This is a genomic window from Streptomyces amritsarensis (assembly GCF_001953875.1).
Lineage (GTDB): Bacteria > Actinomycetota > Actinomycetes > Streptomycetales > Streptomycetaceae > Streptomyces > Streptomyces amritsarensis.
The window spans coordinates 169,356-227,026 of the sequence record NZ_MQUR01000001.1; the positions used below are offsets into that span (position 1 = coordinate 169,356).

The 57,671-nt window shown below is 72.5% G+C and carries 47 protein-coding genes, 1 tRNA gene and 2 pseudogenes (2 of these 50 cut by a window edge); 21 read left to right on the forward strand and 29 right to left on the reverse strand.

Annotation, left to right across the window (positions count from 1 at the left end; genetic code table 11):
• From prmC to AVW11_RS00780, 10 genes are all read right to left on the reverse strand, one after another.
• Window positions 1-415: the 5' portion of a peptide chain release factor N(5)-glutamine methyltransferase gene (gene prmC, locus AVW11_RS00735; protein ID WP_030853584.1), read on the reverse strand. Its footprint begins 431 nt before the window's first position; the window shows 415 of its 846 coding nt (coding positions 1-415); it begins with the start codon at window positions 413-415; the stop codon falls past the left edge of the window.
• A 46-nt stretch (window positions 416-461) separates the two neighbouring features.
• Complete coding sequence (gene prfA / locus AVW11_RS00740; RefSeq protein WP_030853581.1) at window positions 462-1,541, reverse strand: peptide chain release factor 1; 1,080 nt, start codon at window positions 1,539-1,541, stop codon at window positions 462-464.
• 126 nt (window positions 1,542-1,667) lie between these two features.
• Window positions 1,668-1,886, reverse strand: a complete 219-nt coding sequence (gene rpmE / locus AVW11_RS00745; protein WP_030008686.1) for a 50S ribosomal protein L31 — start codon at window positions 1,884-1,886, stop codon at window positions 1,668-1,670.
• A gap of 594 nt (window positions 1,887-2,480) precedes the next feature.
• A complete protein-coding gene (gene rho / locus AVW11_RS00750) occupies window positions 2,481-4,595 on the reverse strand; it encodes a transcription termination factor Rho (RefSeq protein ID WP_060176786.1) in 2,115 nt (704 codons plus the stop codon).
• A gap of 431 nt (window positions 4,596-5,026) precedes the next feature.
• Entirely contained in the window at window positions 5,027-5,953 is a 927-nt protein-coding gene (gene thrB / locus AVW11_RS00755) for a homoserine kinase (RefSeq protein ID WP_030660261.1), read from the reverse strand.
• Window positions 5,954-6,291: 338 nt separating this feature from the next.
• On the reverse strand, window positions 6,292-7,362 hold the full coding sequence (gene thrC / locus AVW11_RS00760) for a threonine synthase (protein WP_060176785.1): 1,071 nt from the start codon (window positions 7,360-7,362) through the stop codon (window positions 6,292-6,294).
• Between the two features lie 6 nt (window positions 7,363-7,368).
• A complete protein-coding gene (locus AVW11_RS00765; RefSeq protein ID WP_030853572.1) occupies window positions 7,369-8,670 on the reverse strand; it encodes a homoserine dehydrogenase in 1,302 nt (433 codons plus the stop codon).
• Between the two features lie 127 nt (window positions 8,671-8,797).
• Complete coding sequence (lysA, locus tag AVW11_RS00770) at window positions 8,798-10,189, reverse strand: diaminopimelate decarboxylase (protein ID WP_076042886.1); 1,392 nt, start codon at window positions 10,187-10,189, stop codon at window positions 8,798-8,800.
• A 19-nt stretch (window positions 10,190-10,208) separates the two neighbouring features.
• Complete coding sequence (nrtL, locus tag AVW11_RS00775) at window positions 10,209-11,240, reverse strand: ArgS-related anticodon-binding protein NrtL (protein ID WP_076042887.1); 1,032 nt, start codon at window positions 11,238-11,240, stop codon at window positions 10,209-10,211.
• 77 nt (window positions 11,241-11,317) lie between these two features.
• Window positions 11,318-11,815, reverse strand: a complete 498-nt coding sequence (locus AVW11_RS00780; protein WP_037834276.1) for a response regulator — start codon at window positions 11,813-11,815, stop codon at window positions 11,318-11,320.
• A gap of 82 nt (window positions 11,816-11,897) precedes the next feature.
• On the opposite strand from AVW11_RS00780, the gene AVW11_RS00785 reads away from it, so the two are divergent.
• From AVW11_RS00785 to AVW11_RS00795, 3 genes are all read left to right on the forward strand, one after another.
• A tRNA-Arg gene (locus AVW11_RS00785) sits at window positions 11,898-11,969 on the forward strand.
• Between the two features lie 235 nt (window positions 11,970-12,204).
• Window positions 12,205-12,642, forward strand: a complete 438-nt coding sequence (locus AVW11_RS38170) for a hypothetical protein (RefSeq protein WP_240528089.1) — start codon at window positions 12,205-12,207, stop codon at window positions 12,640-12,642.
• A 14-nt stretch (window positions 12,643-12,656) separates the two neighbouring features.
• Entirely contained in the window at window positions 12,657-12,974 is a 318-nt protein-coding gene (locus tag AVW11_RS00795; protein ID WP_240528091.1) for a type II toxin-antitoxin system PemK/MazF family toxin, read from the forward strand.
• A gap of 66 nt (window positions 12,975-13,040) precedes the next feature.
• Here AVW11_RS00795 and AVW11_RS00800 read toward each other — a convergent pair.
• A pseudogene (locus tag AVW11_RS00800) lies at window positions 13,041-13,625 on the reverse strand (tyrosine-type recombinase/integrase); the annotation flags it as partial.
• Between the two features lie 234 nt (window positions 13,626-13,859).
• On the reverse strand, window positions 13,860-15,902 hold the full coding sequence (locus AVW11_RS00805) for a restriction endonuclease (protein WP_143568780.1): 2,043 nt from the start codon (window positions 15,900-15,902) through the stop codon (window positions 13,860-13,862).
• Window positions 15,903-16,180: 278 nt separating this feature from the next.
• Between AVW11_RS00805 and AVW11_RS00810 the strand changes: the two genes are divergently transcribed.
• The 3 genes from AVW11_RS00810 to AVW11_RS00820 all read left to right on the forward strand — a co-directional run bounded on the left by AVW11_RS00810 (window position 16,181) and on the right by AVW11_RS00820 (window position 19,991).
• Window positions 16,181-17,248, forward strand: coding sequence for a hypothetical protein (locus AVW11_RS00810; RefSeq protein ID WP_076042891.1), 1,068 nt, complete (start codon window positions 16,181-16,183; stop codon window positions 17,246-17,248).
• Window positions 17,249-18,524: 1,276 nt separating this feature from the next.
• Complete coding sequence (locus tag AVW11_RS00815; RefSeq protein WP_076042892.1) at window positions 18,525-19,508, forward strand: XdhC family protein; 984 nt, start codon at window positions 18,525-18,527, stop codon at window positions 19,506-19,508.
• Window positions 19,509-19,595: 87 nt separating this feature from the next.
• Window positions 19,596-19,991 (forward strand): DUF6479 family protein, encoded by a 396-nt coding sequence (locus AVW11_RS00820; protein WP_030853540.1) that lies wholly within the window; start codon window positions 19,596-19,598, stop codon window positions 19,989-19,991.
• An 84-nt stretch (window positions 19,992-20,075) separates the two neighbouring features.
• Here AVW11_RS00820 and AVW11_RS00825 read toward each other — a convergent pair whose 3' ends face one another.
• Both AVW11_RS00825 and ligD read right to left on the reverse strand, forming a co-directional pair.
• A complete protein-coding gene (locus AVW11_RS00825) occupies window positions 20,076-20,957 on the reverse strand; it encodes an ATP-dependent DNA ligase (protein ID WP_030853537.1) in 882 nt (293 codons plus the stop codon).
• Window positions 20,957-21,853: a non-homologous end-joining DNA ligase gene (ligD, locus tag AVW11_RS00830; RefSeq protein ID WP_060176779.1), complete on the reverse strand. Its 897-nt coding sequence runs from the start codon at window positions 21,851-21,853 to the stop codon at window positions 20,957-20,959. Before ligD ends, AVW11_RS00825 begins: the two co-directional genes overlap by 1 nt.
• A gap of 31 nt (window positions 21,854-21,884) precedes the next feature.
• Between ligD and ku the strand changes: the two genes are divergently transcribed.
• Window positions 21,885-23,132: a non-homologous end joining protein Ku gene (ku, locus tag AVW11_RS00835; RefSeq protein ID WP_076042893.1), complete on the forward strand. Its 1,248-nt coding sequence runs from the start codon at window positions 21,885-21,887 to the stop codon at window positions 23,130-23,132.
• 109 nt (window positions 23,133-23,241) lie between these two features.
• Here ku and AVW11_RS00840 read toward each other — a convergent pair whose 3' ends face one another.
• Window positions 23,242-24,123 carry a nuclease-related domain-containing protein gene (locus AVW11_RS00840; RefSeq protein ID WP_076042894.1) on the reverse strand — a complete coding sequence of 294 codons (882 nt, stop codon included), beginning with the start codon at window positions 24,121-24,123 and terminating at the stop codon, window positions 23,242-23,244.
• A 201-nt stretch (window positions 24,124-24,324) separates the two neighbouring features.
• Here AVW11_RS00840 and AVW11_RS00845 point away from each other — a divergent pair, with 201 nt between their 5' ends.
• The 4 genes and pseudogenes from AVW11_RS00845 to AVW11_RS00860 all read left to right on the forward strand — a co-directional run.
• Window positions 24,325-24,957: a hypothetical protein gene (locus AVW11_RS00845; RefSeq protein ID WP_060176777.1), complete on the forward strand. Its 633-nt coding sequence runs from the start codon at window positions 24,325-24,327 to the stop codon at window positions 24,955-24,957.
• Window positions 24,958-25,129: 172 nt separating this feature from the next.
• A complete protein-coding gene (locus AVW11_RS00850; RefSeq protein ID WP_063898407.1) occupies window positions 25,130-26,014 on the forward strand; it encodes a hypothetical protein in 885 nt (294 codons plus the stop codon).
• 56 nt (window positions 26,015-26,070) lie between these two features.
• On the forward strand, window positions 26,071-27,303 hold the full coding sequence (locus AVW11_RS00855) for a sensor histidine kinase (RefSeq protein WP_060176951.1): 1,233 nt from the start codon (window positions 26,071-26,073) through the stop codon (window positions 27,301-27,303).
• Window positions 27,304-27,721: 418 nt separating this feature from the next.
• A pseudogene (locus AVW11_RS00860) lies at window positions 27,722-28,216 on the forward strand (transposase); the annotation flags it as partial.
• Window positions 28,217-29,230: 1,014 nt separating this feature from the next.
• Here the strand turns inward: AVW11_RS00860 and AVW11_RS00865 are convergent.
• The 3 genes from AVW11_RS00865 to AVW11_RS00875 all read right to left on the reverse strand — a co-directional run bounded on the left by AVW11_RS00865 (window position 29,231) and on the right by AVW11_RS00875 (window position 31,357).
• Window positions 29,231-29,503, reverse strand: coding sequence for a hypothetical protein (locus AVW11_RS00865; RefSeq protein ID WP_030854019.1), 273 nt, complete (start codon window positions 29,501-29,503; stop codon window positions 29,231-29,233).
• A gap of 10 nt (window positions 29,504-29,513) precedes the next feature.
• The gene (locus tag AVW11_RS00870; RefSeq protein ID WP_030854022.1) at window positions 29,514-30,227 is read right to left on the reverse strand and encodes a TetR/AcrR family transcriptional regulator; all 714 of its coding nucleotides are present in this window, start codon (window positions 30,225-30,227) and stop codon (window positions 29,514-29,516) included.
• 200 nt (window positions 30,228-30,427) lie between these two features.
• The gene (locus tag AVW11_RS00875; RefSeq protein WP_030854025.1) at window positions 30,428-31,357 is read right to left on the reverse strand and encodes an AurF N-oxygenase family protein; all 930 of its coding nucleotides are present in this window, start codon (window positions 31,355-31,357) and stop codon (window positions 30,428-30,430) included.
• Between the two features lie 168 nt (window positions 31,358-31,525).
• Here AVW11_RS00875 and AVW11_RS00880 point away from each other — a divergent pair, with 168 nt between their 5' ends.
• Both AVW11_RS00880 and AVW11_RS36280 read left to right on the forward strand, forming a co-directional pair.
• Complete coding sequence (locus tag AVW11_RS00880; protein WP_076042895.1) at window positions 31,526-32,641, forward strand: ferritin-like domain-containing protein; 1,116 nt, start codon at window positions 31,526-31,528, stop codon at window positions 32,639-32,641.
• 272 nt (window positions 32,642-32,913) lie between these two features.
• Window positions 32,914-34,137: a M23 family metallopeptidase gene (locus AVW11_RS36280; RefSeq protein WP_234331141.1), complete on the forward strand. Its 1,224-nt coding sequence runs from the start codon at window positions 32,914-32,916 to the stop codon at window positions 34,135-34,137.
• A gap of 39 nt (window positions 34,138-34,176) precedes the next feature.
• Here AVW11_RS36280 and AVW11_RS00890 read toward each other — a convergent pair whose 3' ends face one another.
• Window positions 34,177-35,658: a penicillin-binding transpeptidase domain-containing protein gene (locus AVW11_RS00890; RefSeq protein ID WP_076042896.1), complete on the reverse strand. Its 1,482-nt coding sequence runs from the start codon at window positions 35,656-35,658 to the stop codon at window positions 34,177-34,179.
• Window positions 35,655-37,022 (reverse strand): FtsW/RodA/SpoVE family cell cycle protein, encoded by a 1,368-nt coding sequence (locus tag AVW11_RS00895; RefSeq protein ID WP_030854036.1) that lies wholly within the window; start codon window positions 37,020-37,022, stop codon window positions 35,655-35,657. Before AVW11_RS00895 ends, AVW11_RS00890 begins: the two co-directional genes overlap by 4 nt.
• Before the next feature lie 106 nt (window positions 37,023-37,128).
• On the opposite strand from AVW11_RS00895, the gene AVW11_RS00900 reads away from it, so the two are divergent.
• From AVW11_RS00900 to AVW11_RS00910, 3 genes are all read left to right on the forward strand, one after another.
• Window positions 37,129-37,536 carry a DUF6325 family protein gene (locus tag AVW11_RS00900; protein ID WP_037834336.1) on the forward strand — a complete coding sequence of 136 codons (408 nt, stop codon included), beginning with the start codon at window positions 37,129-37,131 and terminating at the stop codon, window positions 37,534-37,536.
• Window positions 37,536-37,973 carry an SHOCT domain-containing protein gene (locus AVW11_RS00905; protein WP_076042897.1) on the forward strand — a complete coding sequence of 146 codons (438 nt, stop codon included), beginning with the start codon at window positions 37,536-37,538 and terminating at the stop codon, window positions 37,971-37,973. Before AVW11_RS00900 ends, AVW11_RS00905 begins: the two co-directional genes overlap by 1 nt.
• A 190-nt stretch (window positions 37,974-38,163) precedes the next feature.
• Window positions 38,164-39,369, forward strand: coding sequence for a C40 family peptidase (locus AVW11_RS00910; protein ID WP_076042898.1), 1,206 nt, complete (start codon window positions 38,164-38,166; stop codon window positions 39,367-39,369).
• Here the strand turns inward: AVW11_RS00910 and AVW11_RS00915 are convergent.
• From AVW11_RS00915 to AVW11_RS00935, 5 genes are read right to left on the reverse strand one after another with little or no spacing between them, the layout of a single operon-like run.
• The gene (locus AVW11_RS00915; RefSeq protein ID WP_030854046.1) at window positions 39,273-40,580 is read right to left on the reverse strand and encodes a styrene monooxygenase/indole monooxygenase family protein; all 1,308 of its coding nucleotides are present in this window, start codon (window positions 40,578-40,580) and stop codon (window positions 39,273-39,275) included. The genes AVW11_RS00910 and AVW11_RS00915 overlap by 97 nt on opposite strands.
• 3 nt (window positions 40,581-40,583) lie before the next feature.
• On the reverse strand, window positions 40,584-41,213 hold the full coding sequence (locus tag AVW11_RS00920; protein WP_060176771.1) for a GTP-binding protein: 630 nt from the start codon (window positions 41,211-41,213) through the stop codon (window positions 40,584-40,586).
• Window positions 41,194-41,583 (reverse strand): DUF742 domain-containing protein, encoded by a 390-nt coding sequence (locus AVW11_RS00925; RefSeq protein ID WP_030854051.1) that lies wholly within the window; start codon window positions 41,581-41,583, stop codon window positions 41,194-41,196. Before AVW11_RS00925 ends, AVW11_RS00920 begins: the two co-directional genes overlap by 20 nt.
• Window positions 41,580-42,071, reverse strand: a complete 492-nt coding sequence (locus AVW11_RS00930) for a roadblock/LC7 domain-containing protein (RefSeq protein WP_030854054.1) — start codon at window positions 42,069-42,071, stop codon at window positions 41,580-41,582. The genes AVW11_RS00925 and AVW11_RS00930 overlap by 4 nt, the downstream gene beginning before the upstream one ends.
• On the reverse strand, window positions 42,068-45,025 hold the full coding sequence (locus AVW11_RS00935) for a sensor histidine kinase (RefSeq protein ID WP_276209036.1): 2,958 nt from the start codon (window positions 45,023-45,025) through the stop codon (window positions 42,068-42,070). Before AVW11_RS00935 ends, AVW11_RS00930 begins: the two co-directional genes overlap by 4 nt.
• Before the next feature lie 496 nt (window positions 45,026-45,521).
• Between AVW11_RS00935 and AVW11_RS00940 the strand changes: the two genes are divergently transcribed.
• A complete protein-coding gene (locus AVW11_RS00940) occupies window positions 45,522-46,295 on the forward strand; it encodes a protein phosphatase 2C domain-containing protein (protein ID WP_030854060.1) in 774 nt (257 codons plus the stop codon).
• A gap of 31 nt (window positions 46,296-46,326) precedes the next feature.
• Here AVW11_RS00940 and AVW11_RS00945 read toward each other — a convergent pair whose 3' ends face one another.
• From AVW11_RS00945 to AVW11_RS00960, 4 genes are all read right to left on the reverse strand, one after another.
• Window positions 46,327-46,767: a MarR family winged helix-turn-helix transcriptional regulator gene (locus AVW11_RS00945; RefSeq protein WP_030658953.1), complete on the reverse strand. Its 441-nt coding sequence runs from the start codon at window positions 46,765-46,767 to the stop codon at window positions 46,327-46,329.
• A 139-nt stretch (window positions 46,768-46,906) separates the two neighbouring features.
• The gene (lon, locus tag AVW11_RS00950) at window positions 46,907-49,309 is read right to left on the reverse strand and encodes an endopeptidase La (RefSeq protein ID WP_076042900.1); all 2,403 of its coding nucleotides are present in this window, start codon (window positions 49,307-49,309) and stop codon (window positions 46,907-46,909) included.
• A gap of 394 nt (window positions 49,310-49,703) precedes the next feature.
• Window positions 49,704-50,642 carry a sulfurtransferase gene (locus AVW11_RS00955; protein ID WP_076042901.1) on the reverse strand — a complete coding sequence of 313 codons (939 nt, stop codon included), beginning with the start codon at window positions 50,640-50,642 and terminating at the stop codon, window positions 49,704-49,706.
• Window positions 50,643-51,430: 788 nt separating this feature from the next.
• Window positions 51,431-52,822 carry a glycosyltransferase family 39 protein gene (locus AVW11_RS00960; RefSeq protein WP_076042902.1) on the reverse strand — a complete coding sequence of 464 codons (1,392 nt, stop codon included), beginning with the start codon at window positions 52,820-52,822 and terminating at the stop codon, window positions 51,431-51,433.
• 248 nt (window positions 52,823-53,070) lie between these two features.
• Between AVW11_RS00960 and AVW11_RS00965 the strand changes: the two genes are divergently transcribed.
• From AVW11_RS00965 to AVW11_RS00980, 4 genes are all read left to right on the forward strand, one after another.
• Complete coding sequence (locus AVW11_RS00965) at window positions 53,071-53,421, forward strand: hypothetical protein (RefSeq protein WP_076042903.1); 351 nt, start codon at window positions 53,071-53,073, stop codon at window positions 53,419-53,421.
• A gap of 543 nt (window positions 53,422-53,964) precedes the next feature.
• Window positions 53,965-54,705: a response regulator transcription factor gene (locus tag AVW11_RS00970; RefSeq protein ID WP_030028984.1), complete on the forward strand. Its 741-nt coding sequence runs from the start codon at window positions 53,965-53,967 to the stop codon at window positions 54,703-54,705.
• A complete protein-coding gene (locus tag AVW11_RS00975; protein ID WP_381788191.1) occupies window positions 54,702-55,793 on the forward strand; it encodes a HAMP domain-containing sensor histidine kinase in 1,092 nt (363 codons plus the stop codon). The genes AVW11_RS00970 and AVW11_RS00975 overlap by 4 nt, the downstream gene beginning before the upstream one ends.
• Window positions 55,794-56,064: 271 nt before the next feature.
• Window positions 56,065-57,671: the start of a multifunctional oxoglutarate decarboxylase/oxoglutarate dehydrogenase thiamine pyrophosphate-binding subunit/dihydrolipoyllysine-residue succinyltransferase subunit gene (locus tag AVW11_RS00980; protein WP_076042920.1), read on the forward strand. Its footprint extends 2,260 nt past the window's final position; the window shows 1,607 of its 3,867 coding nt (coding positions 1-1,607); it begins with the start codon at window positions 56,065-56,067; its stop codon lies beyond the right edge, outside the window.

Below are 57,671 nucleotides of genomic sequence, written 5' to 3' on the forward strand. Positions count from 1 at the left end.
GCACGCGCGAGCGCGGCACCTCCTGGGCCATGGCCAGCGCGATCGCGCCGGATCCGGTGCACAGGTCGACGATCAGCGGCTCGACGACGTCCATCGCCCGGACGGCCTGTATGGCCCAGTCCACGACCGACTCGGTCTCGGGCCGGGGCACGAAGACCCCGGGGCCGACCTGGAGCTCCAGGTAGCGGAAGAAGGCGCGCCCGGTGATGTGCTGGAGCGGCTCGCGCGCCTCGCGGCGGGCGACGGCCTCCCAGTAGCGGGCGTCGAAGTCCGCGTCCTTGACGTGGTGCAGTTCCCCCCGTTTGACGCCGTGCACGAAGGCGGCGAGCTCCTCCGCGTCGAAGCGCGGTGAGGGCACGCCGGCGGCGGCCAGCCGCTGGGTGGCCTGGGCCACCTCGGCAAGCAGCAAGTTCACGCTGGTCCTCCGGGCTGCTGTCGTACGGGGGGTGATGCGGGTTCGGTCAGTGCGCGGCGGCGAGCTTGGCCGCCGAGTCCGTGTCCACGCAGGCCTGGATGACCGCGTCGAGGTCGCCGTCGAGCACCTGGTCCAAGTTGTACGCCTTGAAGCCGGTGCGGTGGTCCGAGATCCGGTTCTCCGGATAGTTGTACGTACGGATCTTCTCGGACCGGTCCACGGAGCGGACCTGGCTGCGGCGCACGTCGGAGGCCTCCTGCTCGGCGGCCTCCTGGGCGGCGGCCAGCAGGCGGGAGCGCAGGATGCGCATGGCCTGCTCCTTGTTCTGGAGCTGGCTCTTCTCGTTCTGGCAGGAGGCGACCACACCGGTGGGGATGTGCGTGATGCGCACGGCCGAGTCGGTGGTGTTGACGGACTGGCCGCCGGGGCCGGAGGAGCGGTACACGTCGATGCGCAGGTCGTTCGCGTTGATCTCGACCTCGACCTCCTCGGCCTCCGGGGTGACGAGCACGCCGGCGGCGGAGGTGTGGATGCGGCCCTGGGACTCGGTGGCCGGGACGCGCTGGACGCGGTGCACGCCGCCCTCGTACTTCAGGCGGGCCCACACGCCCTGGCCGGGCTCGGTGGCGCCGTTGCCGCCCTTGGTGCGGACGGAGACCTGGACGTCCTTGTAGCCGCCGAGCTCGGACTCGGTGGCGTCGATGATCTCGGTCTTCCAGCCCACGCGCTCGGCGTAGCGCAGGTACATGCGCAGCAGGTCGCCGGCGAACAGGGCCGACTCGTCGCCGCCCGCGCCCGCCTTGACCTCCAGCAGCACGTCCTTGTCGTCGCTGGGGTCGCGCGGGACGAGCAGCAGGCGGAGCTTCTCGGTGAGCTCCTCGCGCGCTTGCGTCAGCTCCTTGACCTCGGCGGCGAAGTCCGGGTCGTCGGCCGCGAGCTCCTTCGCCGTCTCGATGTCGTCGCCCGTCTGCTTCCAGGCACGGAAGGTAGCGATGATCGGGGTCAGCTCCGCGTAGCGCTTGTTCAGCTTGCGCGCGTTGGCCTGATCGGAGTGGACCGAAGGGTCGGCGAGCTGCTTCTCGAGGTCAGCGTGTTCGCCGACCAGTTCCTCGACCGCCTCGAACATCGGGGGGCTCCTGTGGTGAAAGTGCGGGGGACCGCACGGGGTGACGGGCTTGAACGACGACAAAGGCGCCGGTCCGGCCGCCCCCGAGTGGACAGGGGGCGGCCGAAGACCGGCGCCTGGGTCGCGCTACTTCTTGGCCGCGCCCTTGCCGAAGCGCGCCTCGAAGCGGGCCACGCGGCCACCGGTGTCGAGGATCTTCTGCTTGCCCGTGTAGAACGGGTGGCACTCGGAGCAGACCTCGGCACGGATGGTGCCCTCGGTCAGGGTGCTACGGGTCGTGAACGACGCGCCGCAGGTGCAGCTGACCGCGGTCTCGACGTACTCGGGGTGAACATCGCGCTTCAAGGTGTCTCCTAGATTCGGGAGGGCGCCGGGTCGCAGGAGCCGAATTGCTACTTGCGTGAACCGGGGCCGACAGACCAGTCTGCCAGGACCGGGCTGCCTGTCAAAATTCTGAGGACATCACCCTCAACGGGAGGGGGTCCCGGTCTATTCCGGGGTCCGTGCCGGGCTCCGTTCCGGGCATGCCCCGAGGCATCCCGCGGCCCCGACCGCCGGACGGCGGTCCGGGCGTCGAGCGGGTCCGTGGGCACGGGCAGGGTGATCATCTGCAGGTCGGCGGCGTGGCCGCCCTGGAGGCTCCGGGCGAAGCCGGGGGCAGGTACTGCACGTCGCCGTGCGCCGGCGGACGGGGCCTTCACCTGCGGTTTCGGGGTGCGCGCCCGGCGCCGCGCAGCGGGTGTGACGGCGCGCGGCCCGCACGGGCCCCGGACGGCTCCCCGAAGGCCCTCCAGGGGCACTTCGGGAGCACCCCCCGGGGCGCCCCGGGGGGTGGGTTCCCGGCGGCCGCCGGACGCACGGCAGCCCCCGCCGCGGGCGTGCGGCGGGGGCTGCTGTGGCGATGCCTCACGGCCGGCGTGGGACGCCGGCCGACGGACCTCAGTCGTCGTTCTTACCCGACGGGGTCGTCTTCGCGATCTGCATCAGGAACTCGGCGTTCGACTTCGTCTGCTTCATCTTGTCGAGGAGCAGTTCGATCGCCTGCTGCGAGTCCAGCGCGTGCAGCACCCGGCGCAGCTTCCAGACGATGGCGAGCTCTTCCGCGTTGAGGAGGATCTCCTCCTTGCGGGTGCCCGACGGGTCGACGTCGACAGCCGGGAAGATGCGCTTGTCGGCGAGCTTCCGGTCGAGCTTGAGCTCCATGTTGCCGGTGCCCTTGAACTCCTCGAAGATCACCTCGTCCATGCGCGAGCCGGTGTCGACCAGCGCGGTGGCCAGGATGGTCAGCGAGCCGCCGTCCTCGATGTTGCGCGCGGCACCGAAGAAGCGCTTCGGCGGGTACAGCGCGGTCGAGTCGACACCACCGGACAGGATGCGGCCGGAGGCGGGCGCCGCGAGGTTGTACGCGCGGCCCAGACGGGTGATGGAGTCCAGCAGGACGACCACGTCGTGGCCCAGCTCCACGAGGCGCTTGGCGCGCTCGATGGCCAGCTCGGCGACGGTGGTGTGGTCCTCGGCCGGGCGGTCGAACGTCGAGGAGATGACCTCGCCCTTGACCGACCGCTGCATGTCGGTGACCTCTTCCGGACGCTCGTCGACCAGGACGACCATCAGGTGGCACTCGGGGTTGTTCGTGGTGATCGCGTTGGCGATCGCCTGCATGATCATGGTCTTGCCGGTCTTCGGCGGGGCCACGATCAGGCCGCGCTGGCCCTTACCGATCGGCGACACGAGATCGATGATGCGGGTGGTCAGCACGCCCGGGTCGGTCTCCAGGCGCAGCCGGTCCTGCGGGTACAGGGGCGTCAGCTTCTGGAACTCCGGTCGGCCGCGGCCGGATTCGGGCGCCATGCCGTTCACCGAGTCGAGGCGCACCAGGGCGTTGAACTTCTCGCGGCGCTCGCCGTCCTTGGGCTGGCGCACGGCACCCGTGGTGTGGTCGCCCTTGCGCAGGCCCGCCTTGCGGACCTGGGCGAGGGAGACGTATACGTCGTTGGGGCCGGGCAGGTAGCCCGAGGTCCGGATGAACGCGTAGTTGTCCAGGATGTCGAGGATGCCCGCGACGGGGATCAGCACGTCGTCGTCGGCGACCTGCGGCTCGTTCGGCGCGAACTCGTCGCGGCCGCGGCGGCCCCGGCGGTCGCGGTAGCGGCCGCGGCGGCCGCGCCGGCCGCCCTCGTCGTCGAAGTCGTCCTGCGGGCCGGCGTCCTGGCGGCCCTGCTGGCCCTGGCCCTGACCGCGGCCGCCCTGCTGCTGGCGGTCCTGACGGTCGGCGCGGTCCTGACGGCCGCCGCCCTGGCCGCCCTGTGCGGGCTGGCCCTGGGCCTGGCCGCCCTGGCCCTGCTCGTCGGCCTTGGCGCCGCGGTCGCGGCGGTCGCGCTGGCGGTCGCCGCGCTCGCGGCGGTCGCGGCGGCCGCGGCCCTCGCCGTCCTGGCCCTGGGCCTGGCCGGCGGAGACCGCGGTGGCGGCTTCGGCCTTGGGCTCGGCGGGCGCGGTGGCGGTGGCGGTGTCGGCCTTCTGCTCGACCTGTACGGCGACGGGGGCCGAGCCCTCCGGGCTGCCGGAGGGGGCCGTGGCGCGACGACGGCGGCGCTCGCCGGCCGGGGCCTCGTCTGCCCCGCTCTCGGCTGCGCTCGAACGGGAGGGGCCACCTGCGGGCTGGCCCGGGATCTCGATCTGCGCCTGCGCGGCGGCGGGCTTCTCGACGGGGGCCGCGGGGGCCTGCGCCGGTGCGGTGTCGGCGGCGGCCGTACGGGCCTTACTGGTGGCGCGGCGCTTCGGCTTGGCCTCGGCGGTGTCCGCGGCGGCGGAGGCGGCGGCCTTGGGGGCACCGCTGCCCGCCTGCGCCTCCTTGATGACCTCGATCAGCTGGCTCTTGCGCATCCGCGCGGTGCCCCTGATGCCGAGGCCCGACGCGACCTGCTGCAGCTCGGCGAGGACCATGCCGTCAAGGCCGGTGCCGGTGCGGCGGCGCTTGGGTGCGGCGCCCGCGGCGGGGGCACTGGTGTCGACAGAGGTGTCGGCAGCGCCCATCAGATCGGTGGTGTCGCTCACGAAGGGTCCTTCCCTGGAGCGGACGTCGGCCTGTCTGGCTCGGCGACCGGTTGTGCTGTCCGACGACGGCCCTAGGTGTGGACCGTGCCGGGGCGGTGGTCCGCCGATACAGAGATACGGCGGAAAGAAACGTGCGTGGGTTCGGCGAGAAGCCCCCGAGCTGAAAGCGTGGGAAAATCACGCCGATTCCGGAGCGTGCTCGAAACTGCTGGAAGCGATCAAAGCAGTCGGGGAGGCTCCCGGAAGAAATGTGGTCCCGGATGGGGACACTGAGCACCGAGCCATGGCGGCTTCCGATGCGCACTTGAGACTAACACTACCGGATCCAATAGATATTCCCCCTCTCAATCACCGGCAATCGCGCCCTTCCGCGCGGGCGGCCTGCCCTGGCCGCCCGCCCCTGGCCGACTGGGCCTGCTCGAAGAGCAGGCCTAGCCGCCCTGGGTGCCCAGCGGGAGGACGCTCGCGCCCGCGGCGTCGAGGGCGAGCCGGTTCGCGGCCCACCCTTCGCCCGCGAGCTGCGCGACCTTGTCGGCCGCGTCGTTGTCGACCAGCGCCAGGACCGTGGGGCCCGCGCCGGAGATGACCGCGGGGATGCCGTCGGCCCGCAGTCGGTTGACGAGTGCCACGCTCTCGGGCATCGCCGGGGACCGGTACTCCTGGTGGAGCCGGTCTTCGGTGGCCGGCAGGAGCAGCTCGGGACGCCTGGTCAGGGCTTCCACGAGCAGGCCCGCGCGGCCCGCGTTGACGGCCGCGTCCACGTGCGGGACGGTACGCGGCAGCAGGCCGCGGGCCGTCTCCGTGAGGACCGGCCGGGAGGGTACGAAGACCACCGGAACGATGGATTCGGCGGGCTCCATCCGGATCGCCCGGGCGCTGCCCCCGTCCATCCATGCCAGGGTGAACCCGCCGAGGAGGCAGGCGGCGACGTTGTCGGGGTGGCCCTCGATCTCGGTGGCGAGCTCCAGGAGCGCCGCATCGTCGAGCTTCGCCTCGCCGCCTATGGTGACGGCGCGGGCGGCGACGATGCCGGCGCAGATGGCGGCGGAGGAGGAGCCGAGGCCGCGGCCGTGCGGGATGCGGTTGGCGCAGACGACCTCAAGGCCGCGCGGCTGTCCGCCCAGCAGGTCGAAGGCGGTGCGCATGGAGCGTACGAGCAGGTGGCTCTCGTCCCGCGGGAGGGTGTCGGCGCCCTCGCCCGCGATGTCGATGTTCAGGCCGGAGTCGGCCACCCGGACGACGACGTCGTCGTAGAGCCCCAGGGCCAGGCCCAGAGCGTCGAACCCGGGGCCGAGGTTGGCACTGCTGGCGGGGACGCGCACCCGTACGGCGGCGGCGCGGAACGCTGGACCGGCCATCGTCCGATGACACTCCTTGTGACTGTGCGAGAACTTCGCTCTTCGCTGGCTCGCTGTGAATGTACTGGAGAACCCACGACACCCGAAGGCCCTCGGGGCAGCACCGCAGTCATATGCGCGGTGGCGGATGTAAGTACAGCGTATCGAAGGAAGGTTCTCCCGCGACATAGGGCGCACAGGAGGCGCACGATGCGTGTCGCGGGGTTCGACCGGGTTGGACCCGCTTCGGCCGCACTTTTGTCGTCGTACGAGGCGAGTTGCCGGGTTCCGGAGGGCCCCGGGAGTGCCGTCAGGGCACTCGGGGAACCTCCGGAAACCCGGCTCGCACGATCGCTCGGTCAGACCAGGCCGAGGCGCACCGCGGCGGCTTCGGCGTCCACCGGAACGGTGACCGGCTGCGGAGCGCCGGCGACCGCCCAGTCGGGGTCCTTGAGGCCGTTGCCCGTGACGGTGCACACGATCTTCTGCCCCGGATCCACCAGGCCCAGCTCGGCGGCCTTGAGCAGACCGGCCACGGACGCGGCCGAGGCGGGCTCGACGAAGACGCCCTCCTGAGCGGCCAACAGCCGGTAGGCGGCGAGGATCTGGCGGTCCGTCACCTCGTCGATGAAGCCGCCCGACTCGTCCCGCGCGGCCAGCGCCTGTTCCCAGGAGGCCGGGTTGCCGATGCGGATCGCGGTGGCGACGGTGTGCGGCTCCTTGACGACCTCGCCGCGCACGATGGGCGCGGAACCGGAGGCCTGGAAACCCCACACGCGGGGCGTACGGGAGGCCAGGCCGTCGGCCTTGTACTCCTTGAACCCCTTCCAGTACGCGGTGATGTTGCCCGCGTTGCCCACCGGCAGCACGTGCACGTCCGGGGCGTCGCCGAGCGCGTCGACGATCTCGAACGCGGCCGTCTTCTGGCCCTCGATCCGCACCGGGTTGACGGAATTGACCAGCGCCACCGGGTAGTTGTCGGACAGTGCGCGGGCGAGGTCCAGGCAGTCGTCGAAGTTGCCGTCCACCTGGAGGATCTTGGCGCCGTGCACGAGGGCCTGGCCCATCTTGCCCAGCGCGATCTTGCCGCGGGGCACCAGCACCGCGGAGACCATTCCGGCGCGCACCGCGTAGGCGGCGGCGGACGCCGAAGTGTTGCCGGTGGAGGCGCAGATGACGGCCTTCGCGCCCTCCTCCTTGGCCTTGGTGATCGCCATGGTCATGCCGCGGTCCTTGAAGGACCCGGTGGGGTTCGCCCCTTCGACCTTCAGGTGCACCTCGCAGCCGGTGCGCTCGGACAGCACCTGTGCGGGGACGAGGGGAGTGCCACCCTCGCGGAGCGTGACCACCGGAGTCGTGTCCGTCACCGGCAGGCGGTCCCGGTACTCCTCGATGATCCCGCGCCACTGGTGGGTGCGATTGCTGCTCATGGGTCCTTACTCCCCTTCAACACGCATGATGCTGGCGACACCGCGGACGGTGTCCAGCTTCCGCAGCGCCTCGACGGTCCCGGAGAGGGCGGCGTCGGCGGCGCGGTGGGTGACGACGACGAGGGAGGCCTCCTTGCCGACCCCGTCTGGACGACCCTGCTGCCGGACGGTGTCGATGGACACACCGTGCTCCGCGAACGTCGTCGCCACCTGGGCGAGGACGCCCGGCTTGTCGGCCACATCGAGGCTGATGTGGTAGCGGGTGACGACATCGCCCATGGGGCTGACCGGCAGCTGGGTGTACGCCGACTCGCCGGGCCCCGTTGCCTCGGCGAGCTTGTTGCGGGCGACGGCGACGAGGTCGCCGAGGACCGCGGACGCGGTCGGGGCGCCGCCCGCACCGGGCCCGTAGAACATCAGCCGCCCGGCGGCGTCCGCCTCGACGAAGACGGCGTTGTACGCCTCGCGCACGGAGGCGAGCGGGTGGCTGAGCGGGATCATCGCCGGGTGGACGCGGGCGGTGACGGACTCGCCGTCCGCGGCGCGCTCGAGGATGGCGAGGAGCTTGATGGTGCAGCCCATCCGCTTGGCGGAGGCGAAGTCGGCGGCGCTGACCTCGGTCATGCCCTCGCGGTAGACGTCGTCCAGGCGGACGCGGGTGTGGAAGGCGATGCCGGCCAGGATCGCGGCCTTGGCGGCGGCGTCGTAGCCCTCGACGTCGGCGGTCGGGTCGGCTTCGGCGTACCCGAGGGCGGTGGCCTCGTCGAGCGCCTCCTGGTAGCCGGCGCCGGTCGAGTCCATCTTGTCGAGGATGAAGTTCGTCGTGCCGTTGACGATGCCCATCACGCGGTTGATCTTGTCGCCGGCGAGGGACTCGCGCAGCGGGCGGATCAGCGGGATGGCGCCGGCGACGGCGGCCTCGTAGTAGAGGTCGAGCCCGGCCTGCTCGGCGGCGGCGTGCAGCGCGGCGCCGTCCTGGGCGAGGAGCGCCTTGTTCGCGGAGACCACCGAGATGCCGTGCTCGAAGGCGGTGGTGATCAGGGTGCGGGCCGGCTCGATGCCGCCGATGACCTCGATGGCGATGTCGATGTCACCGCGTTTGAGGAGGGCGGTCGCGTCGGTGGTGATCAGCGCAGGATCGATGCCCTCACGCACCTTGGAGGGGCGGCGCACGGCCACGCCGGCGAGCTCGACGGGCGCGCCGATCCTCTGCGTGAGGTCGTCGGCGTGCGTCGTCATGATGCGAGCCACCTCTGAGCCGACCACTCCACAGCCCAGCAGCGCCACCTTCAGCGGACGCGTACGCATCATTCGACCTACGCCTTTCGATCTTCCCTCATTACCCCGCGCGCGGTTTGCGCGCGGGGTCTGAACCAGTCTCACCCAATGGACAGCACTTTCCATCCTCGGTCCATTGGCTGAGACACCTATTTCATTATCCGACGTCGAGCCGCAGGAGATCTTCCTCCGTCTCGCGGCGAACGATCACTCGCGCCTGTCCGTCACGCACGGCGACGACGGGCGGGCGGAGCGCGTGGTTGTAGTTGCTGGCCATGGAGCGGCAGTACGCGCCGGTCGCGGGCACGGCGAGGAGGTCGCCGGGCGCCAGGTCGGCGGGCAGGAACGCGTCCTTCACGACGATGTCCCCGCTCTCGCAGTGCTTGCCGACGACGCGCACGAGCATCGGCTCGGCGTCGGAGGTACGGGAGACGAGCGCGATGGAGTATTCGGCGTCGTAGAGGGCCGTACGGATGTTGTCGGACATCCCGCCGTCGACGCTGACGTACGTACGGAGCCCTTCGAGCGGCTTGATCGTCCCCACCTCGTACAGCGTGAAGGCGGTCGGGCCGACGATGGCGCGGCCGGGCTCGACGGAGATCCGGGGGGCGCGCAGACCGGCGCTCTCGCATTCGCGGGCCACGATCTCGGTGAGCGCCTTGGCGATCTCGTGCGGCTCGCGGGGGTCGTCGTTCGAGGTGTAGGCGATGCCGAGGCCGCCGCCGAGGTCGATCTCGGGCAGTTCGACGCCGTGCTCGTCGCGGACGGCGGCGAGCAGCCGCACGACGCGCTTGGCGGAGACCTCGAAGCCGGCCATGTCGAAGATCTGCGAGCCGATGTGGGAGTGGACGCCCAGCAGCTCCAGCGAGTCGTGCCCGAGGGCGCGGCGCACGGCCTCGGCGGCGGACCCGTCGGCCACGGCGATGCCGAACTTCTGGTCCTCGTGGGCGGTGGCGATGAACTCGTGCGTGTGCGCCTCGACGCCGACGGTCACGCGGATCTGCACGGGCTGGCGGACGCCGAGCTCGCGGGCGACGTGCGCGACGCGGGCGATCTCCTGGAAGGAGTCGAGGACGATCCGTCCGACACCGGCACCGACGGCCCGGCGGATCTCGTCCTCGGACTTGTTGTTGCCGTGGAAGGCGATCCGGTCGGCGGGCATCCCGGCGGCGAGGGCGGTCGACAGCTCTCCGCCGGAGCACACGTCGACGTTGAGGCCCTCCTCCTTCAGCCACTTCACGACGGCCTTGGACAGGAACGCCTTCCCGGCGTAGAAGACATCGGCGTCCTTGCCGAACGCGGTCGCCCAGGCCCGGCAGCGGGCCCGGAAGTCGTCCTCGTCGAGGAAGTACGCGGGCGTCCCGAACTCCTCGGCGAGCCTGGTGACTTCGATGCCGCCGACGGAGACGACGCCGTCGCCCTCGCGCCGTACGGTGCGGGCCCAGACCTTCTCGTCGAGCGCGTTCAGGTCGGCGGGCGGCGGGGAGTAGTGCCCTTCGGGCAGGACGTCGGCGTGGCGGGGCCCGGCGGGGTGCGCGGAACGGCTCATCGGTTTCTCTCTTCGCGGGTCATAGGCGTTCGGGTGCGTCCATGCCGAGCAGGGCCAGGCCGCCGGCCAGCACCGTCCCGGCGGCTTCGGCGAGTGCCAGCCGGGCGCGGTGGGCGGCCGAGGGTTTCTCGTCCCCCTGGGGCAGTACGCGGTACTGGAAGTCGAGCAGCGCGTCGGCCAGCTCGACGAGGTGCCGGGTGAGCCGCTCGGGCGCGCGGTGGTGGGCGGCGGCCTCGAGGACGAGGGGGTGGTCGGCGAGGAGGCGCAGCAGGGCGGCGGCGTCGTCGACCTCGCCCGCCTCCGGGCGGAAGCCCAGCTGCTCGGCGTTGCGTACGAGGGCCCGGCTGCGCGCGTGGGCGTAGCGCACCCGGAAGAACTCGCCGGCCTCGCTCTGCACGAGCAGTTGCTCGTCGGAGAAGGAAGGGGTCTCCCGGGCGGGCGTGGCGAGCATCGCCCAGGAGGCGGCGTCGGCCCCGTAGCGGGCGACGACGTCGCCGTCGCGCCGGGCGACGGGGGCGACGGGGGCGACGGGGAGGTCGGGCAGGTGCTCGGGCGCGGTGGTGGCGCCCTGGACGTACAGGAGCCGCTGAACGCTCCGGCGGACGACGCGCTCGCGCAGCCCGAGCCCGCTCGCGTCGGCGGGGGCGGCGGGGCCGGCGTGGGCGTCGGCGGGGACGGCGTGGGCGGCGGCGGGGACGGCGTGGGCGGCTCGGCCGCGGACATCCCGGCTGATCGCGTCGGCCACGAGGGCGCGCGCGGAGGGGGCGGGCAGCACGAAGTTGAGGAACCCTGCTCCGGTGACCTCGACCTGCTCGATGCCCGGCTCGGCGCCGAGCCGGCGGGCCAGTACGTCGGCCACGTCACGGGGCGGGCGTCCGGCGGCCTTGGCGACCTGGAAGGCGACGGGGGTGGCGTAGTCCCCCACCCCGCCGGGCCGGGTCCGCTCGACGACGACCCGCTCGGGCACGGCCGCACCGGCGGCCAGCTCCCCGTCCGCGACGGCGCAGCGCACGGCGCGTACGACGCAACGGGAGAGGTCTGCGGGGGTCACGGGACCAGCCTAGGGGAGACGCCCGGTCATCCCGCGAAGGGTTTCGCCATGTGAACAGCGGACCCGTCCCGGCCCGCTCAGCCCCGGCCCCGCCCGGCGGGAGCGCCCTTCCTCCCGTCGCGCCGGTCCTTGCGCTCGACGAGCCGGCGCACGACGCGTACGAGCTCGGTGGGCTCGAAGGGCTTGGCGAGGAAGGCGTCGACCCCGGCCGCGATCCCGGCCTCGACCTCCTGCTGCGAACAGGCGCTGACGATGGCGACGGGCACGTCGCGGGTCCGCGGATCGGCCCGCAGCTGCGCGGCGGTCCCGACCCCGTCCAGCCGCGGCATGACCACATCAAGGGTGATCACGTCGGGGCGCACCCGGTGCACCATGTCCAGAGCCTCGGCACCATCGTTCGCGGTCACGACCTCGAAGCCCTCCAGCTCGAGATTGACCTTGATCAGCTGCCGGATGACCTTGTTGTCGTCGACAACGAGGACGCGGCCCGAGACGCCTGACACAACTCGAGAGTAGGTCCGCCCGGGCCCCCGCGTCCGGGTTTTTGCCACTTCCACCCCGTGCGGGCGACCCACTCCCCCGTCCCCCGCAAAACGGTTCCTGATCACCCCGCGGAAGCTGGTAGTGTTCAACCCGTCGCCGCACCACAAGCGACACGCCCCCGTAGCTCAGGGGATAGAGCAACGGCCTCCGGAGCCGTGTGCGCAGGTTCGAATCCTGCCGGGGGCACAGAAGCCAGGCCAGCGTGATCAAACCGCTGACCAGCACATGTGCCAGCAGAAGAGGGCGGGAGTCAGTCTCACTGACTCCCGCCCTTTCTCGTTGTCTCTCACTGTTCACGACACACCTCCGACACACGAAGCCCAGGGGACCGACAACCCGACTAAGCCGCCTTGACCTGCCAGCCGGAGCCAGCGAGACTGGCGTATGACACCTGTACTACAGGCTGGAGAGAGGAGGAACGATGACGCCTGAAACCCGAGCGAAGAAGGCCAAGCCACTCCCTACGCCGAAGCAACGCGGCATCGCTGGGGTAACGCACAGCAGGGCTGCGAAATCCGCTGTAGAGGGCAAGAGCACTAAGCTCAAGCCTGCAGAGGTTGACCAGCGCAGCTCGCCGCGTTCCCGTGCGGGCGGCTACTCCAGCTCTACCGAAGTAGCCCAGGTTCGACTGCGCCCAGACGAGATGGCAGACCTGCGCCTCGTGATGCAGACCCTCAACCTCACGTCGCTGTCTGACGCTCTCCGAGAGGGATTGCGCCTACTTTCACGCGAAGCTGCGGAGGTGGCAGCCTCTGAGGAGATTCGCTCCTTCTATAAGGGGGCGCAGGCTCCGACTCCGGCAGGCGTTGCGCCAGCCACGGCGGATGAGCTGGAAGCAGCAGACGAGATCGAATGGTGAGTCCCGGTTCCGCGATGCGCGGAGAGGTATGGGGATGCGTCCTGCCCAGCCCAATCGGCTCACACCCCGTGGTCGTCCTCACCGTCAATCGCATTGCCGAACCACTGTCAGCGGTGACCGTTGCCGTGGTTACCGGAACGTCTGGCCCAACATCCACTCATGTCCCCATTGGCCCCGAGTGCGGCGTAACCAAGTACGACGAGTCATACGTCAACTGCACGGACCTGCACACCGTGGACAAGTCCAGGCTTCGTAGGCGTCTCGGTCTCCTGGATCTGAGCGAATTGCAGCGAGTCGAGGACTGCGTTCGCGTCATCTTGGGCCTTTCATGATGCCCACCGCCACCAAGATGTGAAGAGCGGTGGCCCGGATTGCTCCGGGCCACCGCTCCTAATCAACTACATCCCCGGTGTGTCGCCTTCGTCATCGAGAGCCTTTGCAATCTTCGCGTTGGCCGCCTCCTCGTGACCGTCGATGCAGCCGTGGTATCGGCGATGAATCACCTCAGGCGAGTTGCCGACGCGCCGCGCCACCTCAGCAATGGGCGCCCCAGCATTCAGCCACCGCGTGATGCACGCGTGCCGCAGGTCGTACGGGCGGCCGGCCAACGGCGAGTCCATACGTTCCGGGGGCAGCGCGTACGCCCGCGCTTCCTCCCATACCCGCCAATAAGTGGAGGATCCGACCACTCCACCGCGTTCGTTCCCGAAGACACGCCCCTCCTTGGCGGTCCCGAACTCCTCTCGGTGCGACTGAAGGATGGCGACCAGAACGGCCGGTATAGGGACCGGCCGGTCCGTGGACGCCTCGCGCGCCTTCAGGCCACGCCGGTCGTGGCGCTCGCCAGAGTCGGTCCACTGCTTCCCGGAGACGGGGCGCGTCTCCCGCAGCGTCAGCGTGCCCCACCCGTTCTCGGGCAGGTGGCAGTCCGTCCACCGGAGCCCGACCGCCTCGGCGGGTCGAAGCCCCGCGTAGTACAGGACCCGGCAAGCCAGTGCGGCGAGTCCGAGACGGCCTGTGTAGCCCCAAACGGCCGGTCTGTCGCCCCAGCGCCGATCGTCCGGCGACAGGGACTGCACACGATGTCGGTGTTACTTCGACTTAGCTTCGTGCCGCATTTTACACAAAGCGACGATAAAAGCTGCGCAATAACCATGGGTATTGTTCGTTCCCCTCGACAGGAGTGCATTGACCGCAACGACGCGAGTGCGGCCAGTTCATCGGATTCTCGCGGACGCTTGGCCCGCAACGCTCGCCGCAAGAAGATTCAGACGCCGAGCTGTCGTACCCGGATCTTCGAGAATCGAGTACTGGGAGCCCACTTTTCGGATCGCGTGGATAATTTCCGAAGAAAGGAACTTCAACACAGATTCAATTTCGTGCGGAGTCGGCGGATTTTCTACTTCGGACCGGAAAATCAGGTATAGATCGTGAGCCGAGAGCGCGCCAGTCGTTACCGCGTCCGCAGAGGCTGCTTCGGTGGCCAACTGTCGCAAAACCCGATCACACAACCTATACATCCTTTTCTCCGCGCTCCACCGCTTTTCGAGCACCCCACTCTCCACCACGCCGACACGACTACATACGTCCCTAAGCTCTTGAAGCGTGAGCGGGGCTTGCGCATGATGCTCGACAATGGAGATCAGAGTTTCTACATCCAGTAGCCCCACGCCATGCGCTTCGGCTCGTGCGGCCAGACGGCTACCGGGGAATCCTGGACCAACGACGAGTATATACTCTGCCGAATTCGCGGCGCGATGTTCCTTAAGCGTGTCGAAGTTGACCTGCGTCTCCCCAATCTTCCCGGATGCCGACGACTTGGCATCGACAATTACGCTGTACTTAGAGTCGCCAGAGAGGTGCGCCGTGACCAGGACGTCGGTTTGCCCGGGGCCGCCGAAAAGTTGACTGTCGTACCCGAGATGTGCAAATGCCTCCGCGACTTCTCGCTCGAACCGCTCAGGGCTACCCGAGTCCCGCGAGGCTGCCCGCAAAGTCTCGGCCGTCGGGCTGAGCGAGGCCTCAACCCCAGGAGTCGGGCCCTCCCCCTGCGTCGCTTCAAGGGCTGCGGGCGCGTCCGTCGGCAAGTCAGCCAGCATGGCCCGACCTAGCGGGAGCACTCGATAGTGCCCCCAAGTAACCTCCTCTACGAGCCCACACTCTCGCAGCATTTGAAGTCGCGTCCGCACTTCCGGAATGTCCTCGCGAGGAACCCTGTAGCGAGTCAGCGCCAAGGCAGCCAAGTCGCGAGGGGTGTCAACTTCCTCAAGGGCTTCTAGGATTTCACCGACGAACTTAAACTTCGAATGAACGACACGCAGGTAATCGAGGTCATGCGGTGCGGCGAGGCAGGCTTTCGCAATATCTGTAGACCGGTAGGTACCGAACCCCACTTGTTCAACCATCCCCGCAGCCTTGAGCGTTCCAAGAGCGGAGGCGACCGACGATGGCCTGAGGCCAAATTCAGCCGAGGCGAACTCGTCAATCTCCTCACGCGACATATCATCAGTCAGCGCTTTAGAAAATTTCCGCATCGTCAAAAAAGAGTCGCCATCATTGCGCGGAATATACCCAATGTTGGCCTTACGATCCCGCCCAGGGCCATCAAGCTGAGCCCGGACGAGTGGATGTGCTGCGGGCAGCTCCGTGACTGGGTCGACTTTTCCCGCACGTCGCTTACCAATTTTCGGTTCGGCCAGCTCCAAGCGCCGCACAAGCTCTAGGCCCGACTCTGTGGGGGTAATGTCATGCCGAAAGTCAAGCTCGACAAATCCGCCTGCTCGAAGCCAAGCTGTCCGCCTTCGGATCTGGTCAAGGCTCTCCCACGCACAGCCATATTTCTCAGCCGCGCGGGTCAAGAGATCCGACTGCGTACAGCCTTCGCGGGCCTCGTGAACCAGCTCACCCACAAAACGGATGTTGGCATGGAGAATCGCGATTAGATAAGCGTCGTCGCCGCTGTTCAGCCACTCCTCAGAATGCATGGTGAGCGCCCAGGAACTGCGACCCATCCTTGTAACAAGTCCCGCTGGCTGAAGTCGCTGACCAACCAGGGCAAGCGTTGTGTGGCCACCTGCGTCGCCCGGCAGGGCGATTGGCTCCTCCACCGGGAGACCGTCACGAAGGGCTGCCAGCAGGACACGCAGAACCTCAATCTGCGCGTCCGTCCCACCCGGCAACGCCGGCATGGAAAACGCTCGGTTACTCCACGGCCGCACCGGTAGCAGTACCTCCGCGCCATGGACTCGTTCGACGCTCACAGTGCCCTCCCCGTTTCGTACCAGATGACCGTCATGATCTGCCTTCACAGGCTGGGACGGCAGCGTTTCGTCAGATCTGATGCGCGACAGGTTGATGGCTGCCGGCGGGCTGGCTCATTCAACCCGTGGGATGACGAGGCGGTCTGCAGAGCACGGGGCCAGGGTGTCGGTGCCTCAAAGGAGGTCTTTTCCAGATTGGTTGGGCACGAAGCTCGTAGGATGAACGCCCTGTGAGACGCCACGGTCGACCGTCTCTCGCTCCAGACCAAGAGGTCTCTATGGACATGCTCTCCGACGTAACACTCACGCAGGACCAGCACTCCCTCCTCGGCGCTATCGCCCACCCGTGGCTTGACACTGGTGAGTGGCCGCTGTGGGCCAATGTTCAGCACCGGTACGACCTGCGAGGCCAGGACGCCGACATCATCCTCAATTCGATGCCCCGTGTCGGCATTGAGGGACCCTTCGGCGCCAGCTACGGTTTCGTCTCCCACCCCCGGCCCCGTGTAGGCCCGGGTGACCGGGTGCGGCTGACGGTAGCTGCCTCCCTGGTCCTCCCCCAGGTGAAGATGATGGCTGGGGATCCCTTCGTGCAGGCCCTGCGCCACATGATCGACCTCTACACCGATAGGCCGATCACCAACGAACTCCCCACCGTCCACCTCCGCTCCACCGAACTCGCTTCCACACATCCCTCCTTCAAGCCCTGGTTCGTCCAGGTCCTACCCGACCTGCTCTCGCACGAGCCGGCCATCAGCACCAGTGGCGTCAATTTCCCCGATGGGCGCTGGGAGCGCGATGTCACCCGCAGCGTGATGAAGTACATCGGCGTAGACACCGTCGAGAGGTACATCGAAAAGACGATCGAGATTGTGACCGCGAACGCCGCTGAGATCACTCCGGCCCCCGTGGAGATGATCGAGCCACAAGTCTCCCTGCCCGGGCGCGGGCCGTACGTGGGCCTCGCCCTTCTCTCTGATCTGGAGAAAGCCGCACAGACGAGCACTTGGGGGCTGCACAAGCTGATCGCCCTGTGCCGGGAGCTGAACGAGAACTACGCGACCGGCAACCCGTATGCGAGCGCGGCTTTGATCCGGGCCATCCTGGACCACATCCCACCGGTCTTTGGGCACCGAGACTTCAAGCAGGTCGCGGCCCAACACCCGTTCCCCATACAGCGGACCGACAAAGCACACGCCCAGAGGCTCGCTGCCTTCAAGGACATCGCCCATGACGGTCTGCACCGGCCCATCAGCGATGCCGCGGGCCCCACCATCGGCATGGACGACCTGGAACCGCCCGCCCGCCTCAACGCCATCCTTCACGAGCTGGCGCGGCTCCTCTAGGGCCATCGCAGGCCATGCCCGGGCGGCCGAGATCGGGCCTGTGCACGATACGCGATAGACAACGGTGGCGCTTTGACGCTGCTACGGCGAAGTCCCAGGTCAAGACCTCAACATACGCCGTCTTAGGCGCCCCCTCCGGAGCCGTGTGCGCAGGTTCGAATCCTGCCGGGGGCACTTCGCAGGAAGTGCCCAAAGACCCCGCCATCAGCGGCAGCGCTGAGGACGGGGTCTTCGCGTATGCGCCGGCGCCTGCTCGGCCGCGAGTTCAGCGGGCGAACCGTCGAAGACGACGCGCCCCGCGCAGTGAGACGACCCGGTCGGCCGGCAACTCGATGTCCGACGCAGCGGGTACGGCCCAGGTGAGCCAGGTACCGGCGGAGCTCGATGCGGTGTTCCCCATCGATGCCGGTCGTGGGCTGGTGGACGACGGTCCGGGCGCATGCAGGCACGCTGGCGGTTGCCTCCGGAGAGACGTGCCAGGCGGGCGTCGGCCACATCGGTGAGGTTCAGGTCGTCGACCACGCGCCGGACGGTCCCGGCGCGTCGGCCGCGAGGAAGCTGCGCAGCCACGCGGAACAGGTGATCGCCTCGTGGACGGTGAAATGGCCCGGAAAGCCTGGGGCTTGGGGAGGCATCCGATCGCCGCGCGGTAGCGCCGTGGCTCGATCGTCCCCGACGCAGACCGATCCCGCCGCGGGACGGAGGAGGAGCCCGAACCGTTGGAACTGGTGAGAGCTGTGATGCCGGGTCGGAAGGAGAGGCTGGGATGTCGAGGGCGGTCCTGGGCCTGTAGCGGACCACGAGGTCTCGGACACCCGAGTCCCCAGGCGCCGTCGCCGGCGTCGGGGGTCCGCGGCGAGATCCTTCGACATCGCCTTGTTCTTCGCGTTGTCATAGGTCGCTGTGACGCTTCCCCAGCCCACAACTGACGCCGACCCCGCCGTTCCAGGGGAGGTGCGAGGCATGAACACGCCTTTCGGAGCGGGGACTTCGAGACGCCCGGGCATGGCATGCGGTGTGTGCCCGCATAGGCCGGAGGGGGTGCTCCGGCCTCGATCCGCTCTGATCGGGTGACCGGAGCCTCATCGCGGGTTTCGCGGTGGCACGGCGTGGCTGCGGATGGCTTCCGGTGGTCCGTACGAGCGGTGGCCCGGGGATGCTGTGGGTTCGGGGGCTGGGGGCGGGGCATGGGGGTGTCTAGGGTGGATGGTGAGCCCGCAGGGTGCCGCTGACCTGGTGCTTTGCGGGGAGAGCTCGGAGTGGATGGGGCGGCGCGATGCGTGAGCTGGTGGAGACGGCGAAGCGGTGGGTGGCCGAGGGGCGGGCGGGGTATCTGGCCCGGCCCGTCACCGAGCAGGGCTTCGGGCCGCGGGATCCCGCGGGGGCCGTGCTCGTCGACCCGCGGGGGGAGTGCGTCGGCAGCCTGTACCGCGGAGTGTTCGACGCCGAGCTCGTCGCCGAGGCCGCGGCCTTGGCGCCCGGGGCCACCGCGCGGGTGTGCGAGGTGTCCGTGACCGGGGACGAGGCCGTGGCGGCGAAGCTGACCTGCGGCGGGCGGGCCGAGGTGCTGCTCCAGCCGCTCGCGGCGATTCCCGCCGAGTGGTGGGAGCTGCTCGGCGAGGGTGTCGGGGTGGCGTTGGTTACCCGGCTGAACGAGGCCGCCGACCGGGCATCCAGTGAGGTCGTACGGGCGACCGCGGTGCCGGGCGACGCTGCCGGGCGGCGGGCCGGGGAGTTGCTGGCCACGCGGCGGGCCGGGCGGGACGCCCTGTACGGGGATGGCGGGCTGGTGCTGGTCGAGGCGCACCCGTCGGCCCCGTACGTGGTCATCGGCGGCGGCGGTGAGCTGGCCGCCGTCATCGAGCGGCAGGCGCTGCTGCTGGGCTGGGAGGCGGTACGGGTCGAGGCGGCCGGGCCGGCGGTGGAGGTCGTCGAAGCGCGCCGGGACGCCGCGTGCGTGGTCATGCTGAGCCACGACGAGCAGTTCGACGTGCCGACGCTGCGGGCGGCGCTGGCCGCCGGGGTGCCGTACGTCGGGGCGCTCGGGTCGCGGCGTACGACCGCGCGCCGGCGGGAGGGGCTGCTCGCGGCCGGGGTCACCGAGGCGGAGCTGGCCCGGGTGCACGGGCCGATCGGGCTCGACCTCGGCGCCCGCACGCCGGCGGAGACCGCGCTGGCGATCTGCGCGGAGATCCTCGGGGTGCTGGGGGCGCGCAACGCGGGGGCGCTGCGGGACGCCGCCGGGCCGGTCAACGCCTGAGTCTCTTGCATCCCCGCCCGTCCCGATGCACCCCGCCGTCGCGTCCGAAATGCGCGCAACCAGGCGATGTGAGGGAAAATGCTCCGTATGGACATGATCCTGAGCGTGGACCCGGTCGCCTTGGACATCGTGTGGTTCCTCGTCGTCGGCATCGTCGTCGCCGGCATGCTGCTCGGCGGCTTCAAGCTGGGGCAGCGGGTCCGGGCCAAGGAGCCGCCGCCGCCCGCCCCCGAGGAGCAGCCGCACCTGCCGAACGGCGGGGCCGTCTACGAGGTCCGCGAGGAGCGGGACCAGGTGGAGATCCCCGAGGGCGGCCTGAGGCCGCACGAGATGCAGGGCTACGGGAACTTCGGCTCCACCACCTCCAGCCACCCGGACGAGGTCCGCAAGGAGCGCGAGTCCGGATACAGACTGCCCGAGGGCCCGGGGCCGCACCCGCAGCCCGGGGCTCCCCCGGACGCGGGGCGCGGAGCGCATTCCTGAGAAGACCCCTGCGTCCCGGAGACGAAGAGGAGACGACGACCCGACCCTCTGACCCGCGCCTCCCGCGCGGGTCAGAGGGTCGGGTCAGAGGTCTGTCCGCAGCCGCAGCACCTCCGGCGGCGGGTGTCGGGCCGAGGTGTGGCGGACCTCCGCCGTGAGCGGCGGGTCCAGGGTGCGGTAGGGGACCTCCCCGAGCCCGATGGCGGTGACGGTGGCGCCCGGCTCGGCGGCCCCGCGCGCGGCGGCGGCCTCGGCCACCTCCCGGCGCAGCGCCGCCGTCAGCGGGCTCGACACCAGCGGGGTCTCGTCCCCGACCGGCAGGACGAGCACCAGGGCGAGCGGCCTGCGCGGGGTGCCGGTGTAGCCGACGACGGCCGCGTCCCGTACGTCGGTGTGCCGCAGCTTCTGCCAGCCGCGCCGCCCGGCCGGGTAGGCCTGGTCCAGCCGTTTGACGACGAGGCCCTCGATGCCGCTGGCGGGGAGCGTCTCGTACCAGGTGGCGGCCAGTTCCGGGTCGGTCGTCATCGGGACCGGCTGGAGCGGTGGCCCGAGGGGCAGGAGCAGGTCGACGAGGAGGGCCCGGCGGCGTTCGTACGGGCGGCCGCGCACGTCCAGCCCGGCCAGTTCCAGCACGTCGAAGGCGGCGTACGAGGCCGGGAGGCTCTGGGCGAGCACGGCGGCCCGCGCGGCGGTGGCCGCCGCGCGCCGCTGCACCAGTGCGAAGTCCGTGCGGCCCGCGTGCCAGACCACCACCTCGCCGTCGAGGACCGTCCCGGCGGGCAACTGCAGGGCGGCCGCGGCCAGATCGGGGAACGCGCTGGTGACGATCCGCCCGGAGCGGGCCTGGAGGGCCACGTCGGCCGCCGAGCGTGCGATGACCAGCCGGTGCCCGTCGAACTTCGGCTCGTACGCCAGCCCCGCCCCGCGCGGCAGGGTGCGTACGGCGGCGGCCAGCGCTACGCGGATCACGGCCGGGCCCTGGGGAGCGGGCGGCCCTGCGCGGGGTCGGCCAGCGGGGCGAAGAGGTCGCCGTCGCGGTCGAGCCGCGGTCCGATGTCGTCGGCGAGGAAGACAAGGTCGGCGGGGGTGCGGCAGGCTTCGACCTCTGCCCAGGACACGGGGGCGGAGACGGTGGGCCGGGCCCGGGCGCGCAGGGTGTAGGCGGCGGCGGTGGTCTTGGCGGCGGCGTTCTGGCTGTGGTCGACGAAGACCTTGCCGGGGCGCAGGGCCTTGGCCATGCGGTGGACCACGAGGTCGGGGAGTTCGCGCTCGGCCTCCTGGGCGAGCTGCTTGGCGTACGCGGACACCTGCGCGGACGGGGTCGGCTCCAGGGGCACGGCCAGGTGCAGGCCCTTGGATCCGGAGGTCTTGGGGTAGGCGTCGAGGCCGTCGGCGGCGAGGCGGTCGCGCAGCCACAGGGCGGCGGCGCTGCACTCGACGACGGACGCGGGCGCGCCGGGGTCGAGGTCGAGGACCATGCGGTCGGCGACGGCGGGGCTGCCGGCCGGCCACTGGTGGATGTGGAACTCGACGACGAGGTTGGCGGACCACATGAGGGTGGCCAGGTCGGCGACGACCACCTGTTCGGCGGAGGGGTCCTCGGAGCGGGGCACGGGGGTGGTCCTCACCCAGTCGGGTGCGCCGGGCGGCGGGTTCTTGGTGAAGAACAGCTGGCCGTCCGGTCCGTCCGGGTAGCGCAGGAAGGACACCGCCCGGTCGTGGACATGGGCGAGCAGGGGCTCCGCGACGGTGGCGTAGTAGTGGAGAACCTCGCCCTTCGTGAAGCCGGTCTGGGGGTAGAGGACCTTCTCGAGGTTGCTGAGCGCGATGCGACGGCCCTCCACCAATGTGATCGGCGTCATACGATGAGATTGCCACGAAACAGGAGGAACCGTGCGATCCATCTGGAATGGAGCGATCTCCTTCGGCCTCGTCAGCATTCCGATCAAGCTCGTGAACGCCACCGAGAGCCACTCGATCTCCTTCCGTCAGATCCATCTCGCCGACGGCGGCCGGATCCGCTACCGCAAGGTGTGTGAGCTGGACGGCGAGGAGGTGCCGGGCGCCGAGATCGGCAAGGGGTACGAGGAGGCGGACGGGTCCGTCATCCCGATCACGGAAGAGGACCTGGCGCAGCTGCCGCTGGCCACGGCGAAGACGATCGAGATCATGTCGTTCGTGCCCGCCGAGGAGATCGATCCGCTGCAGATGGACGCGGCGTACTACCTGGCGGCGAACGGGGCGACGGCGGCGAAGCCGTACACGCTGCTGCGGGAGGCGCTGAAGCGGAGCCGGAAGGTGGCGATCGCCAAGTACGCGCTGCGGGGGCGGGAGCGGCTGGGCATGCTGCGGGTCGTCGACGACGTGATCGCGATGCACGGGTTGCTGTGGCCGGACGAGATCCGGGTGCCGGAGGGGGTCGCCCCGGAGGCGGAGGTGACGGTGCGGGACGCCGAACTCGACCTGGCGGACGCGCTGATGGCGACGCTGGGCGAGGTGGAGCTGGCGTCGCTGCACGACGACTACCGGGATGCCGTGGAAGCGATGATCGCGGCGAAGGCGGGCGGGGCGTTCGAGCCCGCGGAGGCGACGTCGGAGCCCGCCGGCGGGCAGGTGATCGACCTGATGGCGGCGCTGGAGAAGAGCGTGCGGGCCGCGAAGGCGTCGCGGGGCGAGGGCGGGGCGCAGGCGGGGGCGGGAGAGGGGGCGGAGGCAGCGGCGGACGCGGACGCCGATTCGGGTGGCGGGGCAGGGGCCGAGGTCACTCCGATGCGGCGGCGCGCGGCGGCGGGCCGCAAGACGTCGGCCGCGCCGAAGGCGGTCGGCGGGAAGAAGTCGACGGCGGCTTCGGCGAAGAAGACCGCGGCGGCCGCGAAGACCACGTCGAAGAAGCGGTCCACCACGGCCAAGTCGGCACCGGCCAAGGCGACCGCCACCAAGTCCACGGCCACCAAGTCGGCTTCGGGCAGGACCGCTTCGGGCAGGTCCGGTTCGGCCTCGGTCAAGTCGACCGCGAGCAGGTCGACTTCGGGCAAGTCGGCGACAGCCAGGTCGACTTCGGCGGCGAGCGCGAAGAAGGCGGGCACGGCCGCCGGGGCGAGGAAGGCGGCAGCGACACCGCGGAAGCGGACCTCTGCCTGAGGTCCTCGCCTGATGGGCGCCCTCGTCGCAGCTGCGCGGCCGAGCCTGATGGGCGCCCTCGGGGCGGGGCCTGGGCCCCTGCGGGGATACCTTCCTCCGACCCGGCCTTTCAGCGTTTCCCCGGCCTCCGCCCCGGACCTCGTGCCTCGAACCCCGGGGGGCCCGGTGTGGGCCGGGAGGGCGGCGGCGGGGCCGGCGGCAGCCAGGTCCGGGCGTCGCGGGCCTGGGCGAACAGGGCTTCGACATCGGGGGGTTTGAGGGCGGTCGGGGCGGCGAGGAGGTCCGGGGTCGCGGTCGGCGGCTGGAGGATGCGGATGTCGCGGACCGTCGGGGCGGTCTCCAGGCGGGAGGCGTCCACCACCGCGAGGGCCGGGGTGACCTTCGCGGCCAGGACCGCGGTCGCGCGGGCCGCGGCGCCGCGGATCCAGCGGGGGTCCGGACGGGGTTCCGCGCGGCCGACCGTGAGCAGCAGGTCGCCGATCACCGCGCGCTGCCGGCGCCCCGGGACCGTACGCACGCAGAAGATCCCGGCCGGGCCGATGACCAGGTGGTCGATGCGGCCGAATCCCGGGAGCGGGACGCAGTGCAGGGTCCGCCAGCCGTCCGGTTCCAGGGCGTCGAAGGCGTCGCCCATCCGCTGCTGCGCGGTCAGGTCCTGGCGCAGCCGGTGCCGGGACCGGGTGCCCGCGGTGCCGTGTTCCAACTCGGCCAGCAGGGTCTCGCCGGGGCGGTTCGGCGCCAGGTCCGCGTCCGGCGGCATGGCGAGGCGGCGCAGGTCGGCCGGGGTGGGGACCGGGGGCGGCCCGATGGACACCGTGCCGCTCAGGTAGGGCCGCAGCACGGCCAGGACGGCTTCGCGGTGGTCGTCCGCGAGGACGCTGATCCGGTTGGCCTGGCGGTCGTACCAGGCGACCGCCTGCCCGTCGGGCAGGTTGACGTACAGTCGGCCGCGTCCGGGCCGGCCGCTGGGCAGTACCTTGAGTCCGCGCATCCACCCTCACCCCCGCCGTCCATGTGAGCAGCCGGGGCGCCGCACGGCAATCCCTCGGTTGTGTAACGACTCCGACGGAACCTTGCGGCTTCGCTGTTACACGAACGGGGTGTCGCCGCAACGGCCGCGGCCTAGGTTGGTCGCACCTGGAGACACCGGACCCGGACCAGGACACCGACGCACCAGCCAGAAGGACTTCCCGTGAGCCCCGTCCGCCGCCGCACTCTCGTTCGCGCCGCCGCCGTGACCGCCTGTGCCGGAAGCCTGCTGGCGCTGCCCACCGCCGCCGCTCTGGCAGAGGGGGTGCCGGCGGTCTCGTCCGCGCACTCCTCGGCCCCGCAGCGGACCCTGGTCAAGAGCCTCTCGCTGGCCGACGGGGTGTCCACGGCGAGGATCTACCGGACGGCCGAGGGCGCCTACCAGGCGGACATCCTGGCCGCCGACGGCGCCAGGGCCACCACCTTGACCAGCCGTGACGGGGTCACCGATGTCGGCAGCTCCGGCGACCTGCACGCAGCCCTGGACCCCGAGGGACGGCTGACCTCCTGGGTGGGCGACGCCCCCGCGAAGGGCGGCGGCCACGCCGTCGCGGGCGACGGGCACAAGACCGGCACCCGCGACGGGCAGATCATCCCGGTGTCGGCCGAGCAGCGGGCCGCCGCCGGCGACACCCGCGCCCTGGAGGCCGCGTCCGCAGAGAGCCGGCGGCTGAGTACGCTGGCCGACGGGCCGGGCGACGGCATCCTGCTGCTCGCCGCGGGCGGCGGTATCGCCGCCGTGGGTGCGGCCGGGCTCGGTTTCGCCATGCTGCGCCGGGGACGCACGGACGGCTGAGGGGCGTCCGTACCCCCGTACGCACGGAGGGGCTCGGAGTGCCTGCCCGCCCGTCCCCACGGCCACCGGAGGCCGGCCCGGGCAAAAGGGGCGCACCTCCGCATAGGGTGGATGCGATCGACCGTCGTCGTAAGGCGCGCAGAAGGGCACGGGGGCTGTGAACAGGGGGGCCGTGAAGAGGTTCGTTCTCGGCGGCTGCGCGCGCCGCCGTTCCACCGCTCCAGCCGCGGCCGCGGCCCCGTTGCTGCTCCTCGCCGTGCTCCCGCTGCTGGCGGGCTGCGGGGACACCGGCGGGCTCGTCGGCGCCGGGGCGACCGCGACCGCGAGCGGCCCCGTGCACCTGTGGCCCGACCGCCTGGGGGCGACGGTACCGCCGGCCGATCCGGCCGGCGCCCCGCCCGAGTACGTGAAGGGGATTCCGCCCGTCCGCGACCAGGACGTGCACGGGGTCGATCCGGTGGCCCTCGTGCAGGCGGAGCTGAAGGCCCATCCGAAGAGCGGGGTCGGGGCCGACGGGATGCCGGCCGAGACGGCGGCGGCGATCAAGGCCTGCACGCCGGGGGCCGCGGAGCCGGCGCCGTGCCCGGTGCTGGCGCCGTACTACCGGGACCTCACGGGCAACGGCACGGACGAGTTGATCGTGGGTATCGAGTTCCCGGACAAGATGATGTCCGTACGGGTGTACACCGCGGACGGCGACGGCCGCCTCAAGCGGATCATGGCGACCACGCAGACCGTCGTCTCGGTGGAGCTGGCCGGCCGGGACGTGGTGCTGCGGGTGCCCAGCGGCAACCGCGGCTACGAGCTGATCACCGCCTGGTCCTGGGAGGAGAAGCAGCGCACCATGCTGCCGACCCGGGAGCAGATCGTACGGGTGCCCGCGAACCCGCCGGGTCCGCAGGACCGCGGTCCCGGGACCGGTCCCGGGACGGGGACGGGTGGCGGTGGCGGTGGCGGGGGCGGAAACGGTGGTGGTCTCGGCCCCGGGACGGGCCCCGGCCCGGGTCGCGGTGGCGGAGGCGGTCTCGGGCCCGGGCCCGCACCGGACCGGCCGTGACCGTGCGCGAGAGCGAGGACCGGGCGCGGGCCGGGGGGCGGATGCGGGCCGGGCGGCTGCGGCTGCGGCTGCCCGCCTGGACGGCCACGCTGACCTGGAAGTCCGCGTGCTTCATCGCGGTGATGTGCTGCTCGCTGGCAGCCGTGCTCGGCGCGCTCGTGCACGTGGAGGTCACCCGCCAGACGGTGGCCGCGGCACGGGAGAAGGCGCTGGGCAAGCTGGGCGAGGTGACGGACCGGTACGAGGCGGGCGAGCCCCTGCCGCCCGGTTCCGGACTGGACCCGGTGGGGCTGCCGCCGGAACTGCGGGCGCTCGCGGCCGGCGGGCACCGGGGCACGGTCGTGGCGGAGCACCGCGGCCGCCCCATGATGTGGGCGGCCGGCCCGGCGGACGGCCGGGCCCTGGCGACGGCGATCGACTACGGGCAGAGCGCCCGCACCATCAGCGGACTGGACAACGCGATCATCGGGTCGTCGGTGCTGGCGATCGGCGGGACGCTGCTCGTGGGCGCGTTCGCGGTGACGCGGGTGACGCGGCGGCTGCACCAGACGGCGACGGTGGCGCGGCGGATCACGCAGGGCGACCTCGACGCGCGGGTGGACGACCCGCGGACGAAGGACCCGTCGCGGCGCCAGGACGAAGTGGCGACGGTGGCCGGGGCGCTGGACACGATGGCGGGCAGCCTGCAGTCGAAGCTGGAGAGCGAGCGGCGGTTCACGGCGGACGTGGCCCATGAGCTGCGCACACCGCTGACCGGCTTGCAGGCGGCGTCGGAGCTGCTGCCGGCGGGCCGGCCGACGGAGCTGGTGCGCGAGCGGGTCCGGACGATGCGGCAGCTGACGGAGGACCTGCTGGAGATCTCCCGGCTGGACTCGGGCAGCGAGGCGGTGGAGACGGACCTCCACCAGCTGGGGCGGCTGGCCGGGCGCGTGGTGCGGGCCTCGGGGACGGACACGGAGGTGGTCGTCCTGCGGGACGCCCACGTGGAGACGGACCGGCGCCGGCTGGAGCGGGTCCTGGGGAACCTGGTGGCCAACGCCCATCAGCACGGGCGGCAGCCGGTGGTGCTGACGGTGGACGGGCAGGTGGTCACCGTACGGGACCACGGGGACGGCTTCCCGGACTACCTGCTGGCCCACGGCCCGCAGCGTTTCCGCAGCGGGGGTAAGGGGCACGGTCTGGGCCTGACCATCGCCGTGGGCCAGGCGGCGGCGATCGGCGCGACACTGCGCTTCCGCGCCGCGGAGGACGGCGGGGGCCTGGCGGTCCTCACCCTCCCGGGTTCCTGACGGACCGTCCCCCACCCGCCGCACCCCGCCGAACGCTCCCCGCCCCTCCCCGCCCGGCCCGGGCCACACCGCGGGTCGCGCCCCACCCCCAGCCCACCGGGCCTACAGGCCAGGGCCGCAGGCCGGGGCCGCAGGCCGGGGCCGGGGCCGGGGACCGACAGACGTGGCCGCACGCGCCGGGCAGCGGACCGGGCCCGGTGTCGGCGCGGGCCGGGCCGCAGGCCAGAGCCGGGGGCGGGCCAGGACCGGAACCCGAACCCAAACCGGAGACCACGAGCCGGGGACGAATCGGAGACCGCGCAACAGACCGGCTCCGGTTACGGCCACAGTCCACTCAGGCCCCCGCCCCGACTGCAGGCCGGGGCCACACCCCGGGGCCGCGTCCCGCCCCCAGCCCACTGGGGCCGCACGTCTAGACGGCTACTGCCCTTCACACTCACGGTTCTTCTGGGGCCTGCGCCTGCACCTGCTCTGCACACCCGGCGGCCTGCCGATCGCCTGGGCCCTGGCCAACCCCAAACTCGACGAGCGCGAAGTCCTGGCCGACATGCTCTCCGGCGACCAGGACCTGCTGGCCACCCATCCCGGGCAGACGATCGTCGGCGACAAGGGCTACGTCTCCAAGCACCTGGACGCCTTTATGGCCGAGCATGGCCTGACCCTGCTACGGCCCAGCTACCGCAACCGCAAGCCACGGCCCGGCGAGCACCTGCTCAAGCCCATCCGGCAGCTGATCGAGTCGGTCAACGACACCCTCAAAGGCCAGCTCGACCTCGAACGCCACGGAGCCAGAACCCCAGCAGGAGTCCTGGCCCGCGTCGGACAACGCATCCTCACCCTGACCGCGGCCATCTGGCACAACCGGCAGACGGGAACACCAACCACCCGCTCACTGATCGCCTACGACCACTGACCCGAGCACTTCGGACTTACTCATCTAGGCCAGGCCAAAAGGCTAGAGCCGGGGCCGGGCCAAGGCCAAAGCCGGGCTGGCGCCGAATCCGAGCCGGAATGAACCTGGGCCGCAGGCCGACACCGGGGCGCCGGACCGAGCCGGAGGCCGGCAGACGCGGCCGCACATGCCGGGCAGCGGTTCGGGCCCGGCGTGGGCTCGGGCCAGGGCCGGAAGGGGGTTCGGGCCGGGCCGGAAGGTGACTCAGGCCTCCGGCCCGCGGTGCCTGTCCCCCCGGGGCGTCGGCTCGGTGCCGGGGTCGCAGGCCGGGGCCGCGTTCCACGCCCAGCCCACCAGGGCCAGCCAGGGCCGGGGGCCGGGCTGGCGCCGAATCCGAGCCGAAATGAACCTGGGCCGCAGGCCGACACCGGGGCGCCGGACCGAGCCGGGGACCGACAGACGCGGCCGCACGCGCCGGGCAGCGGACCGTGCCCGGCGTGGGCGCAGGCCAGGGCCGGGCCGGGCCGGAAGGAGGCTTAGTCCTGCGGCCCGCGGTGCCCGCCCCCGGGGGCGTCGGCGTCGGCTCGGTGCCGGGGCCGCAGGCCAGGGCCACACCCCAGGGCCACCCGGGCCGCGTCCCACCCCCAGCCCACCGGGGCCGCAGGCCCAGGCCAGGGCCGGGGCCCGAGGCCGGGGCCGGGCCAAGGCCGGGGCCGGGGCGCCGGACCCGAGCCGGAGCTGGCAGGCGCGGCCCCACGCGCCGGGCAGCGGACCAGGCGCAGTGTCGGCGCGGGCCAGGGCCGAGCCGGAAGCGGGAACCGGCCGGGGGGAGGGGAGCTCTGGCCAGGCCCGGCGTGGGACCCGGCCGGAAGCGGGACCGGCCGGGCCCGACGCGGGACCCGGCCAGGACGGAAAGGGCTCGGGCCAGGCCCGATGCGGGACCGGGTCGGGCTGGGGCGGGAAGCGGGACCGGCCGGGTCGGGCCGGGAAGGGGGTTGGGCCTACGGCCCGCGGTGCCCGTGGCCCCCGGGGGTGTCAGGCCTGGGGGCGGGGGGTCTTGGTCCAGGGCCAGCGGGGTCGCGGCTTGGTGCCCGAGGGGCGGAACGCGTACTTCCAGCCCTTCTGCAGGCCCAGCCGCTTCGAGTAGCCCGACGGGACCCGTTCGTACAGCAGCACCGTCGGCGGGCCGTCCGGCGTCGGGACGGGGATCTCGTACCACTTCGGCGGGTGTCCGGTCGGGCCGGTCAGGATCGGGAGGACCCGGCCGTCCATCGGGCCGCCCTCGAACGGGGTCGGTTCGCTTCTCACCCCACCAGTGTCACAGCAGGTGGGCGGCCTCGGAGACCACCGGCATCACGCGCCGGGCCAGGTCCCCCACCGGGCCGTCGGCCGACTCCATGGCCAGGGCGGCCCGGGCGGCGGCCGCGGTCTCCGGATCCGTGGCGGCGGTGGCCGTCAGCAGGGCGATGAACTGGTCGAGCAGCCAGTCGCGGAGGGTGTCGACCTCGGGCTGCTTGCCCTCGTCGATCCATATGAGGGAGGCGGCCTCGACCGCCGTGATCCAGGTGCGGACCATCATGCGCAGCCGGGGTCCGGGCGCCGGGACACCCAGGTGGAGGAGGATCTGCTCGGCCGCGGCCCGGCGGATCCCGTCGACGGTTGCTGTGGTGCGGGAGGTCTCCACGACGCTGCCGCCCTGGAGGAGGGCCGCGAAGCCGGTGTCGTGTTCGTCGACGAACGCGAGGTAGCGGTCGAGGGCCCGGGACAGCCGCCGGGTCAGGGGGCCCTGCTGGGGTTCGGCGAAGCAGAGTTCGAGGAGGTCGGCCGCCGAGCGCAGGGCCGCCTCGTAGAGCTGCTGCTTGCCGCCGGGGAAGTAGCGGTAGACGAGCGGGCGCGAGACCCCGGCGGCCTCCGCGACGTCGTCGAGCGAGACCTCCTCCGGGGCCCGGTGCGCGAACAGCGAGAGGGCGGCGTCGAGGAGTTGGGCCCGCCGCTCCTCGACACTCAGCCTGCGGTACGCGCGTACGGTCATGACCGCAGGGTAGCCCGCGAGCGGCCGGCCGCGGCCTGCGTCCGAGAAGTCCCGGCCCATCCCTCCGACCGATCCCTCCGGCCCATCCCTTCAACGAACAGACCGCCCGCCCGTCCGCCGGTTCGTCCGATCGCCCGTCCGGACCCCTCCGCCGGGGCCCGGCCCCGGTTTGCGGCGCGGCTTTCTCCTCCCTCGTTCCTCTACGCCAGGAGCCCCGAGCTCTGCCACAGCCTGCGGCCGACGCCGCGCAGTACGCCGATGTCGTCGAGGAAGTCGGTGAGCCGCTTGGCACCGGTCTGCATGACCTCGCGGCGGTGGCCGCTGGCGCGGACCTGGGCGACCGCTTCGCGGCGGTCCAGCCCGACGTTGTCGTACACGGCCGGGTTCACGAACGCGAGGGAGAAGACGCGTGCGGCCTCGCCGCAGCTGATCCGGGTGAGCTCCTGCTCCCAGCGCGGGGCCGTCAGCATCTGGCGGCGCAGTTCCTCCCGGGCGTACCGGACGTGCCGGGCCTCCTCGATGACGTGGATCCGGGTGACGCCGCGGACCAGCGGCTGGATCCGCTCGTCCGGGAAGGTCAGGCGCTGCATCCAGTCGAGGATCTCCTCGCCGAGGAGGGTGCAGGCGAAGGAACCGGGGGTGGTGGAGACGGTCTTCAGGATCCGGGCGAGATTGTGGTTGAGGCGGGAGACCGGGTAGGCGGGGCTGCCGCTCTTCTGGATCATGCGGGCGAACATCATCGAGTGCCGGCACTCGTCGGCGATCTCGGTGAGCGCGTACCGCACGTGCTTGCTGGTCAGCGACTTGTCGTAGATGTGGCGGACCATCAGCTGCATGAGGATGATCTCGAACCAGATGCCGAGCGAGCCGAGCGCGGCCGCCTCGTGGCGGGAGAGGTCGATGCGCTGCTCCTCGCCCATCTTCTTCCAGAGCGGGGTGTCGTAGAGGGAGAGCAGCTCGGGCGGCCAGTAGTACTTGCCCTCGACCATGGGGGCGTCCCAGTCGAGTTCCTTGTCGGGGTCGAAGGAGTGCTTGGCGGAGGATTCCAGCAGGCGCTCGGCTATCTGCTCCCGGTCCTTGAGGAGGCCGAGGGCGTCCCTGAGCGCGGCTCGTTCGGTCACGGTCGTCATGGCTTCGGACACCTCGTCGTCGAGTTACCGGCGGACACAGCTTATGAGACTGCCTGTCAGCAAGGTCGTCAATCCCCCGCGCACGACTTGTTGACCCCGCGTCTACCAACGTGTGACGCTGCCAACCGTCCGGTCCTGCACGGCAGTACGCGAGACGAGGGGGCGTCAGTGTCGACGCACGAGCTCTACACGGGAGACCCGGGCGAGGCCGTCTGGCAGGTCCCTGCCAGCGGCTCCGCGCGCTTCAGCTGGGAGTACGACGACGGCCGCGAGCGGCTCCTCGCCCTGTACCAGAAGGGCAAGGACAAGCAGTGGGACGGCGCCAAGCGCATCGACTGGGACATCGAGGTGGACCCGTACGATCCGCTGGGGACCCCCGACGAGGCCCTGCCGCTGTACGGGACGCGGCACTGGGCCAAGCTCACCGAGAAGGACAGGGGCGACCTGCGCCGGCACTACACCGCTTGGAACTTCAGCCAGTTCCTCCACGGCGAGCAGGGCGCGATGGTGTGCGCGGCACGCATCGTCGAGTCCGTTCCTGACCTCGACGCGAAGTTCTACTCGGCCACGCAGACCATGGACGAGGCCCGGCACGCCGAGATCTTCGGGCGCTTCCTGCACGAGAAGGTCGGGATGCTGTACCCGGTCAACGACAGCCTCCAGGGGCTGCTCGGCGACACCCTGCGCGACTCCCGCTGGGACATGCCGTACCTGGGCATGCAGGTGCTCATCGAGGGGCTGGCGCTGGCCTCCTTCGGCCTGATCCGGGACACGACCGCCAAGCCGCTGCCCAAGCAGCTCCTGGCGTACGTGATGCAGGACGAGGCCCGGCACGTGGCGTTCGGGCGGATGGCGCTGCGCGACTACTACCGGCAGCTGACGGACGCCGAGCTGCGCGAGCGCGAGGAGTTCGTGATCGAGGGCTGCTACCTGATGCGGGACCGGCTGCTCGGGGTGGAGGTGCTGCAGAACTTCGGCGTCCCGGCGCAGGAGGCGGTGCGGCTCAGCGAGCAGTCCGAGTTCCTGCACCTGTTCCGCAAGCTGCTGTTCAGCCGGATCGTGCCGTGCGTGAAGGACATCGGGCTGTGGGGCGAGCGGCTCCAGAGGGCGTACGTGGACCTGGGCGTCTTCCACATGGGCGACTCCAACCTGGACCTGCTGATGAGCCAGGACGAGGAGATCGCCGAGGCGCTCGACCGCGAGCGGTTCGCGGCCGAGGAGGCGGCGCGGGTGGCGGAGGTGGAGGAGGCCATCGCCGAGGGCGCGGGCCGGCTGCGACCGTGACCGGATCCCAGCCGCGACCGTGACGGCAGGCCCCCCGCCGCGACCGTGACCGCGGGAGCCGGGCCGGGCAAGGCCGGGCCGGGCCGGGCAAGGCCGGATCCGACCGGCAGGTATGCGCCTCCGGAGATGTGGCGCGAAGATCCGTTCCCCCCGGCGGGGGAAGTGGATAGCTTCGGCGCCTGATCATCTTCCCGGACCGCAAGACCTGTTGGAGGACGACTGTGCAGTCCGCTGTGTCCCGACCCGTGCTCGGCGCCCTGCTCGCCGGCATCATGACGCTCGGCCTGGGGTCCGTCACCGCCACCCCCGCGCGGGCCGCCACGGCCGCCACGGCCGCCTGCACGGGGTCGGTCTCGCTGTACGGCGCCCTCGCCGACGGCCGGCTGACGTACTCGCAGATCAACCCGTCGAACGGCGACCGGATCAAGACGCTGATCGGACCGGACCTGGGCTTCACCCCCAAGGCCATGGCCACCCTGAACTTCAACACGGTCCTGGTCACCGACACCGCCGGCGTGCTCTACCGCGTCGACGTCCAGACGAACAACCTCTCGCTCGGCCTGGTCGGCCCGCCGGTGCAGATCGGCACCGGCTGGACCCACGACAAACTGACCTACGACGGCCACGGCCACCTCTACGGCACCGCCGGCGGCGTGCTCATCCAGTACCTGGTCTCCCAGGACAAGCCGGCCGGCTCCCAGCACATCGGCCAGCGCAAGGAGATCGGCAACGGCTTCGTCCTGAAGACCCTGTCCTCCTCCGGCGACGACCGGCTCATCGCCAACACCGCGGACGGCCGCCTCCTGGAGTACCGGATCGACAGCGGCGGCGGCTGGTCGGGGGCCGAACTGGTGGCTTCCGGATGGTCCGCCTTCGAACGGCTCGTCTCGCCCGGCGGCGGCCTCTACTACGGCGTCACCGGGGCCGGCGGCATGTACTGGTACCAGGATGTGAACCCGGCAGACCGCTCCGGCACCGACATCGTCTACCACAACGACGACCCCGTCGACGTCTCCGGCTGGACCCAGACCGTCCTGTCCGCGCAGCCCGGGACCGCGACCTGCTCCGGCGGGAACTACGCCTACGTCCTGCCGCACGCGGCCGTGCCGCGCAGCGAACTCGACGACCCGCACCACGACTACGCGGCCATCGACATCCAGGTACCGACCGGTACGCCCGTCTACGCGGTCACCAGGGGAACCGTCAGCTATGTGGACGGCGGCTTCGGCAACGGCATCCAGATCAACGGCGCCGACGGCGCGACCTACATATACGGGCACCTCAGCCAGCGGGGCGTGGCGGCCGGGGCCACCGTCACTCCCGGCCAGTACCTGGGCGAGTCCGGCAACACCGGCCAGTCCACCGGCCCGCACCTGCACTTCGAGATCCGCATCGGCGGCGTGAAGCACTGCCCGCAGGCCATGCTCCGCGACCTCTACGACGGCCTGAGCCCGCAGGCGCCGAGCACCCTGGCGACCAGCGGCTGCTCGTACTGAGCCCCGGGCGGGGGCCGGATCCGTCCCCCGCCCGTCGGTCTACGGAGCCCGCGGCCTCGCCCCGGGCGCGGTCAGGGCGGCCTCCATCACCGCCCGCGCGATCGGGGCCGCGGCGCCGTTGCCGCTGATGTCGCCCCGGTTCGCCGACGCGTCCTCCACCACCACCGCGACCGCCACCGCCGGCTGGGCCGCGTCCTGCGCGCGGGCCCACGAGATGAACCAGGCGTACGGGGTCCCCGCGTTGCCGACGCCGTGCTGGGCGGTGCCGGTCTTGCCGCCGACCACCGCGCCCGGGATCGCCGCGTTCTTTCCGGTGCCGTTCTCCACCACCTTCACCATCAGCTCCTGCATGCGCAGCGCGGTGGCCGGGTTCATCGCCCGCCCGAGGCTGCGCCGGCCGCTGCGCCGGACCGGGGACCCGTCGTCCTGGGTCGTGTGCTCCACCAGGTACGGGGAGGCGAGTTCACCGCCGTTGGCGACGGCCGCGGCCACCATCGCCATCTGCAGAGGTGTCGCGCGGGTGTTGAACTGCCCGATCGAGGAGAGGGCCAGCTGGTCCAGGCTCATGTCGGTGTCGAAGTTCGACCGGGACACCCACGAGGGCACCCGCAGCCCCTCCGTGTTGAAGCCGAACCGGCGCGCCGCGTCCACCATCCCGCGCAGCCCGACCCGCACGCCGATCTTCGCCATCACCGTGTTGCACGACCACTGCACGGCCTCGGCCATGGAGGCGTCCTCGCAGCCCGTGGCCGCGTTCGGCAGCAGGGTGCTGGTGCCGGGCAGCGGGTAGGGGTCCGGGGTCCGGGTCGGCGCGTCCACGTCGGTGACCACGCCCGCGTCGAGGGCCGCCGCAGCCGTCACGATCTTGAAGGTGGAGCCGGGCGGGTACGTCTCGCGCAGCGCCCGGTTGAGCATCGGTCTGGCGGGGTCCTCGTTCAGCGCCGTCCAGGCCGCCTCCACCCGCGGACCTGTCCCCGAGAGTACGTTCGGGTCGTATGAGGGGCTGCTGACCAGCGCGAGGATCTTCCCGGTGGCCGGTTCGAGGGCGGCGACCGCGCCGCGCTTGCCGCCGAGCCCGGCGTACGCGGCCCGCTGCACGGCGGCGCGGACGGTGGTGGCGGCGTTGCCGCCGGCCGGGCGGCCGCGGGCCAGGTCGTACCAGAGCGGGAACGCCGACAGCCCCGGGTCCGTGCCCGACAGGACGGCGTCCTCGGCGCGCTCCACGAAGCTGGTCCCGTACGTCTGGGAGGAGAAGCCGGTGACGGGCGCGTAGAGCGGGCCGTTCACGTAGGTCCGCTCGTGGCGCAGCAGCTGGCCGCTGTCGCGGGAGCCCGTGACGGGGCGTCCGTCGACGAGGATGTCCCCGCGCGGCTCGGCGTACCGTGCGATGGCGGCACGCTTGTTGGCCGGGTTCGCCCCGTACGCCGCGGATTCCCAGACCTGTACGCGGGCGATGTTGACCAGCAGGGCGAGGAGCAGCAGCGCGCAGAAGTACGCGCACCAGCGGATGTAGCGGATCACTCGGCCGCCTCCTGCGCGGGGCGGGGTCTGCGCGCGCTGTCGCTGAGCCGGACCAGCAGGGCGACGATGATCCAGTTGGTGACGACGGAGGAGCCGCCCTGGGCCAGGAAGGGCATGGCCATGCCGGTGAGGGGGATCAGCCCCGTGACGCCGCCCGCGATGACGAACACCTGGAGCGCGACGATCGAGGCGAGGCCGGTGGCGAGCAGTCGGCCGAAGGGGTCGCGCAGGGCGAGGCCGGCGCGGAACCCGCGCGCGACGAGGAGCCCGTAGAGGAGCAGGATCGCGGTGATGCCGACGAGCCCGAGCTCCTCGCCGGCGGTGGCGAGGATGAAGTCCGATTTGGCGGCGAACCCGATGAGGAAGGACTCGCCGCGGCCGAGGCCGGATCCGAGGAGCCCGCCGGCGCCGAAGGCGAAGAGGGACTGGGCGAGCTGGCCGGGGCCCTCGCCGCGCTCGATGGAGGCGAAAGGATTCAGCCAATCCTCGACGCGGCTGTTCACATGCGGTTCCAAGGTTGCGACGGCGTACGCGCCGAGGGCGGCGAGCAGCAGTCCGATCGCGATCCAGCCGATCCGCCCGGTTGCGGTGAACAGCATGATGACGAAGAGGCCGAAGAACAGCAGCGAGGTGCCGAGGTCCCGCTCCAGCACGAGCAGGCCGACGCTGAGCAGCCAGATCGCGAGGATCGGGCCGAGCACGCGGCCCGGCAGGAGGCGCAGCTTCCAGAAGAGCCGGCGCCCCGTCAGGGCGAGGGCCGTCCGGTTCGCGGCGAGGTAGGCGGCGAAGAACACGGCGAGCAGGATCTTGGCGAACTCCCCCGGCTGGAAGGAGAGTCCGGCGAAGCGGATCCAGATGTGCGCGCCGTTGACCGCGGGGAAGAAGACGGGCACCAGCATCAGCACCAGGGCGGTGGCGACGGACAGGTACGCGTAGCGCTGGAGCACCCGGTGGTCGCGGAGCAGCACGACGACGAGGACGAAGAGGCCCACGCCCAGGGCGGACCACAGGAGCTGGTCCCCGGCGGTCGGATGGCCGGGGGTGCTCGCGTCGAGGCGTTGGATGAGGACCAGGCCGAGCCCGTTGAGCAGGACGGCGATGGGGAGCACGAGAGGGTCGGCGTACGGGGCCCGGATCCGGACGGCGAGGTGCGCGAGCAGCGCGGCCGCGGCCAGGCCGACGGCGTACCGGTCGGCGGGGGCGGGGATGCGGCCGGTGGTGGCCAGGCCGACGTGGAGATGACCGAGTACGGAGATCAGGACGGCGCCCGCGAGGAGCGCCAGCTCCACTCCCCTGCGTGGGGGCGCGCCGGCTTCGGGGGGCGGGGGCGAGGGCTCCGCCACCTTCGCCGTCAGAGCGGTCATACCCCGAAACGTAGCAAGCAGACGGATAGTATGTCCGTTTATGTCATAGTGTGCCGAAGAGTCGTCACAAACGGTCGAAAGTAGCGGAAGTGAGGAGCCGAGGCGCATGGGACCTGTGGAATTCATCGTCCTCGCCTTCCCGGAGGAGCAGCTGCGGGTGCCGGCCGTCGAGGCCGTGATGGGGCTGCGCAAGACGGGGGTGGTCCGGCTGATCGACGGTCTCGTCGCCACGAAGACGGCGTCGGGTGAGGTCCTCGCGGCCGAGTTCGACGAGTTCGTGGAACTGCACGGCCTGCTGACGGGACGGGACGCGGCTCGGCTGATCGGACCGGAGGACGTACAGGAGGCGGCGGACCTGCTGGAACGCGGGAGCTGCGCGCTGCTGCTGGTCGTCGAGCACGTGTGGGCCGAGGACGCGGCGGTCGCCGTACGGGCGGCTGGCGGCCGGATCGTGGGCTCGGTCCGCATCCCACCGGACCGGGTCCCGGTGGACCCCCGGGCAGGGGTGGTCTGATGTTCATCCGCCCGATGGGAGTGACGGTCCGCGCCGCGAACCGGCCGGCGGGATCCCCCCTGCTGCGGGGGCTGCTGGCACGGGCCTCGGGTGTGGCCCCGGAGGCGGCGGGCGCGGTGCGCCCGGAGGAGCCCCCGCGCGGGGGCCTGCTCGCCCGGGCGGTGCGGGCGGCGGAGTCGGATCTCATGGAGGAGCAGGGACCGGACCTGCTGGAGGAGCCGGAACCGGAGGCCGAGCCCGACTACGAGCCCGAGCCCGACCACGAGCCGGAGCCCGAACCGATCGACGCGCTGTACTGGGACACCGGACCGGAGCGGGGCCCGACGGTCCCCGCCGGCCTGGCCGCGGAACTGCGCCAACTGGCCGACCTGGCCCGCGAGGGCATGCTGACCCCTCAGGAGTTCACGACGGCGAAGGCCCGCCTGCTGAACGGCTGACGGCCGCGCGACACCCCGCGGCCCCGGCCGCGCGTCCCCTCCCCCCGGCCGCGCCTCCCTCCCCCGTCCCGCGTCGGCACGCCGGGGGGCGCCGGCGCCGCCAACCGGGTGGCCCCCTTCGACAGGCCGACTCCATTGGGCGATTTGTCATACCGGGCGTGGCAGCATCGGCGGTCTCGGAGGTGATCGCATGTCATATCGGGGGCTTCGCGCTGCCTGTATCGCCGTAGCGCTCCTCGTCGCCGGCCCGGTCCACGACGCCGGCGCCGAGCCCGGTCTGCCCGAAGGGGAGAACGTGGGCGCGCTGCTCACCCGCCTGCAGGGGCTCTACCAGAAGGCGGAGGAGGCCTCCGAGGCGTACAAGGCCACGGAGGACGCCCTGGAGGCGGGCCGGCGGGAGGAGCGCTCGCGCGCCGCCGAGCTCGGCAGGGCCCGTACGGCCCTCGACTCCGAGCGGGCCCTCGCCGGGCGGCTCGCCCGCGAGCAGTACCAGGGCGGCCTGGGCCTGTCCCCCTACGCCCGGATGCTGCTGGCCGGGAACCCGCAGGCGGCCCTGGAGCAGCGTCGGCTCGCCGCCCGCGAGGGCGCCCGCCGGGCCGCGGCGCTGAACCGTCTCGCGCGCGGCGAGAAGGAGGCCGACGCGCTCGCGGTACGGGCCCGCAAGGCCCTGGACACCCGGCAGACCCTCGCCGCGCGGCAGAAGGTGCACAAGGAACAGGTCGCCTCGCAGCTCAAGCAGGTCGAGCGGCTGCTGGCATCGCTGACTCCGGAGCAGCTCACCCGGCTGGGCGCGCGCGAGGCGGAGAAGACGGCGGCGGCGCAGCGGGACCTGGTGACGTCCGGGGCCCTCCCCACGCGCACGGGCACCCCCACGGCCGCGGGCGGCGCGGCCCTCACGTACGCGGCGGCGCAGATCGGGAAGCCGTACGTCTGGGGCGCGGAGGGGCCCGGGTCCTTCGACTGCTCCGGCCTCACCTCTCAGGCCTGGGCGCATGCCGGCCGCAGCATTCCGCGGACCAGTCAGGAGCAGTGGGCGCAGCTCCCGAAGGTGCCGCTGGACCAGCTGCGGCCGGGGGACCTGGTGGTCTACTTCCCCAAGGCCACCCACGTGGGGCTGTACGTCGGCGACGGCAAGGTGATCCAGGCGCCGCGGCCGGGGTCCGTCGTGAAGGTGTCGCCGATCGCCGCGAACCCGCTGCTCGGGGCGGTGCGGCCGGACCCGGACGGGACCCCGCTGGCGGAGTACACCCCGCCGCCGCTGCCCGAGGCGTCGGGGGCGGCGGCGGGGGACGACGCGGGCTACTCCGCCGAGGAGGCGCCCACGGCCGAGGAGTCGGACGCGGAGGAGGAGGCGGAGGACGCGGAGGAAGCGGCGGCGGCCACCTCGGCCAGGTAGTCCGCCGCGTCCTCGGGGTCGTAGAAGTACGCGTCGAAGTCGGCCGGGTTGTCGAAGCCGTTGGCGAATCGATTCGCCACCGGCTGGAGCTGCCCGGCCGCGCCGATCAGGTTGAGCACGTGCTCCGGCGGAACGCCCAGCATCGCGTTCGTCCACCGGGTCACCGGCTTGCCCGTGGTGAACCAGTACTTGTCGAAGGTCGCCTTCATCCACGCCTCGTCGAACGGGTTGTCCCCGTGCATGAGGATCGAGGAGAGGTACGAGGCCGCGCACTTGGAGGCGGAGTTCGAACCCTGGCCCGTGATCGGGTCGTTGGCGACGACGACGTCCGCCACGCCCAGGACGAGCCCGCCGCCCGGCAGGCGCCCGATCGGGTTGCGGACGACCGGCGCGTACCGGCCGGCCAGGGTGCCGCCCGCGTCCGTCAGCTCCACCTTCGTCGCCCGCGCGTACTCCCACGGCGTGTACTTCTCCATCAGCCCCAGCGTGAGCGCCAGGTGCTCCGCCGGGTCCTTGACGCCGCCGAAGACGTCCAGCGGACCTCCGGGGATGCCCTCCCAGAAGAGGATGTCCGCGCGGCCCGACGTCGTCAGGGTCGGCATCACGAACAGCTCGCCGACGCCCGGGACCAGGTTGCAGCGGACGGCGTCCGTCTCGGGGTGCTCGGGGCGCGGGCCGAGCCCGTGCACGTAGGAGACGGCCAGCGCGCGCTGCGGGGCGTCGTACGGGGAGCGCGCCGCGTCCCGCCCGAACATCGACACCAGCTCGCCCTTGCCGGCGGCGATCAGCACCAGGTCGTAGGTGCGGGAGAAGTAGTCGAGGTCGGCGACGGACGCCCCGTGGATGACGAGCTGCCCGCCGCGCTGGGTGAAGGCGTCCAGCCAGCCGGACATCTTCACGCGCTGGTCGACGGACTGCGCGTAGCCCTTGAGCCGGCCGAGCCAGTCGATGGGGCGGCTGCCGTCGGGTGCGGCGACCGAGACGCCGAGGCCCTCGATCTTCGGGGCCTGCTGTTCCCAGAAGTTGATTGCGAGGTCGCGCTCGTGCTGGAGCGCGGTGTCGAACATGCACTGGGTGGACATGACCCGCCCGGTGCGGATCTCGTCCGCGGTCCGGTTGGACATGAGGGTGACCTCGTAGCCCTTGGACTGGAGTCCGAGGGCGAGCTGGAGACCGGACTGGCCGGCTCCGACGACAAGTATCCTGCGCATCTCTCAAGTCCTCTGTTCGGGAGTGCTGTCGAGGGCGTGGCCCACCAGCGCCAGCAGGGATTCGATCACCGTCCGGCGCTCTCGCGCATCCATGATCACCACAGGTATGTGCGGTGGGACGCTGAGGGCCTCGCGCACGTCCTCGGGCTCGTAGGACTGCGAGCCCTCGAAGTGGTTGACGGCGACGGCGTACGGCAGCCCGGAGCTCTCGAAGTAGTCGAGGGCGGGGAAGCAGTCGCGCAGGCGGCGGGTGTCGGCCATGACGAGCCCGCCGATGGCCCCGCGGACCAGGTCGTCCCACATGAACCAGAACCGTTCCTGGCCCGGGGTGCCGTACACGTAGAGGACGAGGTCGTCGTCGAGGGTGACGCGGCCGAAGTCCATGGCGACGGTGGTGGTGTGCTTGTCCGGGGTGCCGGACAGGTCGTCGGTGGGGACGCTGGCCTGGGTCATCACCGCTTCGGTGCGCAGCGGGGTGATCTCGGAGACGGAGGAGACGAAGGTGGTCTTGCCGACCCCGAAGCCACCCGCGACCAGCACCTTGACGGCGACGGGCGCGCGGGAGCGGTCGTACTGCCAGGGCTGGACCGGTTCGTCGTCCAGCTCCGGTCTGTCAGAGACGGCGAAGACCACCGAGCACCCTTTCCAGCAGCGCGCGTTCGGGACGGCCGGAGCCGTGGCCCGTTCCGTACACACGGATCCTGCCCTGGTCGGCGAGGTCGCTGACGAGGACGCGGACCACACCGAGCGGCAGCTTCAGCAGCGCGGCGATCTCGGCGATCGTGCGCATGCGCCGGCAGACCTCGACGATGGCGGGCATCTCGGGCATGCGGTCGGGCTTCTGCGGCTCGGACGCCTTGGTGTCCAGGGCGGCGACGAAGGTCTCGACGTGCAGGACCTGGGTGAAGCGTGTCCGGCCGCCCGTGAGGGAGTACGGGCGGACGCGGGCGGGACGGCGGTCGGCTCCGCGTATCGGGAGTCGGTCGGCGGCCGGTCTCCTCACGGGGTGTTCTCCATCGACTGGCGCAGCTCGCTGCGGACTTCGGGGGTCAGGACGTGTCCGGCGCGGCCGACGAACAGGGCCATGTGGTAGGCGACGACGCTCATGTCGCAGTCGGGTGTGGCGTGCACGCCCAGCAGTGAGCCGTCGCTGATGGCCATGACGAAGACCGAGCCGTTGTCCATCGCCACCATGGTCTGCTTGACGGCGCCGAACTCCATGAGGGCGGCCGCCCCGGTGGTGAGGCTGCCGAGTCCGGAGACGATGGTGGCGAGGTCGGCGGACGCCCCCCGTGGCCCCTTGGGCCTCGGCGTCGCCTGTGGTTCACCCGCGCCGCCGGCCGCTGCGGGGTCGGAGGACAGGAGCAGCAGCCCGTCCGAGGAGACGACGGCGACGGAGTTGACGCCGGGTACCTCCTCGACCAGGTCGGTCAGCAGCCATTGCAGGTTGCGGGCCTGGGTGCTCAGTCCGTACGTACTGGGCGCGGTCATGTGCGTGCCTCCTGTGCGCTGTCCCCCTGGTCGGTACTGCTCTGTCCCTGCCCCTGGTCCTGCCGCCGGTCCTGCCCCCGGTCCTGTTCGAGGCTCTGCTGCAGGTCCTGCGCGAGCTCGGCGGCGGCGACGCGCCGGCCGTCCTGGGCTCCCTGGTAGAAGCCCCCGAGCCGGCGCCGCAGTTCTTCGGCGTCGACCCGGCGGGGCGGTTGGGGCCGTACGTCCTCCCTGCGCGGGGCGGCGACGGTGCGCGGGGTGCGCTTCGGCAGGCCCTTGTCGGTGACGGGGCCGCCGCCGTCGGCGGGGTCGGCGGGGTGGCTGCCCTGGCGGGGGAGCCAGTCGGCCTCGGCGGGTGCGTGTGCGTGGTCCCCTGCGGGGGGCTCGGCGGGGGTGGCCTCGGCGGGATCCGGCAGTGTGAAGTCGGCCGGGTCCGCGCCGGGATCCCCTGCGGGAGGCTCGGCGGTGAAGACCTGGTCCGCCGGAGGCACGTCCTCCGCCGGGGCCGCCGTGAAGACCTGGTCCGCCGGAGGGGCGTCCGTGGCCGGGCCGGCCGTGTAGAGCTGGTCCGCCGGAGACGCGTCCTCCGCCGGTGCGGCTGTGAAGACCTGGTCCGCCGGAGGCGCGTCCGCGGCCCGGGCCGCCGTGAAGACCTGGTCCGCCGGGGGCGCGTCCTCCGCCTGGGCGGCCGTGAAGAGCTGGTCCGCCGGGGGGGTGGTCGTGGGCGTGATGGCCTGGTCGGGCTGGGTCTCGGTGGGTGCCTCGTCGGGAGACGGGAGGCCGGCGTCGGCCGGGGGCGCCAGGGCCTCGGCCAGGGTGACCGGGGTGACCGGCTCGGCCGGGGCGGGGGCCTCGGCGGCGTCGGCGGCGCCCGTGGGTTCCGCGTCCGCCCGGTCGGGCGCGGCGTGCGCACCGCGGCGACGGGCCTGGAGGGTGTTCTCGTTCGCCTCCGCTATCACGCCCGGCAGGTGCAGCGCGGGTGCGCCCGGGGTGGCCAGGGTGTGGACGGGCGAGGCCGGCGGGGTCGCGGGCAGCAGCGCCGCGGGGACGACCACCAGGGCCTCGGTCCCGCCGTGGCGTGCGCCGCGCAGCTCCGCGGTGACGCCGTGCCGTGCCGCGAGGCGCCCGGCCACGTACAGGCCGAGGCCGAGGCCGTGCTCCTCCTCGGGTTCCTCGTCGTAGGCCTCGGGGGTGGACAGCCGGGCGTTCAGCGCCTCCAGGCGGTCCCCGGTGACGCCGATGCCCTCGTCGACGACGGAGAGCACCACGTCGCCGTTGTCGAGGGTCCAGCCCGACACCTTCACCTTGACGTCCGGCGGGGAGAACGTCGTGGCGTTCTCCAGCAGTTCGGCCAGCACGTGCGAGATGTCGTCGGCGGCGTGTCCGGCGACCTGCGTGTAGGAGGGCAGCGCCGCGAGGTCGACGCGCTCGTAGCGCTCGATCTCGCTGACGGCGGCCCGCATCACGTCGACCAGCGCCACCGGCAGGCCCTGCCCGTGGCCGTGTTCCTGCCCGGCGAGGACGAGGAGGTTCTCGTTGTGGCGGCGCATCACGGTCGCCAGGTGGTCCAGCTTGAAGAGGGTCGCGAGGCGGTCCGGGTCCTGTTCCTTGGACTCCAGCTCCTCGATGACGGCGAGCTGGCGTTCCACCAGGCCCAGCGTGCGCAGCGACAGCGAGACGGAGGTCGTCGACATGATGCGGCGGTGCTCCTCCAGCCCGGCGCGCAGCTTCGTCAGCTCCTCCTCGACCGCCTCGCGGCCGGAGGCGAGCGCCTCGTTGCGGCCGATGATGCGGCGCCGGTCGGCGTCGAGCCCGGCGATCCGGGTGTGCAGGGAGACCGTCTGGTCGCGTACGGCGTTCAGGTGCCGGACGACCTCGGCGAACTCGTCGTTTCGGCCGGTGAACCGCACCGGTTCCACCGAGCCCTCGGGCGTCGCCAGCCGCTCGGCGCCGCGGCGCAGGACCGACAGCGGGCGGGTCAGCGAGCGGGCGACGGCGGTGGCGAAGCCGACGGCGACGAGGAACAGCAGGCCGAGCAGGGCGACGAGGATCTCCAGCCGGGTCACGTCGTCGTCGCGCAGGGAGGCGAGGGCGGAGGCCCGTTCGCCGGCGAGGGTGGCCTCGACGGTGCGCATGCGGTCGATGCGCGAGGTGAGCGCGGCGCCGACGGCGGCTCCGTCGGTCTTGCGGTCGGGCGCGGCCAGGGTGGGCCGGTCCAGGAGCCGCTTGAGGTGGTCGTCGGCAGCCTTGACCTCGGGGCCGGTGACGGTGGCGGTGAGGGTCTGGCGTACGTCGGGCCGGGCGACCCGGGTGAAGTCGTCGAGGGCGGCCTGTTCCCGTACGCGCGAGCGCTGGGCGGCGGTGGTGAGTTCGTCGACCGTGGCCGAGCCCGGGGCTTGTTCGCCGCGGGGTACGGCCAGGGCGCCGAGCAGCAGGCCGCGGGTGGCCGAGGCCTGGTCCACGGCCTGGCCCAGGGGTGCGAGGGGGCGGGTGGTGGCGAGGGCGGCCTCGGCGCGGGGCGGGGTCAGCTCGGCGAGCCGGGTGCCGGGGGCGAGGAGTTCGGTGATGACGCCGGTGTAGGCCTGGTGGGCGGCGAGGGCGGTGCCCTTGCCGTCGACGGCTTCGGTGCGGACGGACGCGACGCGGGCGAGGGCCAGGGCGAGGGGTTCGTCGACCACCCCCGCGGCCTCGGCGATCTGCCGGTCGGTGCGCTGGGTGCGTTCCTGGAGGCCGCCCTTGGCGGCGGCGGGGCGGCCCTTGGCGGCGTACTCGACGACGGCGTCGCGCTCGTCGGCGAGGACGTGCGTGAGGGTGAGGATCTGGCCGGTCTGCTCCGCGAGGGTGACCAGCCGCTGGGAGTCGTTCAGCTCCCTCGCGGCGGTGACGACGGCGGGGGTGCCGGCCGCGAGGACGGTGAGTCCCGCGACGGCGACTCCGACGACCAGCCGGCTGCGCACGCGGACGCGGCGTCCTGCGGGGGCCGGGCCTTCGGCGGCGGTGCCTCCCCCAGCTACCGCTGGGAGGTGCCCCTTGTTCCGAGACCGCTTCTTCTGCACCGGTGCTCGCAATCCTGTACGTGTGCTTTTGCTCGTCTACTCGTGTGGCCGAGGTAACGGCCGGTCAACAAGTAAACGCCCCCTGCCCCCTCGTACCGCCTCAGACCTTTGCAGCGTGTTGGGGAGAGAGCCGCACATCGCCCACCCGGCCACTCGAACGAGTGAACATCACGGATGAGTTGGCGACCAACTCGGACACCGGGCCCCAGAGCTGCTCCGTGGACAGGCGGTTGAAAGATCGATGCGGCCTTTGGCAGTATGCCCGCCCACACCGGCCGTCCCGTGCCGGGGTCTTGCCGGGCGGGGCCCGGGCGCGGCGCACGCAGGGGCCATCCATCTCCCCCTCCTGGTACGGACCAAGCCCGCCTTTCCGCCGCTCCCCGGGCAGGATGTCCGCATGCGCATCGACCTCGCCACGACCCCCGGCAGTCCGGAACGCCCCAATGAGGACTGGGTGTCGGCCTCGGCACCCGCTTCGGGAGGCGGGGTCCTGGTGGCCCTCGACGGGGTCACCCCGCCGGCGGGCGACGACGGGTGCGTGCACGGAGTGCCGTGGTTCACGACCCGCCTCGGCGGCCGATTGACCGAACTGTCCGGATCGCGACGGGACATGCCGCTGGACCGGATCCTGGCCGAGGCCGTCCGGGCCACGGCCGCGGCCCACCGTGACACGTGTGACCTTTCTCACGTCCGCACCCCGCAGGCGACGGTGGTCGTCGTCCGCTGGGACGAGGCGTTCGTGGAGCACCTGGTGCTCTCGGACTCCGTACTCCTCCTCCAGGGGTCCGGGGGCGAGGTGACCGCGGTGCTCGACGACCGGCTGGACCGGCTGCCGCGGGAGGTGCTGCGCTCGGTGGCCGCGACGGACGCCCTGCGCAACGCCGAGGGCGGCTTCTTCACGGCGGCGGCGGACCCGGCGGTGGCCGCCCGGGCGGTCACGGGGCGCACCCCGCGGAGCCTGGTGCGGGCGGTGGCCGCGCTCACGGACGGGGCGAGCCGGTGGACGGACACGTTCGGGGAGGGCGACTGGGCCGAGTGCCTGGCGGTGCTGCGGAAGGAGGGCGCGCAGGGCCTGATCGGCCGGGTCCGCGCCATCGAGTCCGACCCGGCCCGCCCGCCGGCCCGGTACAAGCGGCACGACGACGCGTCGGCGGCCTACGCGGAGCTCTGAGTACGCCGTGGGCGCGGCCCTGAGGCGCCGGCTACTCCGCGCCGGCGTTCAACTGGTGCAGCAGTCGGGCCAGTTCCGCCACCTCGCCGCGGTCCCAGCCGGCGAGCTTGCGCATGTACTGCTCGCGCCGGGCGCCGCGTACCCGCAGGAAGCGTTCGCGGCCCTCCTCGGTGAGCCCGACGAGGAAGGCCCTTCCGTCGGCGGGGTCCTGCTCGCGGGCGACCAGGCCCAGGACCTCCAGGGCCCGCAGCTGCCGGCTCATGGTGGCCTTGCCGACGCCGAAGTAGGCGGCGAGGTCGGTGGCCCGCTGCCGGCCGGCCGCCTCCAGGCGTACGAGGAGCCCGTACGCGGCGGGCTCCAGCTCGGGGTGGAGCTCGCGGGCCATCTCGCCGGAGGAGGCGCGGGCCCGCCGGAGGAAGACGGACAGCTCCCGCTCCAGGGCAAGGAACTCCTGGTCTTCACTCCCGTGCACGTCCCGCTCCTTCGTCGATGTCCGGCACCCCGCCGGGTGGGGGGCCAGTATTTCGCAGCGGGTGCGCGGAGGGCCCGGGGCCCCGCCGCAGCGGGGCCCCGGGCCGTCCGGAAGCAGTCCGGGGGGCGGCGGCCCGCCGTCAGGCGACGGCGGTGACCGGCGCCTGCGCGCTGTCCAGGGCGAGCTCCAGCACTTGGCGGACATCGGTCACCGGGTGCACCTCCAGCCCGTCCAGCACCTCCGCCGGGACGTCGTCGAGGTCGGCCTCGTTGCGCTTCGGGATGATCACGGTGGTCAGGCCCGCCCGGTGGGCGGCGAGCAGTTTCTGCTTGACCCCGCCGATCGGCAGGACCCGCCCGGTCAGCGAGACCTCGCCGGTCATGGCGACGTCCGTGCGCACCTGCCGTCCTGAGAGCAGGGAGGCGAGGGCGGTGGTCATGGTGATGCCCGCGCTCGGGCCGTCCTTGGGCACCGCTCCGGCCGGGAAGTGGATGTGGACGCCCCGGTCCTTCAGGTCGGCGACGGGGAGCTCCAGTTCGGCGCCGTGCGAGCGCAGGAAGCTCAGCGCGATCTGCGCCGACTCCTTCATGACGTCTCCGAGCTGGCCGGTGAGGGTCAGTCCGGCGGCGCCCGTCTCCGGGTCGGCCAGCGAGGCCTCCACGAACAGCACGTCGCCTCCCGCGCCGGTGACCGCGAGGCCGGTGGCCACGCCGGGGACCGCGGTGCGGCGTTCGGCCGGGTCCTGGGCGGACTCGGGCACGTGGTGCGGGCGCCCGATCAGGCCCCGCAGCTCGCCCGCCCCGATGCGGAAGGGGAGCTCGCGCTCGCCCAGCTCGTGCTGGGCGGCGACCTTGCGCAGCAGGCGGGCGATCGCCCGCTCCAGGGTGCGCACGCCCGCCTCGCGGGTGTACTCCCCGGCCAGCTTGCGCAGGGCGTCCTCCTCCAGGACCACCTCGTCGGCGGCGAGCCCGGCGCGCTCCAGCTGGCGGGGCAGCAGGTGGTCGCGGGCGATGACGACCTTCTCGTCCTCGGTGTAGCCGTCGAGGCGGACGATCTCCATGCGGTCGGCGAGGGCCTCCGGGATGGCCTCCAGGACGTTGGCGGTGGCCAGGAAGACGACGTCGCTCAGGTCCAGCTCGACCTCCAGGTAGTGGTCCCGGAAGGTGTGGTTCTGGGCCGGGTCGAGGACTTCCAGGAGGGCGGCCGCGGGGTCGCCGCGGAAGTCGGAGCCGACCTTGTCGATCTCGTCGAGCAGGACCACGGGGTTCATGGACCCGGCTTCCTTGATGGCCCGCACGATGCGGCCGGGCAGGGCGCCGACGTAGGTCCTGCGGTGGCCGCGCACCTCCGCCTCGTCCCGTACGCCGCCGAGTGCGACGCGGACGAACGTGCGGCCCATCGCGTGGGCCACGCTCTCGCCGAGCGAGGTCTTGCCGACTCCGGGCGGGCCCACGAGCGCCAGCACGGCGCCGCCCCGCCGGCCCCCGATGACGCCCATGCCGCGCTCGCTGCGGCGCTTGCGCACGGCCAGGTATTCGGTGATGCGGTCCTTCACGTCGCTCAGGCCGGCGTGTTCGGCGTCGAGCACGGCCCGGGCGCCCTGGATGTCGTACCGGTCCTCGGTGCGCTCGTTCCAGGGCAGTTCGAGCACGGTGTCCAGCCAGGTGCGGATCCAGGAGCCCTCGGGGCTCTGGTCGCTGGACCGCTCCAGCTTGTCGACTTCCTTGAGCGCGGCCTCGCGGACCTTCTCGGGGAGGTCGGCCGCCTCGACGCGGGCCCGGTAGTCATCGGACTCCTCGCCGTCCTTCTCGCCGTTCAGCTCGCGCAGTTCCTTGCGCACGGCCTCCAGCTGGCGGCGCAGCAGGAACTCGCGCTGCTGCTTGTCGACGCCGTCCTGGACGTCCTTGGCGATGGACTCGGCCACGTCCTGTTCTGCGAGGTGGTCGCTGAGTGCCTTGACGGCGAGCCTGAGGCGGGCGACGGGGTCGGCCGTCTCCAGCAGTTCGACCTTCTGTCCGACCGTCAGGAACGGCGAGTATCCGGAGTTGTCCGCGAGCGCGGAGACCCCTTCGATCTGCTGGACGCGGTCCACGACCTGCCAGGCGCCGCGCTTCTTGAGCCAGCTGGTGGCGAGGGCCTTGTACTCCTTGACCAGTTCGGCGACGGCGCCGGGCAGCGGATCGGGGACCGACTCGTCCACGGTCTCGCCCTCGACCCAGAGCGCCGCTCCGGGCCCGGTGGTGCCGGCGCCGATCCGGACCCGGCCGAGGCCGCGGATGAGCGCGCCGGGGTCGCCGCCGGAGAGCCGGCCGACCTGCTCGACGGTTCCGAGCACCCCGGTCGCCGCGTACGTGCCGTCGATCCGCGGCACGAGCAGCACCCGGGGCTTCCCGCTGCCCTTTCCGGCGGCGGCCTGCGCGGCCTCCACGGCGGCGCGCACCTCGGCGTCGGACAGGTCCAGCGGGACGACCATTCCGGGCAGCACGACCTCGTCGTCGAGCGGCAGCACGGGCAGGGTGAGCGTTACGGACGTCGAAGCCATGATCTTCCCTCCGGCAGTGAAGTTGAGCTATGCGGACTCAATGCATCTGCGCCTTGCGATGTTCCCCAACCTCCGTTCGCCGGGGGCGAACAGGGCTCTGCGGTGCCGGCCGGGGTGTCGTCCGCGGTGGCTTTCGTCGTGGGGCGGACGGGCGGAGGCGTCGGCGGGGAGGGCGGTGTCGCGGGCGGATGCCGAAGGTGGTGGAGACCGCCGGGCGGTGGGGGCCGGAGCGGATTCGGGCCGGCGGCGCCGGAGGTCCTCCCGGGTGTCGGCCGGGAGGTCCCCGAGCCCGGTCACTCGCCGAGGAACCGCACCGGCGTGTGGGCCACGGGCTTCGACGACACCGACTGCGAGGGGCCCCTCCTGCCGGCTGCGGCCCCCCGCCGGCGGGGCGTCAGAGCGCTCGGAGGTGCGCTCCGCCGTCTTCGGGCGAGACCGGGGCATGCCTTTGCGCGCCCGGGCCGGTGACGACCGGGCGCAGGGGCGAGGGCAGGCCCCATTCGCTCCAGGAGCCGTCGTACACGGCCAGGTCCCGGTAGCCGGCGAGGTCGGCGCCGAGGGCCAGTACACAGGCGGTCACGCCGGAGCCGCAGCTGAAGCGGAGGCGTTCGCGGCCGCCCGCGGCCGCCGCGAGGGCCGCCCGGAGTTCCCCGGCCGGCCGCATCAGGCCGTCGGGGCCCTGGAGTTCGCCGAAGGGGAGGCTGGCGGCGCCCGGCATGTGGCCGCCGCGCAGGCCCGGACGGGGTTCGGGGGCGGTGCCCTCGAAGCGTTCGCGGGTACGGGCGTCCAGGACGGCCGCGGCCGGGTCGGCCAGGGCCGCGGCGACGGCCTGGGCGTCGATCAGCAGCCCCGGGCGGGGCCGGGCGGTGAAGGAGCCGGGCGGTCCGCCGTACTCCGGGGCGGCGGCCTCGACGGGCAGGCCGGCGGCCGTCCATGCGGGCAGTCCCCCGTCGAGGACGGCGGCTCGGTCGAAGCCCATGGCGCGCAGCATCCACCAGGCGCGGGCGCTGGAGTAGACGCCGGCGCCGTCGTAGACGACGACGGTGTCGCTGTCGTGGAGGCCGAGTGCCCGCAGCGCGTCGGTGAGGGCGGCGGGGCCGGGCATGGTGTGCGGGGCGGGGGCCGTGTGGTCGGAGAGGGCTCCGTCGAGGTCGAAGGGGCGGGCGCCCGGGATGCGCCGGGCGGCGGCGCGGTGGGCGCCGACGGAGGCGTCGAAGACGACCAGTCCGGGGGCGCCCAGCCGGGCGGCGAGCCAGTCGGCCCCGACCAGCGGGCCGGGGTTCGCGGGCCCGGGTTCGCGGGATGCGGGGTGGTCGGACGCGGGCGTGGACATACGGCACCTCCTGGGGTCGGCGTGCCGCGCCTGCCCGTGGGGGCGGCACGGATCGCCGGCTGTACGACGCGGTCTCCTCATCCTCCGGCCCCGACCCGGCCGGCCGGGCACCGCCCCCGCGCGGTGGACGCCGGCCGCGCCGTCCACCCGCGCGGGGCCCGGCGGAGTGCGGTGCGCACCGGCACGGCGGACGCCACGGGATCGCCCGGGGCGAAACCACCGCAGGACCGGGGCCCGCGCGCGTCCCCCGAACACCCCAGCCCGTGCCCGGCGGGGGGCCGGTCCGCCGACCCGGGAGCGACGCCGGACAACCGACCCGGGGCGACGCGGGACCGCCGAACCGGGACGATGCCGGACCGCAAACCCGGGGCGGCCCGGGACCGCCGCCCCCGCGGCGGCGCCGGACTGCGAACCCGGGGCCGACGCCGGACAACCGACCCGGGACGACGCCGGGCCCGCCGAACCGGGACGATGCCGGACCGCAAACCCGGGCCCGGGACCGCCGCCCCCGGGGCGAGGCCGGACCACCCACCCGGGGGCGACGCCGGACCCGCCGAACCGGGGCGACGCCCGACAACCGAGCCGCGGGCGACGCCAGAACACCGACCCGGAGAGGCGCCGGACTGAAGAACCGGGGAGGACACCGGACAACCGACCCCGGGGCGACGCCGGACCCGCCGACCCGGGACGACGCCGAACAGCCGACACCGGGGCGGCCCGGGATCCCTGCTGGCGGGGGCCGGGCGAGGGGTGGCGGTGCGGGCCCGGCCCGATCGGCGCGGCACGCCCTACGGGGCGTCGGCGCAGCCGCCCGGGCGGGCGTAGACGGCGATCCGGGCACCCCGTACGCCGGTGACCGAGCAGAGGTCGAAGCGCCCGGACAGCACCTCCCGTTTGACCGCCTCGCGCGGGAACGGGTCCAGCGGCTGCCCCGCCGGGTCCTGCAGGGCGATCACCCGCGGCGAGGCGAGCAGGGCCGCGCGGATCCGCTCCGGGGGCAGCTCGGTGCCCTGGAGGCTGTGCGAGGCGGCCGGGTCGGAGGCGAGGGCGGCGTCGCGCAGGCCCGTGCGGACGTCCGGCGAGGACAGCAGCCACTCGCGCCTGCGGGACGGCATGAACACCACCGTGTCCCCCGGACGGGCCCGCTCGCGGACCGCGGCGGCCACCGCGAGGACGTCGTCCTTGCGGCTCTCCGGGGTGCGCAGCCACGCCGACCAGATACCGAACGGCACGAGGAGGGCTCCCGCCAGCACCCACGGCCACCACGCGCGGGCCGCGGCCAGCCGTGCGCCGGCCAGCAGGGCGGGCCCGGCCAGCGCGTAGAGCACGTACCGGTCGACGTACCAGGGGTTGATCAGCGATATCGCCATGAGCAGTCCGGGCGGCAGCAGGACGAGGGGCAGCGCCACCCGTACGAGGTCCTTCGGGGCGCCCCGGGCGAGGAGCAGGGAGGCGGCGGCCACCACGGCGTACGCGGCCCAGTCCTGCCAGCTCGGCCGGCCCAGCCAGCCGAGCTGCTGGTGGGCCTGGCGCACGCTGACCGCGGCGAGCGGCAGCAGCAGGGCGACGACGGCCGCGGCGCTCCACCGCCAGCCGCGGGCGCGGTGGGCGGTGAAGGCGTGGGCGAGCAGCGCCAGCGCGGCGAACTCGTGCAGCCAGCAGCCGATCAGCAGCACGACGGTGTAGGCGATCCACCGCTCGCGGAGCATCAGGTAGGTCGCCCACACGACGGCGGCAGCGACGAGCGCGTACGAGCGGCCTTCCTGGGCGTACATCTGGACGGGCGGCAGGAGGGCGTACAGGCAGCCGGAGACGAGTGCGGCCCGCTCCCCCACGAGGCGGTGTGCGACGGCGGCCACGCCCGCGGCGGCGAGGGCGGTGGCGGCGACGGAGGGCAGCCGCAGCGCCCACAGGCCGCCGTCCCAGGCCTGGAACACGCCGTGCATGAGGACGTAGTACAGGCCGTGCACGGCGTCGACGCGGGCGAGGAGGTCCAGGATCGCGCCGGGCGTGCGGTGCGCCACCTGCCAGGTGACGGACTCGTCGCGCCACATGCTGCCGCCCCGCTCAAGGCCCCACAGGCCGAGTGCCGCGGCGAGCAGCGGCGGCAGCAGGCGCCATGGCGCGATGCGTCTGATGGCGGCCTCCTGAAGCTGTCGGATCGGGGGTGCGGACTCCATACTCGGGGGTGGACCCGAGTGCTGCGGAGGTGGGTGTGCGCGCGTTCCGGGCGGTGGCGGCGGCACTTCTGGGTGCGGTGGTCCTGGCGGGGTGCGGACCGTCCGGTTCCGGTGGCGGGGACGACGCGCCGCCCCAGGGCTCCGCCGGTCCGAGTACGGGTGCGAGTACGGGCGCGGGTGCGGACGCCGGCCCTGCCGCGAGCCCGAGCCCCGCTCGCAGCTCCGGGCCGGGCGCGCGTACGAGTGCGGTGCCCGCCCCCGGGGAGACGCTGGTCCGCGTCACCCGCAGCGGGGGCTTCGCCGGGGAGACCCACACCCTCGTCGTGCAGGGCGACGGCTCCTGGTCCCGGCTGGACGCGAAGGCGGGGCCGGAGGGTGCCGGGAAGCTGTCGGAGCAGGGCTTGGCGGCGCTGCGCACCGCGCTCCGGGAGGCGGACTTCGCCCGTCTGCCCGGGATCGCGACGGGCGGCCCCACGATCTACGACGGGTTCTTCTACATCTTCGTGCACGACGGGTACGAGGTCGCGGGCGAGCAGGAGTCCCTGCCCCCGGCCCTGGTGAGGGTGGTGGACGCCCTGCCGCCCTTCACGCAGTACTGAGCCCCCGCAGCAGCCGGTCCGCGAAGCCACGCAGCCGGGCCGGCAGGCCGCACAACCGGGCTGGCAGGCCGCACAGCCAGGCCGGCAGGCCGCACAGCCGGGCCGGGAGGCCACGCAGCCGAGCCGGCAGGCCGCGCTGCGGGGCTTCGGCACCCACCCCCACACCGGATCCGGCGGCCGTCCATGACGGCGAGGGGCGGCCGGGCCGCCGCCGAGGGACGCCTGCCCTTCGCTTCCGCGTTCGACGGCAGCGGTCGCGGCCATCCCGTCCCGATGTGCCGAACGACACTCACGACCCGGTCCTCCCACGGTCGCGGCCGGGCCTTGTAGGCCCCCGCCAAGAGGGATCCGAGGAGGTCGGAGCCGGTGGGGCAGCTGACCGCCGCACCCGCCGGATGCCGGTCCCGCGGGGGGCCCGGCACCCGGTACAACCCATTCCATTTACTCCGGTCCAGCGCATATGCCGTGTCCGAACCCCACGTAGCCGCAGGCCGGAGCCTCCTCTACGCTGCACCCCATTCAGCGGGATCTTCAGGGGCGGACATGGAACAGACACACACCACCCACACCGGCGCCGCGGCAACCCCCGGCGCCCAGCGGCGTGTGCTCGTCGTCGAGGACGACCGCACCATCGCGGAGGCCATCGCGGCCCGACTGCGCGCCGAGGGCTTCCAGGTACAGACGGCCACCGACGGTCCCGCGGCCGTCGCCGCGGCGGAGAGCTGGCTGCCCGAGCTGCTGGTCCTCGACGTCATGCTGCCCGGCTTCGACGGGCTGGAGGTCTGCCGCCGGGTCCAGGCGCAGCGCCCGGTCCCCGTGCTGATGCTCACGGCCCGGGACGACGAGACCGACATGCTCGTCGGGCTGGGCGTCGGCGCCGACGACTACATGACCAAGCCGTTCTCCATGCGGGAGCTGGCCGCACGCGTCCACGTCCTGCTGCGGCGGGTGGAGCGGGCCACGATCGCCGCCCACACCCCGCGCGGCGCCACCCTGCGCCTGGGCGACCTGGAGATCGACCACGCTCAGCGCCGGGTCCGGGTGCAGACCGAGGACGTCCACCTGACCCCGACCGAGTTCGACCTGCTGGTGTGCCTGGCCGGGACCCCGCGGGCCGTGCTCTCCCGGGAGCAGCTGCTGGCGGAGGTCTGGGACTGGGCCGACGCCTCCGGGACCCGTACCGTCGACAGCCACATCAAGGCCCTGCGGCGCAAGATCGGCGCCGAGCGGATCCGTACGGTCCACGGCGTCGGGTACGCCCTGGAGACCCCGGCCCAGCCGTGAACGGCCGGGCCGAGGGGCCGCGCCGGCGCCAGCGGCCCCCCGGGGGGCTGCGGCCCTTCTCGCCGTTCTCGATCAAGACCAAGCTCGGCACGCTCGTGGTGGTCTCGGTCTTCATCACGACCGGCCTGCTGCTGGTGGCCCTGCGCACGGACACCGAGCTGCGGTTCATCACCGTCTTCTCGGTGATCGCCTCGATGCTGATCACGCAGTTCGTGGCGCACAGCCTGACGGCGCCGCTCGACGACATGACGACGGTCGCCCGGGCGATATCCCACGGCGACTTCACGCGGCGGGTGCGGGGCGCCGGACGCCGCGACGAGCTGGGCGACCTGGCCTCCACGATCAACCTGATGGCGGACGACCTGGAGGCCGTGGACCGGCACCGCAAGGAACTGGTCGCCAACGTCTCGCACGAGCTGCGCACCCCGATCGCCGCGCTGCGCGCGGTGCTGGAGAACGTGGTCGACGGCGTCTCGGCCGCCGACCCGGAGACCATGCGCACCATGCTCAAGCAGACCGAGCGCCTCGGCCGGCTCGTGGAGACCCTGCTGGACCTGTCCCGCGTCGACAACGGCGTGGTGCCGCTGAGGGCCCGCCGCTTCGAGGTGTGGCCGTACCTGTCGGGGGTGCTGAAGGAGTCGGGGCTGGCGGCCTCGGGCCGGCCGGGGCTGCTCTCCGGCTCCGGCGGGCACACCCGCAACGACGTCCACCTGCACCTGGACGTCTTCCCGCCCGACCTGTGCGCGTACGCCGACGCGGAGCGGCTGCACCAGGTGGTGGCCAACCTGATCGACAACGCGGTCAAGCACAGCCCGCCGCACGGCCGGGTCACGGTCCGCGCCCGGGCCGGCGACATCCCCGGCAGCCTGGCGCTGGAGGTCCGCGACGAGGGCCCCGGCATCCCGGAGGCCGAGCGCCACCGGGTCTTCGAGCGGTTCAACCGGGGCAGCGCACGAGGCGGCGACGGAGGCACCGGGCTGGGCCTGGCGATCGCCCGCTGGGCCGTGGAGCTGCACGGCGGCCGGATCGGAGTGGCTGAATCGTCACGTGGCTGCCGCATCCTCGTCACGCTTCCGGGCAGCTCGTAGGTCCCGTGTTGACGTAGGGTTCGACTGGGAAGGACATGATCTCGGCCACACGTACCCGGGGTCCGTCAGGGGTGCGAAGCCAAGGGGGCCGCAACCTCGGTGCCCCCTACCCGAACCAGGCTGGTTTCCCGCCATTCCACGTCATGAAACCCGCCGTTCGATGTGACCTGCATGACGTAAGTCCCGCCCGGCCTGCATGCAGCGGCCGAGGAGGCGTAGCCTTTATTCCCGCTGTCCATACCTTGTGAAGCGGAAGAGGGCGGTTGCCGCCGTGTCGCCACAGTCCCCCAGTAACTCGAGCACCACGACCGAAGCAGCAGAGGGCGGGAAGAACCCTGCCTCAGGCTTCGGCGCGAATGAGTGGCTCGTCGACGAGATCTATCAGCAGTACCTCCAGGACCCGCAGTCGGTCGACCGGGCCTGGTGGGACTTCTTCGCCGACTACAAGCCGGGGGGCGCTGCCGCTCCGGTGACGTCGGCCGGTCCCGACAAGTCCACGCCGACGGACGGCGCCTCCGCACAGGCCGCCACCGCCGTCGCCGGGACGCCGCAGGCCGCCGACGCCGCCACGGGGGCGGCGGACGCCGCGCCCGCGCCCACCGCGACGCCGACTCCTCCGCCTGTGTCAGCTCCTGCCCCTGCTCCTGCCATCCCCTCTGGTGCCCCTGCTGTGACTGTCACCTCCCAGGCCCCGGCCGCCGCACCGGCCGCGCCCGCCCCCGCCTCCGTAGCCCCGCAGAAGGCCGCGCCCGCCACCGGGGCCCCCGCGGGCCCCGAGCTGGTGACGCTCCGCGGCCCGGCGGCAGCCGTGGCCAAGAACATGAACGCCTCCCTCGACGTGCCGACGGCCACCTCCGTCCGCGCCGTCCCGGTGAAGCTGCTGTTCGACAACCGCATCGTCATCAACAACCACCTGAAGCGGGCCCGGGGCGGGAAGATCTCCTTCACGCACCTCATCGGCTACGCGATGGTCCAGGCCATCAAGGCCATGCCGTCGATGAACTACTCCTTCGCGGAGAAGGACGGCAAGCCCACCCTGGTCAAGCCCGACCACGTGAACTTCGGCCTCGCCATCGACCTGGTCAAGGCCAACGGCGACCGCCAGCTCGTCGTCGCCGGCATCAAGAAGGCCGAGACCCTCAGCTTCTTCGAGTTCTGGCAGGCCTACGAGGACATCGTCCGCCGCGCCCGCGTCGGCAAGCTGACGATGGACGACTTCACCGGCGTGACCGTCTCCCTGACGAACCCCGGCGGCCTGGGCACCGTCCACTCCGTGCCCCGCCTGATGCCCGGACAGTCGGTCATCATGGGCGTCGGCTCCATGGACTACCCCGCCGAGTTCCAGGGCACCTCGCAGGACACCCTGAACAAGCTGGGCATCTCCAAGGTCATGACCCTGACCTCGACCTACGACCACCGGGTCATCCAGGGCGCGGCCTCCGGCGAGTTCCTGCGCATCGTCGCGAACCTGCTCCTCGGCGAGAACGACTTCTACGACTCCGTCTTCGAGTCGCTGCGCATCCCGTACGAGCCGGTCCGCTGGAACCGCGACATCGACGCCAGCCACGACGACGACGTCACGAAGGCCGCCCGCGTCTTCGAGCTGATCCACTCCTACCGGGTCCGCGGCCACGTCATGGCCGACACCGACCCGCTGGAGTACAAGCAGCGCAAGCACCCCGACCTCGACATCACCGAGCACGGCCTCACCCTGTGGGACCTGGAGCGCGAGTTCGCCGTCGGCGGCTTCTCCGGCAAGTCGATGATGAAGCTGCGCGACATCCTCGGCGTGCTGCGCGACTCGTACTGCCGCACCACCGGCGTCGAGTTCATGCACATCCAGGACCCCAAGCAGCGCCGCTGGATCCAGGACCGCAT

Bases quoted from the DNA above. Each gene is read 5' to 3' on its own strand.
- prfA (WP_030853581.1), bottom strand. From the start codon at position 1,541: ATGTTCGAGGCGGTCGAGGAACTGGTCGGCGAACACGCTGACCTCGAG.
- thrB (WP_030660261.1), bottom strand. From the start codon at position 5,953: ATGGCCGGTCCAGCGTTCCGCGCCGCCGCCGTACGGGTGCGCGTCCCC.
- thrC (WP_060176785.1), bottom strand. From the start codon at position 7,362: ATGAGCAGCAATCGCACCCACCAGTGGCGCGGGATCATCGAGGAGTAC.
- AVW11_RS00765 (WP_030853572.1), bottom strand. From the start codon at position 8,670: ATGCGTACGCGTCCGCTGAAGGTGGCGCTGCTGGGCTGTGGAGTGGTC.
- lysA (WP_076042886.1), bottom strand. From the start codon at position 10,189: ATGAGCCGTTCCGCGCACCCCGCCGGGCCCCGCCACGCCGACGTCCTG.
- AVW11_RS38170 (WP_240528089.1), top strand. From the start codon at position 12,205: ATGACGCCTGAAACCCGAGCGAAGAAGGCCAAGCCACTCCCTACGCCG.
- AVW11_RS00795 (WP_240528091.1), top strand. From the start codon at position 12,657: ATGCGCGGAGAGGTATGGGGATGCGTCCTGCCCAGCCCAATCGGCTCA.
- AVW11_RS00810 (WP_076042891.1), top strand. From the start codon at position 16,181: ATGGACATGCTCTCCGACGTAACACTCACGCAGGACCAGCACTCCCTC.
- AVW11_RS00815 (WP_076042892.1), top strand. From the start codon at position 18,525: ATGCGTGAGCTGGTGGAGACGGCGAAGCGGTGGGTGGCCGAGGGGCGG.
- AVW11_RS00820 (WP_030853540.1), top strand. From the start codon at position 19,596: ATGGACATGATCCTGAGCGTGGACCCGGTCGCCTTGGACATCGTGTGG.
- ligD (WP_060176779.1), bottom strand. From the start codon at position 21,853: ATGACGCCGATCACATTGGTGGAGGGCCGTCGCATCGCGCTCAGCAAC.
- AVW11_RS00840 (WP_076042894.1), bottom strand. From the start codon at position 24,123: ATGCGCGGACTCAAGGTACTGCCCAGCGGCCGGCCCGGACGCGGCCGA.
- AVW11_RS00870 (WP_030854022.1), bottom strand. From the start codon at position 30,227: ATGACCGTACGCGCGTACCGCAGGCTGAGTGTCGAGGAGCGGCGGGCC.
- AVW11_RS00875 (WP_030854025.1), bottom strand. From the start codon at position 31,357: ATGACGACCGTGACCGAACGAGCCGCGCTCAGGGACGCCCTCGGCCTC.
- AVW11_RS36280 (WP_234331141.1), top strand. From the start codon at position 32,914: ATGACGCTCGGCCTGGGGTCCGTCACCGCCACCCCCGCGCGGGCCGCC.
- AVW11_RS00895 (WP_030854036.1), bottom strand. From the start codon at position 37,022: ATGACCGCTCTGACGGCGAAGGTGGCGGAGCCCTCGCCCCCGCCCCCC.
- AVW11_RS00900 (WP_037834336.1), top strand. From the start codon at position 37,129: ATGGGACCTGTGGAATTCATCGTCCTCGCCTTCCCGGAGGAGCAGCTG.
- AVW11_RS00905 (WP_076042897.1), top strand. From the start codon at position 37,536: ATGTTCATCCGCCCGATGGGAGTGACGGTCCGCGCCGCGAACCGGCCG.
- AVW11_RS00910 (WP_076042898.1), top strand. From the start codon at position 38,164: ATGTCATATCGGGGGCTTCGCGCTGCCTGTATCGCCGTAGCGCTCCTC.
- AVW11_RS00915 (WP_030854046.1), bottom strand. From the start codon at position 40,580: ATGCGCAGGATACTTGTCGTCGGAGCCGGCCAGTCCGGTCTCCAGCTC.
- AVW11_RS00930 (WP_030854054.1), bottom strand. From the start codon at position 42,071: ATGACCGCGCCCAGTACGTACGGACTGAGCACCCAGGCCCGCAACCTG.
- AVW11_RS00940 (WP_030854060.1), top strand. From the start codon at position 45,522: ATGCGCATCGACCTCGCCACGACCCCCGGCAGTCCGGAACGCCCCAAT.
- lon (WP_076042900.1), bottom strand. From the start codon at position 49,309: ATGGCTTCGACGTCCGTAACGCTCACCCTGCCCGTGCTGCCGCTCGAC.
- AVW11_RS00955 (WP_076042901.1), bottom strand. From the start codon at position 50,642: ATGTCCACGCCCGCGTCCGACCACCCCGCATCCCGCGAACCCGGGCCC.
- AVW11_RS00960 (WP_076042902.1), bottom strand. From the start codon at position 52,822: ATGGAGTCCGCACCCCCGATCCGACAGCTTCAGGAGGCCGCCATCAGA.
- AVW11_RS00970 (WP_030028984.1), top strand. From the start codon at position 53,965: ATGGAACAGACACACACCACCCACACCGGCGCCGCGGCAACCCCCGGC.